The sequence below is a fragment of the Streptococcus suis YS56 genome (assembly GCF_000440115.1).
GTDB classification, from domain to species: domain Bacteria; phylum Bacillota; class Bacilli; order Lactobacillales; family Streptococcaceae; genus Streptococcus; species Streptococcus suis_L.
In genome coordinates this window covers 1-57,019 of record NZ_ALMY01000010.1, presented here as the reverse complement: position 1 = coordinate 57,019, position 57,019 = coordinate 1, and the positions used below count along the sequence as shown (strand labels likewise).

The window sequence follows — 57,019 nt, the reverse complement described above, 5'->3', positions numbered from 1 at the left end:
AGAAAAGTGGCTGAGTTATTGAGGAGATTTCAATCGGTTGAGTATTCTTTGGAATACTATTTTAAAACTAAATGGCTATAATTGCGGAAGATGATCTAGAAATTGCTTATTTAGAGCGAGATTATCTGGAAATGCAGGGCTACCAAGTTGACTTGGTTCATGATGGAGGACTTGTTGAGGAACAACTCAAAAAAGAGGACTATGCTCTTCTAATGCTAGATGTCATGCTTCCAAACAAAACTGGCTATGATCTATGTCGTGATTTACGAGATAAGGTAGATTTTCCTATCTTGATGGTCACATCTAAACAAGAAACCATGGATGTGGTGAGAGGCCTGGGCTTGGGAGCGGATGATTATATCAGCAAACCCTTTGATCCAATGGAGTTGGTGGCGCGTGTAAAGGCTCATTTGGCTCGCTACCAGCGTTTTCAAAAGGATAATGATCATAATGAATTAACAGTTGGGAATATGACTATTTTCTTGGATAATTGGAAGGTGACTTTGGATGGTCAAGAACTCAAATTGCCCAACCGCGAATTTGAGTTGCTTGTTTATCTGGCAAAACATCCCAACCGTGTCTTTTCTAAAGATCACTTATTTGAAACCATTTGGGGATATGATTATGTTGGAGATAGTGCCACAGTGGCTGTCCATATCAATCGACTGCGAGATAAATTGGGAGCTGAATTAATCGAAACGGTTTGGGGTGCAGGTTATCGTCTTAATGCATAATTTAAAAGTGTTTAAAATTTGTTTATAAAGTTTCCCAAAAGTGTTCAAGATTGTCCTCTATAATAGACTTATCAGCAAGAGCTGAGCAATAGATTTAATAAGAGGAACAGAACATGGAAAACAAAAATCAACAAGAAATCATTGAAGTGACAGAAAACAAGCAAACAGGTGCTTGGGAATCTGTTAAAAGTAAGGTTGCAGGTATGAGTAAGAAATCAATGATCTTATTGTCAGTAGGTGCCTTGACCTTGGCAACGATTGGTTTTGTCGCAGCAGAAGTATATGAAAATAAACTTGAGGCTTTGGAGAACCAAATTGAGCAACAAGTTGGTATTGTTGATTACGATGATGACAATCAGCAGGTTGTTGCGACCGCTAACTCCTCATCTGTAGCAAGTTCATCATCTGCAACGACAAATGCTACAACAGCTACTACAAATGCACTGTCAGTTAGTGATCTCGCAGCAAGCTATGGTGTAAAGTTGGTTGACACATCTGAGTTAGATGGTACTTATACAGCAACATCTGGGAATGACACCTACACCTTGACTGTCAAAGGGAATCAAGCTACCTTGACAGAAGTTGACAACGATGGGGATCAAGACATTGAGCAAGTTATCTTTGATTTAGACAAAAAACTTGCCTATGTAGATGGTGAAGCAGATAGCTATAGCTTGAGCGGCTCTACACTTACCTTGACAGAAATTGACGCCAATGATACAACCTTAGAGAAACTAACGTTCACGAAACAATAAGAAAAGGACCGCAATGGTCCTTTTTATCTTGACAGGTTTGTCAACTTTCCCCGAAGATTTCTTGTGCCAAGCGGCGACCAGTTGGTGTGGCAGCCAATCCACCTTCAGCAGTTTCACGGAAGGCAGTTGGGAGGGCGGAGCCCACTTGGTACATGGCATTGATGACTTCATCTGCTGGAATTTTGGATTCGATGCCTGCTAGAGCCATATCGGCAGCTACCATGGCGTAGCTGGCTCCCATTGCATTACGTTTGACACAAGGAACTTCTACCAGACCTGCAACCGGATCGCAAATCAGACCCAGCATATTTTTAATGACAAAGCAGATGGCTTGGCTAGCTTGATAGGGAGTTCCCCCTGCTGCAAGTGTCAGGGCTGCGGCAGACATAGCAGAGGCAGATCCGACTTCTGCCTGACAGCCTCCTTCTGCACCTGATATAGAGGCATTGTTGGCAATGACCAGACCAAAGGCTCCTGCTGTAAAGAGGAAGTCAAGTTGTTGGTCTTCTGTCAAGTTTAACTTGTCAATGGCAACGCCAAGCACAGCAGGTAAGCAACCAGCAGATCCTGCTGTAGGAGTGGCGCAGACCAAGCCCATTTTGGCATTCAATTCGTTGACAGCCATGGCATTTCTTGCGGCGGATAGGACGGCGGAATCTGACAGGGTTTTACCAGATTTCATATAGGCATCTAACTTGGCAGCATCGCCTCCTGTTAAACCAGATACGGATTTGCTTTCAGTAAGTCCATCTACGATGGAAGCTTTCATAACTGTCAAGTTTCTTGACATAATTGTCAATATTTCTTCGCGGCTACGACCGGTCAATTCAATTTCGGTCGCAATCATGAGTTCAGCAATATTGCCAGAAAACTGATTGGCTTGCTGAACCAATTCTTCAATGGTATAAAACATGGTTTCCTCTTTCTAGTTAAAGAAGGTGACATTATGCAAGTGGGGAATTTTTTCAATCTCTGCAATCGAATTTTCACACTGGCGAGCATCCACTTCGATAATCATAATGGCTTTTTCGCCAGCTTGTTCACGTGTCACGTTCATTTGGGCGATATTGATGTCATACTTAGAAAGAACATCGGTCACTTTCGCAATCATACCAGGGACATCTTGGTGAACGATAATAATAGTTGGCGTATTCATATTGAGATTGACAGAAAAACCGTTGAGTTCTGTTACTTGAATATTTCCCCCACCGATGGAAACGCCAGTGGCTGAGATGGATTTTTTATCGTTTTTTATGATGATTCTGGTGGTATTGGGATGTGGGGTATTGCTGTCCTTGTTGACACGCCAATAAACCTTAATGCCTCGTTCTCTTGCAATATCAAGAGAGTCAGGAATGCGGGGATCATCCGTATCCATGCCCAGAATACCTGCTACCAAGGCTACATCCGTACCGTGACCACGATAGGTCTTGGCAAAGGAATTGTAGAGTTGAAATTCCACCTCTGTTGGCTTATCACCGAAGATGGAAGAAACAATTTTTCCAATGCGGACCGCCCCAGCTGTGTGACTAGAAGATGGACCAATCATAACAGGTCCAATAATATCAAAGACCGACTGAAATTTTAAGTTTGTCATAGTTTTCCTCGCCTTTCATTCTTAGGTATATTATATCAAATTTTCTGGTCAAGGAATATGCTAAGATGAATGGGGTTTCAATGCCAAATTCCTGTAGCTTCTCCCTTTTGTATGGTATAATACAAGTTGTTCAAAATCGTCAATCGTTTTTGGATGATCAAATTTTGGAATACGACCTTCAAATCGTTATTTCTACGAAAAGATGGGAGAAGATTATGTCAATTGACAATTCTAAAACCCGTGTTGTTGTCGGTATGAGTGGCGGTGTAGATTCATCGGTTACGGCTCTCTTGCTCAAGGAGCAGGGCTACGATGTGATCGGCATCTTCATGAAAAACTGGGACGACACGGACGAAAATGGCTTCTGTACAGCAACAGAAGACTACAAAGACGTGGCTGCAGTGGCAGACCAAATCGGCATTCCTTACTACTCTGTCAACTTTGAAAAAGAGTATTGGGACCGCGTATTTGAGTACTTTTTAGCAGAGTATCGGGCTGGCCGCACCCCCAATCCAGATGTCATGTGTAACAAGGAAATCAAGTTCAAGGCCTTCTTGGAATACGCTATGAACTTGGGGGCGGACTATGTGGCGACGGGGCACTATGCTCAGGTATCACGCGACGAGGACGGCACCGTTCATATGCTACGTGGGGCAGACAATGGCAAGGACCAGACCTATTTCCTTAGCCAACTCTCACAGGAACAGCTGCAGAAAACCATGTTTCCGCTCGGCCATTTACAAAAGCCTCAGGTAAGGGAAATAGCAGAGCGAGCAGGCTTGGCGACAGCTAAGAAGAAAGATTCGACAGGCATCTGCTTTATCGGTGAGAAGAACTTCAAAGAATTTTTAGGGCAGTATTTGCCAGCCCAGCCTGGTCGGATGATGACGGTTGACGGTCGTGATATGGGAGAACATACAGGCCTTATGTACTATACCATTGGTCAGCGGGGCGGGCTTGGTATCGGAGGACAAATCGGTGGGGACAATGAACCTTGGTTTGTTGTCGGGAAAGACCTGTCAAAAAATATCCTCTATGTCGGTCAGGGCTTCTACCATGAGTCCTTGATGTCAACTTCTTTACAGGCTAGTCAAGTACATTTTACACGTAATATGCCTGAAGAATTCACGCTAGAATGCACAGCTAAGTTCCGCTATCGTCAACCAGATAGTAAAGTAACTGTCAAGGTAAAAGGTGACAAGGCAGAAGTTATTTTTGCAGAGCCACAACGAGCAATTACACCAGGCCAAGCCGTTGTTTTCTACGACGGTCAAGAATGTCTGGGCGGTGGCATGATCGACATGGCCTACAAGGATGGGGTGGCTTGTCAGTATATTTAGTTGACAGTCGTGTAAAGATTGTTTAACTTGACTTGTCAGGACAATTTGATACAATATTTCTAACAAGAACTATGATGGTCAAAGCTCATGGGAATTGTAGGCTTTTTTGTCCTGCAGTTTTCGAGAGTTTTGGCTATTTTTTGCTATTGAGGAGAGAAGATGGACTTTCGGACAGTGATAGGCAATCAGTCCTTTGGTGTTCGTGCGACAGGATTGTTAGTAAAAGATGAAAAACTATTTCTTGTAAGGGCACCAGAGGGGAACTACTATACCTTGGGGGGTGCTATTCAGCTGGGCGAAACAACCCAAGAGGCTGTGCAACGGGAAATGCAAGAAGAACTTGGAATTGATGTGGAGGTTGGACCGCTGGCTTTCATTGTTGAAAATCAGTTTATCTTGCAGGAGAAATCCTATCATCAGATTGAATTTCTTTACCTTGTTACCCCACTGTCTGAGCCAGTTACCTATCTGGAAGAAGGTGATTCTATCCGCCAGTGTGAGTGGATTGCTTTTACAGACTTGAAAAATCTTGACCTCAACCCTGCCTTTCTCAAGACGGAGCTCGCTGGCTGGAAGGGACAATTGCAGCATTTTATTAATTGGGAAAGCTAGCCTATCTAAATGAAATTTTAGAAAAGAGAAGGAAGAATGGATTTTAGGACTAAAATTGACAATCAGGTCTTCGGTATTCGTGCCACTGCATTGCTTATAAAAGACGGAAAAATATTTCTCACCAAGGACGCTAAGGGGCGTTATTATACCATTGGCGGTGCGATTGCAGTCAACGAAACGGCACAAGATGCGGTTGTTCGAGAAGTCAAAGAAGAATTAGGGGTTGACAGCTGTGTCAACCAACTAGCCTTTGTCGTTGAAAATCAGTTTACACATAAAGACATAGATTTTCACAATGTAGAATTTCATTTTATTGTTGAGCCTACTGGAGAAATGCCTAAGGAGATGATTGAAGATAACTTGGAACAAGTTTGTGAATGGATTGAACTTGACAAGCTTGTCAACCTAGATGTCGTACCATCCTTTCTGGCTCAAGAATTGTCAAACTGGAATGGGCAAATCAAACACATCATGAATATGAAGGAGAAAACAAAATGACACACACATTTGCAGAAAACTACGATGTCATCGTTATTGGAGCGGGGCACGCGGGTGTAGAAGCAGGCTTGGCAGCTAGTCGGATGGGCTGTAAGACCCTGCTTGCGACGATAAACTTGGATATGGTGGCTTTTATGCCCTGTAATCCCTCCATTGGTGGTTCTGCCAAGGGGATTGTGGTACGGGAAATTGATGCCCTAGGTGGCGAAATGGGCCGCAACATTGATAAAACCTACATCCAGATGAAAATGCTCAATATGGGCAAGGGGCCAGCTGTTCGTGCCTTGCGGGCTCAGGCGGACAAGGCAGAGTACGCAGCGGAGATGAAGCGGACGGTCGAGCGTCAGGAAAATCTGACCCTGCGTCAAACCATGATTGATGAGATTTTGGTAGAAGACGGTAAGGTTATCGGTATCCGCACGGCTACCAACCAGAAATTTTCTGCCAAGGCGGTTGTGGTGACGACGGGTACAGCCCTGCGTGGCGAGATTATCATCGGTGACCTCAAGTATTCGTCAGGCCCTAATAATAGCCTAGCTTCTATCACGCTGGCGGATAATCTGAAGGAATTGGGACTTGAAATCGGTCGTTTCAAGACAGGAACGCCACCGCGTGTCAATGCTCGTACTATAAACTACGAGGAGACAGAAATTCAACCAGGCGATGAAAAACCAAACCACTTTTCATTCTTGTCAAAGGATGAGGATTATTTACAAGACCAAATTCCTTGTTGGTTGACCTATACCAATGCGACCAGCCATGAGATTATCAACAGTAATCTTCACCGAGCGCCCATGTTTTCGGGCATTGTCAAGGGGATTGGGCCCCGTTATTGTCCGTCAATCGAGGACAAGATTGTGCGTTTTGCCAACAAGGAACGCCACCAACTTTTCCTAGAGCCAGAAGGTCGCAACACAGATGAAATCTATGTTCAAGGGCTGTCAACCAGTCTGCCAGAAGATGTGCAGCAGGACTTGATCCACTCCATTAAAGGTTTGGAAAATGCCCAGATGATGCGGACGGGCTATGCTATTGAGTACGATATGGTTATGCCTCATCAGTTGCGGGCGACGCTTGAAACCAAGAAGATTTCAGGGCTCTTTACAGCAGGTCAGACCAATGGTACATCGGGTTATGAAGAAGCAGCAGGTCAGGGAATTGTCGCTGGTATCAATGCAGCCCTTAAGGTGCAGGGCAAGCCTGAGCTGATTTTGAAACGAAGCGACGGCTACATTGGTGTTATGATTGATGACCTGGTGACCAAGGGAACGGTGGAGCCTTACCGCCTCTTGACCAGCCGGGCAGAGTACCGCTTGATTTTGCGTCATGACAATGCTGATATGCGTCTGACGGAGATTGGTCGTCAAGTCGGCTTGGTGGATGATGAACGCTGGCAGGTTTTCCAGATTCACAAAAATCAATTTGACAATGAGATGAAACGCTTGGAATCTATCAAACTCAAGCCAATCAAGGAAACCAACGAAAAAGTTGTTGCTATGGGATTCAAGCCCTTGACAGACGCTTTGACCGCCAAGGAATTCATGCGCCGTCCAGATGTGACTTATGCAGATGCGGTAGCCTTTATCGGTCCTGCGGCAGAGGACTTGGATGCTAAGACCATTGAATTGATTGAAACAGAGGTCAAGTACGAGGGTTATATTGCCAAGGCCTTGGATCAGGTGGAGAAGATGAAACGCATGGAAGAAAAGCGTATTCCAGCCGACATCGACTGGGATGACATTGACTCCATTGCGACCGAAGCTCGTCAGAAATTCAAGCTGATTTCACCAGAAACCATTGGCCAGGCTAGTCGGATTTCCGGAGTCAATCCAGCGGACATCTCCATTCTCATGGTCTACTTGGAAGGACGCAGTCGTTCTATTTCTAAAAACAAATCAAAGGACAGTCAGTAAGGCTGTTCTTTTCCTTTGTTTGCTAGCGAAAACTAGCAATTTCTAGCTATTTATGGTACAATGGCAGGCAGAGGTTAGTGATGAAAAAATTTCGATTTTCGACAATTCACTTTGTCATGATAGGTGTCATTTTATTTGGGGTGGTGGCTCTTGTTCACCGACTTTTTCCAATTGGTGCCAGTACAGTTTTTGCGCTACTCATCAGCCTGTTGGTGTTGATTGCGCTGTTTATTTATCAAAAACATTCTTATGAATTTAGTGAGCTAGAACAGATTGAATATCTCAATAATCAGGCCAATTCTGGTTTGATGATGCTCTTGGATAAAATGCCAGTGGGAGTTATCAAAGTCCGACCAGATAGTAATCAGGTAGAATGGTTTAATCCTTTTGCTGAGCTGATTTTTGCTCAAGAAAATGGTGAGTTTGATCAAAAAAAACTACGTGAAATTATTGACGTTGGTCTGGATGAGGAGCGAATTTATGCGAACTTTTCAGGCAAGAGATATGCTGTTAACGTTGATTTTGATCAAGGGTTATTTTACTTTTTTGATGCGTCAACAGAGTATTCGGCGACAAATAGTTTGATCGGAAGCCGTCCTGTTATAGGGATTATTTCAGTTGATAACTATGATGAGCTTGAGGATGCTGTAACTGATTCTCAAATTAGCCAAGTCAATTCCTTCTTGGCTCAATTTGTTTCGGAATTTTGTCATGATTACGGTATCTACTACCGACGCGGCACAATGGATCGATTCTATTTCTTTACAGATTATGCTGTGTTGGAAAAATTGATAGAGAATAAGTTTTCAGTTATTGATAAGTTCCGCGAGGAGGCTAAAAAGTTAGATTTAGGTTTGACTTTGAGTATGGGATTGGCGTATGGTAATGAAAATCATCACCAAATCGGACAAGTTGCGCTCCAAAATCTCAATATGGCTGAGGTTCGTGGTGGAGACCAGGTTGTGGTCAAGGAAAATGATGAGAGTAAACAGCCACTTTTCTTTGGCGGTGGCTCGGCTTCTTCCGTTAAACGAACACGTACGCGGACTCGTGCTATGATGACTGCTGTATCAGATAAACTCAAATCGGTTGATGCTGTTTTTGTGGTGGGACATCGTAATTTAGATATGGACGCGCTTGGATCCGCGGTCGGTATGCAGTACTTTGCTCAAAATATTATGAACAATGCCTACACGGTGTATAATCCAGATGAAATGGCACCAGATATTGCACGTGCCATCAAGAAGTTGAGTGATGAAAATTGTTCTAATTTGCTAACGGTTGAGGAAGCCATGAAGATGGTCACTTTCCAGTCGTTGTTAATCATGGTAGATCATTCAAAGATTGGCTTGACTTTGGATAAGGATTTCTATGAACAATTTACCCAGGTTGTGGTGGTTGATCATCATCGTCGCGATACAGATTTCCCAAATAATGCAGTTTTGACTTATATAGAGAGTGGTGCTAGTTCTGCGAGTGAGTTAGTAACGGAATTAATTCAGTTCCAGAATGACAAACACCATAAGCTTAATCGCATTCAATCTAGTTTATTGATGGCTGGGATTATGCTTGATACAAAAAATTTCACATCTCGTGTGACCAGTCGTACTTTTGATGTGGCTAGTTACTTGCGGACTCGTGGTAGCGATAGCTTGGAAATTCAGCAGATTGCTGCGACAGATTTTGAGGAATATCGTCAAATCAATGAACTGATTTTAAGTGGGCAGAGAATTGAGTCCAATGTTGTTATTGCGTGTGCAGATGATACTAAAGAATACGATAATATTATTCCGAGCAAGGCTGCCAATACAATATTGGACATGGCAGGAATTGAGGCGGTATTCGTTGTAACAAGAAATACCAAAGGGTATGTATCTATTTCTGCAAGGAGTCATAGTAAAATCAATGTTCAACGCATTATGGAAGAAATGGGTGGAGGTGGCCACTTTAACCTAGCTGCCGCTCAGGTATATGACCAGACAATCGCAGAAGTATGTGAAAAGTTGACGGATAAAATCCGCGAAGAAATAAATGGAAATTAGGAGAACAGATATGAAAGTAATCTTTTTAGCAGATGTTAAAGGTCAAGGTAAAAAGGGTGAGATTAAGGAAGTTCCAACAGGTTATGCCCAAAATTTCTTGATTAAGAAAAATTTGGCTAAGGAAGCAACAAATCAAGCGATCAGCGCCCTTCGTGGTCAGGAAAAATCTAAGGAAAAGGCTCATGCAGAGATGATTGCAGAAGCAGAGGCTATCAAGGCTAAGCTGGCTGAGGAAGCTACTTTAGTGAAATTTGTCGAAAAAGTTGGTCCAGATGGTCGTACCTTTGGTTCTATTACCAGCAAGAAAATTGCTGAAGAATTGGACAAGCAATTTGGCATCAAGATTGATAAACGCCATATTCAGCTGGATCACCCAATTCGTGCGATTGGTCTCATTGATGTACCAGTTAAAATCTATCAAGATGTAACAGGCATCATTAATTTGAGTATTAAGGAAGCTTAATTATTTATCTAGCCAGTGAGGAGGTGAGATCTTGGCAGAGTTGGATGAATTGCGGGTGCAACCGCAGGATATTCTGGCTGAACAATCGGTATTAGGAGCTATTTTCCTTGATGAAGGCAAGCTGGTCTTCGTTCGTGAATACATCGAAGCTGAAGATTTTTTCAAACATGCTCATAAGCTAATTTTTAAAGCTATGATTGCTCTTTCTGATAGAAATGAGGCAATTGATGCGACTACCATGCGTAACTATTTAGTGAACCATGGTGATTTGGAAAATATTGGTGGCTTGGCCTATTTGGCTGAAATCATTAGTTCCGTGCCGACGGCAGCCAATGCGGAATTCTATGCCAAGATTGTTGCTGAAAAGTCTAATCTCCGTAAACTGATTGCCCGTTTGACGGATGCAGTTAATCAGGCTTATGAGGGTGCGGATGGTTCAGATGACATTATTGCCAATGCTGAAAAAGCTTTGATTGATGTCAGTGAGGGAGCCAGTCGAAGTGGTTTTAAGCGGATTGATGATGTCTTGAATATCAACTTTGACAACCTTGAAACTCGTGCTAAGCAGACGTCGGATATTACAGGGATTGCAACTGGTTATCCTGCTCTTGATGCCATGACAACGGGTCTGCATGAGGAAGAGTTGATTATTCTTGCGGCTCGTCCTGCGGTTGGTAAGACGGCATTTGCTCTCAATATTGCACAAAATATCGGTACAAAACTGGGTTTGACAGTTGCCATCTTTTCTTTGGAGATGGGTGCAGAAAGCTTGGTTGACCGTATGCTCGCTTCTGAGGGAGTTATCAATTCGAGGGCTATTCGTACGGGGCATTTAACGCAGGAAGAATGGAATAAGTACATGGTGGCTCAAGCTAACCTGGCTCGGGCTAGTATCTATATTGATGATACACCAGGTATCAAGATTACAGAGATTCGTTCGCGTTCACGTAAGTTGGCTCAGGAAACGGGCAATCTGGGCTTGATCTTGATTGACTATCTTCAATTGATTACGGGAACAGGTCGTGAAAACCGACAACAAGAGGTTTCTGAGATTTCCCGTCAGTTGAAGATTTTGGCCAAGGAATTGAAAGTACCAGTTATCGCCCTCAGTCAGTTGTCTCGTGGAGTTGAGCAACGTCAGGATAAGAGACCTGTTCTGTCTGATATTCGTGAATCTGGGTCTATCGAGCAGGATGCGGATATCGTTGCCTTCTTATATCGTGATGATTACTATGAGCGCGGTGAGCAAGAAGATGGTGGCATTCCTAACAATACGGTCGAGGTCATCATCGAGAAAAACCGTTCCGGTGCGCGTGGTACCGTGGAACTGATGTTCCAAAAAGAATACAATAAATTTGCAAGTATTTCCAAGAGGGAGGATGGATAGAGAATGAGTGATGCATTTACAGATGTTGCTAAAATGAAGCAAATCAAACAAGATATTAAAGACCATGAGGGACAAATTGTTGAGTTGACCCTTGAAAATGGTCGTAAGCGTGAGAAGAATAAGCAGGGGCGTATTGTGGAGGTTTATCAGTCTCTCTTTATCGTTGAATTTGAAGATCCAAACAATACCTTTGTGGAATCTTATACTTACTCAGACATTTTGACAGAAAAGATTTTGATTCATTATTTGGATTAGGAATGGGAGCCTGTATTTGCAGGCTTTTTTGTATGTTTTAACCAAACTATATATTGACTAAGATAAAGCAGTGTGTTACAATATTAGTACATAAAAGCGCTTTCAACAACATTTGTGTGCGAGATAGAAAGGAGTTTGTATGGACTTGCAATGGTTTACAGTTTTGGCTCTGTTTGCTGAGGGGCTTCTGTCTTTTCTTTCTCCCTGTGTTCTGCCAATTCTCCCTATCTATATTGGTTTGTTGGCAGGTGGAGCTGAAGGGAAAGAGGGGGAGAGGAATGTCCTGGTTAATACGCTGAGTTTTGTGGTTGGGATTGCTGTGACCTTCTTCTTATTAGGCTTTGCCTCTAGTTTGCTGAGTAGGGTCTTACAAGCCAATGCTCAAGTCTTGCAAATCATCAGTGGTCTGCTGATTATTCTCATGGGGATTTTGCAGTTGGGCTGGTTCAATATTCCCATGTTGGAGCGTGAATTTTCTGCGAAAAACAAGGTCTATCAAGCGGGGAAACAGGTCACTCCTTTTTTAGCTTTTTTGATGGGCTTTACCTTTAGTTTTTCTTGGACACCATGTATCGGTCCGATTCTGGCTTCTGTCTTTATCTATGCTAGCAGTCAGGAGGGCTGGTTGAGCGGTATCTTGCTGTTGGTTTATTGTCTTGGTTTTATTCTTCCCTTTATTTTGGTTGCCTTTTTTTCTCAGAAAATGTTGGCTTTCTTCAAGAACAATCGGCACTATTTGGCTTGGACCAAGCGTATTTCAGGTTATCTATTGCTCTTGATTGGCTTGAGTATTTTAACAGGTTTCTTCCAGCATCTTGTTCGTTTTTTCCAGTAGGATAGAAAGGATTTGTTTATGAAAAAGTTGCTATCTATTGTCGCTTGCTTACTTGCTTCCTGTTTTGTGTTGACGGCTTGTTCCTTGTTACCATTGGTAAGTCAGTCTTCTACGGAGTCAACTTTACAGGCTAATCAACCTGTCACGCTAGATTTTTCCCTAAAGGATAAGGATGGAAATGAGGTCAATCTGACAGATTACAAGAGGAAAAAGATTTATATCAATGTTTGGGCGACCTGGTGTGGTCCTTGTCAAAGAGAAATCCCAGAATTGGAGGAGGTCTATCAAGAGTATAAGGATAAGGAAGATTTTGTCTTTTTGTCGATTACATCACCTGATGATGCTGAGTTTGAGAATACCAAGCCTGCGGATGTGAGTAAGGCTGAAATTTTAGAGAAGGCTAGTGAGCTAGGGGCGACTTATCCTGTCTTGTTTGACACAAAAGATCAGGCGATGACACATTTTGGCATTGCTGCTTTTCCGACCCATATCCTCATCAATAGTGATGGAACCCTCAAGGTTTCTTTTGCAGGACAGGTTCAAAAGGATAAATTGGTCCAACTATTGGAAGAAATGCAATAAGAAGGATGAAAAAGGCTTTACAGAGCCTTTTTTTTGTGCTATACTAACCTTTGTGCGAAATAACAGCAGAGCAAAATGAAGCTCGTCAACAGAAGGTCAGCAAGAAGAGTAATCGTTGCTGTTTCGATGAAGGCCTCCTGCACGAATCAGGTTTGCTTAAAACGTTATTTCCTACAAATAAGTCTTTTTGTTTCCTTTTAGTACTAGGCAAGGAGGTGCAGGCTATACTGAGGTATGCCAAGCCGACTTAACGACGTAATAAAAGAGAAACGAAATGACGGAAATTTTTATTTTTAGGAGGACATAACACATGTCACGTTATACAGGACCATCTTGGAAACAAGCTCGTCGTCTTGGCTTGTCATTGACAGGTACAGGTAAAGAATTGGCACGTCGTAACTACGTACCAGGTCAACACGGACCAAACAACCGTTCTAAATTGTCAGAATACGGTTTGCAATTGGCTGAGAAACAAAAATTGCGTTTCTCTTACGGTTTGGGTGAAAAACAATTCCGTAACTTGTTCGTACAAGCTACTAAAATCAAACAAGGTACTCTTGGTTTCAACTTCATGCTTCTTTTGGAGCGTCGTTTGGACAACGTTGTTTACCGTCTTGGTTTGGCAACTACTCGTCGTCAAGCACGTCAATTCGTAAACCACGGTCATATCCTTGTTGACGGCAAACGCGTTGACATCCCTTCATACCGAGTTGAAGTTGGTCAAGTGATCTCAGTTCGTGAGAAGTCAATCAAAGTTCCAGCTATCCTTGAAGCTGTTGAAGCAACTCTTGGACGTCCAGCTTTCGTATCATTCGATGCTGAAAAACTTGAAGGTTCATTGACTCGCTTGCCAGAACGCGACGAAATCAACCCAGAAATCAACGAAGCTCTTGTCGTAGAATTCTACAACAAAATGCTCTAAGATTTGTATTGATATTTTAAAAGCCCTATTTACAAGGGCTTTTTGTCTGTATTTTAGGAGGGATTATGTGGCGTAAGTATTTTTTGCTAGTGCTAATAGCTATTTTGGTCGTAGGTGGGGTCTTCTTTCTATCTCAATCAGCGGCTACGCCAAATGAATCAGACTATGTGAAGGCTGTAAAGAGTTACCAGGCTATTTCGATAGACGAAGTGGAGCAAAAGGTCCAAGATGAGGAAGAATTTATATTATACATAGGTCGGGAGACATGCCCTTATTGTCGTGATTTTGTTCCGAAATTAACAGAGGCAGTAGAGCAATCACATGCGACTATCTACTATTTAGATAGCGAGTCGGATCCGAATGGAAAAATACAACAATTTCGACAGAGTCAAGGTCTTGCTACGGTTCCTAGCTTAACCTATTATAAATCGGGTAAGTTATCTGGAATACTTCGTAAAGGGAGTCAGGCAACAATTTCCGAAATAGAGAATTTTTTAGCTCTTCAAGGGCAGTAAATAGTTTTAAGAATGTATGAAGTGAATTTCATACATTTTTATGTTTGTGAAAAATATTTCAAAATAAATTGAAAAACATTTCACAATCTTGTATAATACTAATATCAGATAAAAATTGGAGGTTTATCATGAAAAAGAAAGCTTGGTTAGGCTTGTTGATGAGTCTACTTGCTGTTTTGTTTTTAGTGGCGTGTGGAGGTAAGTCTGAAAAGACAGCTACATCTTCATCATCTACGACTTCTTCTTCATCAGAAGAAGCTGTTTCAGGTGCATCTGAGAAAGTTTATACAGATCCATCTGAGTTGAAAGATAGCTACGATGTTATCGTTGTTGGTTCAGGTGGTGCAGGTATGTCGGCAGCTATCTCAGCTAAAGACGCTGGTGCTAGTGTTGCTCTCTTGGAGAAAATGCCTGTTATCGGTGGTAATACGGCTAAATCATCAGCTGGTATGAATGCTTCACAAACCAAATTCCAAGAAGCGGAAGGTATTGCTGATACAAACGATAAATTCTATGAAGAAACGCTTAAAGGTGGTAAAGGGACAAACGATCCTGAATTGCTTCGTTATCTTGTAGATAACTCTGCTAGTGCAATTGACTGGTTGGATGGAATGGGGATCACTCTTAGCAACCTAACTACAACTGGTGGTATGAGCGAGAAACGTACCCACCGTCCTGCAGATGGTTCAGCTGTCGGTGGCTACTTGGTAAATGGTCTTTACCACAATCTTGTTGAACGTGAAGTACCAATTTTTGTCAATGCAGATGTTACAAAACTCCAAGACAAGGATGGGGCTGTGACAGGTGTTGAAGTGAAGATTGCTGGTGAAACTAAGAAAATCTCAGCTAAAGCAGTTGTATTGGCGACTGGTGGTTTCGGTGCAGATTTGGAAATGGTTGCTAAATTAAACCCAGCATTGAAAGGTTATGTTACAACCAACCAAGAAGGTTCAACAGGTGATGGTATTGCACTTGCTGAATCAGAAGGTGCAGCAACTGTTGATATGGAACAAATCCAAATTCACCCAAGTGTTGAGCAAGAAACTTCTTACTTGATTACAGAAGCAGTTCGTGGCGAAGGTGCTATCCTTGTCAACTCAAAAGGTGAGCGTTTTGTTAACGAATTGGAAACTCGTGATAAAGTTTCTGCAGCTATCAATAGTTTGGATCCAAACTACGCTTATGTTATATTTGATGATGCCTTGAAAGATCGTGTGAAGGCTATTGCTCAATACGAAGAAAAAGGTCTTGTAAAAACGGGTGCTACTCTTGCGGATTTGGCTAAAGAAATTGGTGTACCTGCGGATGCTCTTCAAACAACACTTGATACTTGGAACAAGGCTGTGGCAGATAAAAATGATGCAGCATTTGGTCGCACATCAGGTATGGACCATGCTTTGAACACTGGTTCTTACCATGCCATTAAAGTTGCACCTGGTGTCCACCATACAATGGGTGGTGTGAAAATCAATACCAATACTGAAGTATTGAAAACAGATGGTTCAGCAATTTCTGGTCTTTATGCTGCTGGTGAAGTAACTGGTGGTGTTCATGGTCAAAACCGTATTGGTGGTAATGCTGTAGCAGACATCATTGTATTTGGTCGTCAGGCTGGTGAACAAGCAGCTGGATTTGCTAAGAAATAAATTGTAGACATAAGAGGCTCGGCAGAAAGAAGGTCGAGCTTCTTTTTCTTGTCCCTCTATCTCTAAGATGATATACTTTTAAGGTATGAAGAAGAAAATAGTATTATTGTTAGGAGCTATTGCAGCCATTGTTTTGATTTTGTCTGCTATTGTTGGCCAGCGTCAGCAATCCTATGTCGAGGCTGCATTAAGAGACCAAGATAAAATTTGGATTATCACAGATTTGCATTATTTATCACAGGATTTATTTGATGATGGAGAGGCATTTTCTTATATCGAAAAGACAGCTGCTGGTAAGGATTTGCGCTATGGTAAAGAGCGGATGGAGGCTCTGGTTGAGCAGGTTGAGCGTGAACATCCTTCCTTGTTACTAGTCAGTGGGGATTTGACTCTCAATGGTGAAAAGCAGAGCATGGTTGAATTGGCGCAGTATTTTACCCAGATTGAAGAAAAAGGAACGGAGGTTTTGGTCATTCCTGGCAACCATGATATTGCCAGTGGTTGGGCTAGGGCCTTTAAGGGAGATCAGCAGATAGTGACGGATCAAGTTACCGCTCAGCAATTTTCAGATATATTTGACGATCATGGCTATCAACAAGCCAGCAGTCGTGATCAAGCCTCATTGAGCTATCTGGCTAAGCCATTTTCCAATGCATGGTTTCTGATGCTAGACAGTAACATCTACTCTGACGGCTACGGTAAAGGAGCTCCTCCAACCAATGGACGTATCAAAAAAGAGTCCTTGGATTGGATAGACGTACAGCTTCAGGCAGCCAAGGAAGCTGGAGTAAACTTGATACCTGTTGTCCATCACAATGTCTTGCAACAGCATGCCATGCTCTCAAAAGGCTACACTTTGGATAATGCTGCCGATTTGAAGACTGTGTTCAATCAATATGGCATTCAATTTGGTTTTTCAGGCCACACTCATTCTCAGAATATTGTTGAAGAAGACTTGGGGCAAGTCAGCTATACTGAAGTGGTCAATGGAGCATTTTCTATTTATCCAGCAATTATCGGCCAATTGAACCTTGATGATGCAAACATTCGCTATCAAAAAACTCAACTTGATATGGCTTCGTGGGCAGAAAAGCACCAACCTAGTGATCTAAATTTGCAGGATCACCTAAGCTACTTACAAACCGTCTTTGACAATACCAGTGACATCATGGTCCACAATGTGTTGAACGATGAACGGTGGTATGATGGCGAGACGGCAGATGCTATTTCACAATTTATCATACCAGCCAATCGTGCTTATTTTTCAGGAGAAAAATTGGACCAGACTTGGCTTGATGAGACGGTATTTCCTAGCCAAGCCTATCAGACCTTGCAAGCAGCATCACCGAGAAGTTTCTTGGCTGATTATCTTGATGTGATGATAAAACGGAGTCAAGGTCGAGATGTGGAAAAACTAGAGATTAAAACAGAAAAAGATTTTGTCCAATAGTTTTCCACAGATTGTTGAAGAAATCCACAACTTTTCCACAGGTTGTGAATAAGTTATGCCTTAGTAACTGTCTGAGTAGGTCTGTTTTTACAAATAAAAATGCTCAGCAACTTTCCTGAAAATGTGATAAAATAATAACAAATTGTGTCAAACGGAGAGAAAGATGACCTTACTAAGCATTGCCATTCCGAGTTATAATTCGGAGGCTTACCTTCATTACTGTGTTCATTCCCTTGTAATGGGTGGTGACAAGGTTGAAATTCTGATTATTAACGACGGCTCGACCGATCGGACTCAGGAGATCGCAGAGGGACTAGAGAATCAATTTTCAAATGTACGTGCCATCTATCAGGACAATAAGGGCCATGGCGGAGCTGTAAATACAGGGATACGTGAGGCCAAGGGGAAGTACTTTAAAGTTGTAGATTCAGATGACTGGGTTGATACTAGGGCCTATTTGAAGATCCTAGAGAGTTTGCAGGCATTGGAAGATGAAAATACGCCAGTTGATGCCTTTATCTCCAACTTTGTTTATGAAAAAGAGGGACAATCTCGTAAAAAATCCATGTCTTATCAATCCACTCTACCTGAGAACTGTATATTCGGTTGGGAGGATGTAGGTGCCTTTTCCAAGGGTCAATACATGATGATGCATTCCTTGATTTACAGGACAGATTTATTGCGTGAGGTTGGTCTCGTTCTACCAGAGCATACTTTCTATGTGGATAATATTTTCGTGTTTACCCCTTTACAGGCTGTGAAAACCATGTTCTATCTGCCAGTAGATTTTTATCGTTACTTTATTGGGCGAAATGACCAGTCTGTCAATGAATCCGTCATGATTAAACGAATTGACCAGCAATTAAAAGTCAATCGAATCTTGGTAGATAATTTAGACTTGGAGGCGATTGACAATCCTGATTTACGGAGTTATTTGCTCAATCATGTGGAAATTACCACCATTATCTCCTGTGCCCTTCTTAATCGTGCTGGAACAGCTGAACACATGATGAAAAAGCAGGAATTATGGCACTATATTCGTGATAACAATCCAGCTCTCTTTAAAATCGTTCGAAAAGGGTTACTCGGGCAATTAACTAACCTATACGGGTATCCAGGCCGAAAAATTTCCAATGCTGTCTATAAAATCGCGAAAAGAATTTATGGTTTTAACTAAAACTCAGTTTCGGCTGAGTTTTTCTGTTATAATGAATAGAAGAAAAACGCTTACAAGGAGAAGACACATGCAAGAATTAGGACAGACAGGTTTACAGGTTTCTCGAATTGCTTTAGGCTGTATGCGAATGGCTAGTCTGACAGAGCAGGAAACTGCTAAAGTGTTAGATACAGTTGTTGGACAGGGAATTAACTTTTTCGATCATGCAGATATTTATGGTAGTGGTGAGTCAGAAATTCGCTTTGCTCAAGGAGCAAAATTGGCAGGTTTGAGACGTGAGGACCTGCTTCTCCAGTCCAAATGTGGCATTCGCAAGGGCTATTTTGATTTTTCAAAAGACTATATTTTGGAATCTGTAGATGGGATTTTGAAGCGCTTGGATACAGAATATTTGGATGTTCTTGCCTTACACCGTCCGGATGCTTTGATGGAAGCAGAGGAAGTAGCAGAAGCCTTTTATCTCTTGAAAAAAGCAGGGAAGGTTCATCATTTTGGCGTCAGCAACCAAAACATTTACCAAATGGAGTTACTTCAATCCTATCTAGATCAACCGCTTGCAGTTAATCAATTGCAGCTATCTCCTGCTCACACGCCTTTGATTGATGCGGGGCTTCACGTCAATATGAAAGATGATGCTGCGACTATGCGTGATGGTGGGCTGATTGAATACTGCCAGCTTAAAAAAATCACTATCCAAGCCTGGTCACCTTTCTTGATTGATTTGCAACAAGGTATTTTTGCCAACCATCCAGATTATGCTCTTTTAAACCAGACAATTGGGGAAATAGCAGAGCGATACAATGTTTCACATGAAACCATTGTGGTAGCCTGGATTTTACGACATCCAGCTAAGATTCAAACCATTGTTGGGTCCATGAATCCAGAACGTTTGACCAAGATTGCACAAGCTAGTCAGATTACCTTGACTAGACCAGAATGGTACGAGATTTACAGAAGTGCAGGCAACATCTTGCCCTAGGAGGTGCTTATGCAATGGGAAATAAAATCATTTGACCAACTAAGTTTACAGGAGCTTTACACTATCTTGACACTGAGAGTTGATGCATTTGTTGTTGAACAGGCCTGTCCCTATCCTGAAGTTGACGGTAAGGATCCAAACTGTCTTCATCTTTTGGGAACTGACGAAGGAGAGTTAGTAGCTTACTTGAGAATCTTGCCAGCTGGTCTAAGTTATGATGAAGTTTCCATCGGTCGTGTGGTCATCAAGCCAAGTCATCGTGGCAAAGGTTTAGGTAGACCAATGATGGAGCAGGCAATTCACTTTATTACAAACGAATGGAAAGAAAGTCAGATTAAAATCGGTGCCCAAGCCCATTTAGAAAAGTTCTATAGTTCGTTAGGTTTCGAGCTGGTTTCAGAAGTCTATCTAGAGGACGATATTCCGCATTTAGATATGCTTTATACTAAACCAGTCGTTTAATGCTGGTTTTTTAAGCCTGTACTCACAAGTCAAGTTCTATAAGAGATAGTTTTTTGTAGGAATACGGACTGTATTTTGAAAAAACTAAGGCTGAGTAGTTGAATAGCTAGTCTTAGATAGGAGTGCTGGACAGTGAAAACAGGTTCTTAGATTTTTCTCGGCAATTTCCCCCAAAAATCAGCCATTTTATGGTAGAATGAATAGGTATAAAATCAGTAAAAGAGGAAGAAAATGAAACGTTCTATGTACGCTGGACGTGTTCGTAAGGAACATGTCGGACAGGAAATTACTTTGAAAGGTTGGGTTGGCCGTCGTCGTGACTTAGGTGGTCTGATTTTCATCGACTTGCGTGACCGTGAAGGCATTATGCAATTGGTGATTAACCCTGAGTCAGTTGAAGCTGAAGTGATGGCAAAAGCGGAGAGTCTCCGCAGTGAGTTTGTTATCGAAGTAACAGGAACGGTTGTGGAGCGTGAGCAAGCTAACGACAATATCCCGACAGGAGCTGTTGAACTGCAAGTAACCAGCTTGACAGTGTTGAACACGGCTAAGACAACTCCGTTTGAAATCAAAGATGGCATTGAAGCTAGTGATGATACCCGTCTTCGTTATCGTTATTTGGATCTTCGCCGTCCAGAAATGCTCAACAACTTCAAATTACGTGCAGCTGTAACCCACAGCATTCGCAATTATCTGGATGACTTGGAATTTATTGATGTGGAGACGCCAATGTTGACTAAGTCAACACCAGAAGGTGCACGCGACTACTTGGTACCATCTCGTGTGTCAAAAGGTCATTTCTATGCCCTGCCACAAAGTCCACAGATTACTAAGCAGCTTTTGATGAATGCTGGTTTTGACCGTTACTACCAAATCGTTAAGTGTTTCCGTGATGAGGATTTGCGTGGAGATCGTCAACCTGAGTTTACACAGGTGGACTTAGAAACCTCATTCTTGAACGAAGTAGAAATCCAAGACATCGTAGAAAAGTTGATTGCCAAGGTCTTGAAAGATACCAAAGAAATTGATGTAACTTTACCATTCAAACGTATGAAGTATGAGGATGCAATGAACCGCTACGGTTCAGACAAGCCAGATACTCGTTTTGAGATGCTCTTGCAAGACTTGACAGAACTTGTCAAGGAAGTTGACTTCAAGGTCTTCTCAGAAGCACCAGTTGTCAAAGCCATTGTGGTCAAGGGTGCGGCGGATAGCTACTCACGTAAAGACATTGATAAATTAACAGAATACGCAAAACAATTTGGTGCCAAAGGTCTTGCTTGGATCAAGGTTGACAAGGGAGAATTAGCGGGTACAGTTGCTAAGTTCTTGACAGGTATTACAGATAAGTTGATAGCAAGTTTACAACTTGAAGATAAGGACCTGGTCCTCTTTGTGGCGGATGAATTGGAAGTAGCCAATAATACCCTGGGAGCTTTGCGTAACCGCTTGGCAAAAGAGCAAGGTTTGATTGATGAAAGCAAATTCAACTTCCTCTGGATTGTGGACTGGCCGATGTTTGAATGGTCTGAAGAGGAAGGTCGCTATATGAGTGCCCACCACCCATTCACTTTGCCAGATAAAGATTCTATAAAGAAATTGAAGGCAAATAAGGGGGAATTAAAAAAGTTATCTAGAGAAAAAGGTAGTATTTTGGAGAGGATACACGCAGTTGCCTACGATATTGTTTTGAACGGTTATGAGCTGGGCGGCGGTAGTTTGCGTATCAACCAAAAAGAGATGCAGGAGTTGATGTTCAAGGCGCTTGGTTTCTCAGCTGAAGATGCGCATGAGCAGTTTGGTTTCTTGCTTGAAGCTATGGACTACGGCTTCCCACCACACGGTGGATTGGCTATCGGTTTGGACCGCTTTGTCATGTTATTGGCTGGTGAGGATAATATTCGTGAAGTTATCGCCTTTCCGAAGAATAACAAGGCATCTGATCCGATGACACAGGCACCAAGTACGGTTGCATCAGCTCAATTAGAGGAATTGGCTTTAGACATTACACTTGAAAATGAATAAATTTTTCAGAAAACAGCGTGTACGCTTTTTAAGAAAGGCCAGAAAGAATAAGTTTTGGTCGGTCATTTTGGGAATTTCTCGGGAAAAATATGCTGAACGGATATCGGGGTCCATTATTTATGGACTCCTATCTAGTATTGCAGTCAATTTTTTCTTTAGACCAGGGAATGTCTATTCGTCTGGAGTTACTGGTCTTGCACAAATTGTTTCTGCTCTGGCATCTTCTTACGCTGGTTGGAATGTACCGATTGCGGTGGTCTACTACGGTCTGAACATCCCCTTGCTTATCTTAGCCTGGTATAAAATTGGTTATAAATTTACTATCTTTACCTTTATTACGGTATCCTTCAGTTCTTTCTTTATCCAATTTATGCCGCCAGTTACCCTGACGATGGATCCGTTAGTCAATGCTATTTTCGGTGGTCTCATGCTGGGAACTGGGATTGGCTTTGCGCTTAGGAACAATGTATCTAGTGGTGGTACTGATATTGTTTCTATTATTATTCGCAAGAAGACGGGACGTCAAGTTGGTTCCATTTCCTTGATTGTCAACATTATGATTATGTTGATTGCAGGGATGACCTTTGGCTGGCAATATGCCTTATATTCAATGGTTGCGCTGTTTATCTCCAGTCGCATGACAGATGCGATTTTCGTGAAACAAAAACGGATGCAGGCCATGATTATTACCAATCATCCTGAACGAGTCATTAAGAAAATCCATAAGAAGCTTAATCGTGGTGTGACCATTATCAACGGTGCTGAGGGTGCTTATAACCATGAGCAAAAGACGGTTTTAATTACCATCATCACGCGAGCTGAATTCAGTGAGTTCAAGCATATTATGAAAAAGGCAGACCCCAAAGCCTTTGTATCGGTAGCTGACAACGTCAATATTATTGGTCGGTTTGTGGAAAGTGACTGATTGACAAACACTACATGTAGGAGTAAAATAGTATTTACAGTCTACATGTAGTGTTTTTATTATAAAGAGGAAATGTATGAAGAAGAAAATATATTTGGTTTATATCAGTTTGAGTGGCAATACAGAGAGTTTTGTGAAACGCCTAAAGTCTTTTTTCCAATTTCAAACTGACTGGGAGATTGAACTGGTCCATGTTAAAGATTTGGTCAAGCAGGACATTTCCTTTTACCAGCTAGACGCACCCTTTGTCGCCTTTTTACCAACCTACTTAGAAGGTGGAAATGGAGTGGACAATGGAGATGTGGAAATTCTGACCAATCCTCTTGGAGATTTTATCGCTTTGGGGACCAATGCAGAGCTCTGTCTGGGTGTCGTTGGTTCAGGCAATCGTAATTTCAACAACCAATATTGTCTGACTGCCAAGCAATATGCTGAGCGATTTGGTTTTCCTGTTATAGACACCTTCGAACTCAGAGGGATGCAGAATGACATTGAACGCATTGGTCGGAAGATAATGGAATTGATGTAAAGAGCCTCAACTCAGCTTTATGCTGGGTTGTTTTTTTGTCACACAAAAAAACTCACCAGCGTGACCAGTGAGTTTTAAGGAGATTATGAAAAATATTTAGGATTGACTATAGTATACCTCAGACTATACCGTGTTTCATCGGTCTAAAGTCCTATTTGTCTTCTAAAATGCAAATACTCTGTCCTGCAATCGTGATTTCTTGCTGATCACGCTCTTCGACTGGAGGATAGTTGTAGAGAACTGTCTTATCTTTTTCACGTTCATAGGTAAAGTCACTATCCGCAAAGTTGATGATAAATTGAATGGTCTTTTCTTTACTTGTCACTTGATAGCGAAGAACATATTCAGTTAACCAGTAGAAATCACAAGTTTCTTGGATACTTTCGTAGTTATCCTGGCTGAGTATTGGATTATTTTTGCGGAAGGTAATTAATTCCTGAATGAATTCGATATGTTCCTTATAGCGAATAGCTCGTGTCCAGTCCAGACGGTTGATACGGTCAGGGACATTGTAAGTATTATCTATTTCATCTTTTGTACGGAAGAATTCTTGTCCGCTGTGGATAAAGGCCATACCTTGAGATATTAGGATCAACTGTAGTCCAAAACTTGCAGCACGCTTTTGTTGTTGCGGTGTCCAGCTTGGATTTTCAATATGGAAGTAATCAAAGGCTGTCGCATTATCATGGCACTCAATATAGTTGAGTGACTGCTGCGGTTTGATGAAGTGGCTATAGCGGCTACCTGTCAAAAGATGCTGCACTTTTTCGTGTAGTTGCTTGTCAACCAAACGATGTGGGTTGAGTAAGAGCTTTTTGAAGGTATCACGGTAGTCATCGTTGAAGAAGCTCACTTCAGGGAGTTGGTCTGCGTTGTACTGGTGGGCCAGTTTTTCATATTCTAAGCCTGTTGCCATTTTCCAGCCTTCGCCATAGAGGTAGACATTTGGGTGAATGGTAGATAATTCAGTTTGAATCTGGTTGATGGTTTCGCTATCTAAAATCCCCATAAGGTCGAAACGGAAGCCATCAAAACCATAGAGTTCTAGCCATTGGCGAAGGGATTGTTTGATGTAGTTGCGGACCATACTGCGCTCGCTGGCAACGTCGTTACCGCAGAATGTCCCGTCTGTTCGCATGCCGTGGTCATCATAGCGATAGAAGTAGCCTGGAACGATAAGCTCAAATGCGTACTTTTCAGCATGATAGACGTGGTTGTAAACTACGTCCATAATAACTGAAATATCTGCATCATGGTAGGCCTGGATAGCTTCTTGGAGTTCTAAGATACGGGCGTAGGGGTCATTTGGCAGACTGGAGAAGGATCCTTCAGGCAGATTGTACTGCATAGGGTCGTACCCCCAGTTATAAACAGCCTGAGGTTTGTTTTCATCCACACTGCCAAAATCATACACTGGTAGGAGTTGAATATGGGTTACGCCCAAGTTTTTGATATAGTTCATGCCAAGCTGCATACCGTCTAAGACAGGAGATTCTGTCAGACCGAGGAATTGGCTACGGTGTTTAAAGCCGGCTTCCGTCTGCCAAGAGAAATCACGGACGCTCATTTCATAGACAATAGCCTGAGAGATAGGGCGTTGAGTCTTGGCACGACGAACCTTGTGGAGCTTATTTGGGTTGATGATATAGCTATCGCCAGAGTTTGCCTTAGACGAAAGGGCATACGGGTCGTGAACAGCAATCCACTCGCCATTGACTTTGTGGAGATAGTGGTAGCTTTGACTGTCCAAATCACCCTCTACTGTGATTTGCCAGACACCATTAGAACCCTTGGTCATTGCATGAGGGTTGCCCTCTAGAACTAGAAAGACTTGCTTGGAGATAGGAGCCCAGAGCTTGAAGCTGGTGGACTGAGGGCTGTAGGTTGCTCCCAAGTCTCGGCCGTTATAGGTATAATTTTGTTCGAAAATAGCAGAGCGAACGATATGCCCATAGCCTAACTCGGTTTTGTTTCTGTCCTGGTCGTAAATGATATAGTCCGTGTCCAAACTGAGAGGGTGTAGGCTGGTTAGATAGTAGAGAACCAGATTATCTACCTCTAGACAGGAATGAATAAAGAGTTGAGATGTAGCGTCGGATGATTCGAGAGAGAAACTCATGTGCTCGGAATCAAATCGTTTTTCCATTACTAGGCGAATAGTAGCTACATCATCTAGAAATGCTTGAAATTGTCGTAATGCCATGAGCCAAACGGCTCCTTTCTAGGTTAAAGTTCGGTAATAGTATGCGGAATGACACGGCGGTAGCAGACCTGCTTGTCTTCCTTGTTGTCGTTGATAATTTGGTGGAGGGTATTGAAGGCCACGCGTCCAAGTTTAATGGCATGGACATCGACATAGGCTTCAATATCCAATTTTGGTTTGACAGAGTCAAAGGATATGATGGGGAGTTTGGTACCGGCTTCGTTGAGGTATTTGACAATCCCTTCCGCGACCATGGTATCGGTTGTGACGATTGCGTCTATATCCTGTCTGAGTAATTTCTTGGAAATCTTATAGGCACTATCTTCCAAAAGGAAACCTGATACAAACTTGACCTTGTTTTCATCTAGAAGGATGTTGTGTGATTTCAGGGCGTTTTTATAGCCTGCATAGCGGTCTTGGGATACGACCAGCTCTTTGTTACCAGCGACGAAGGCGATATTCTTGTAGCCTTTATTGATAAAGTAATTGGTCGCTTCAAATCCAGCTTGGATATTATCGTTATCGACTAGGGAGATAAACGGGGAATCTGCCTTTCCGAGAATAAGGAAGGGAAATTTATGCTGAATGGCTAGCTGGACCAGCGGGTCATCTGGCTTGGAATAAAGGAAAATCAGCCCGTCTACTCGTTTCCCGTAAACCATTTGAGAAATAGCCTCAAGACGTTGCTCTTCATTTTTGCCCGTAGAGATTTGAAGGGCGTAATTGTGGTCTGCAGCCACCTGTGAAATGCCACGCAGGGCTGTTGGGAAGAAGGGGTTTTGGTAGAAGACATCGGAATCATCTGGCAAGACCAAGCCGATAACCTGGGTGTAGCTGGAAACCAAACTACGAGCATTTAGATTGGGATGGTAATTGAGTTCAGCCATGGCCTTTCTTACCAAATCTTTGGTTTTTTGGCTAATGGCAGAGCTGTTTTGAATGACGCGGGTAACGGTAGAAGGCGAAACACCTGCTAACTTAGCGACGTCTTTAATGGTAGCGCGCATGGGAACCTCCTAATTGTCATCTCTAAATTTGGTTTTGAAAAATACCCATAGTAAGCATAGTACAAACAGGATATTCTGGATGGTTAAAACAGTCGTGACAGGCTGACCAAACAAGCCAATCAGACAGGCTAAAATGGTTGGTAGTCCCAAGCAATTGAGCGAGAAATTATAGCACTCTGCAAAGGTTTTAAAATGGAAGAAACGAGATTTCTTCGTTAAAAACAGGAAGAAGCTAGCGCCTAGCAAAATAAAGAGAAGGTTGGTCGAGAGGATAATTGTCGACACTAGGGTAATACTTAGGCCAACGGCTGCACGATTGGCTTGATACCATGATTTTGAAATGGCAGTTGTCAAGCTTTCCTTGTTAGAGAAATCAGCGGTTGTTAGACCTTCATAGCTTAACTGGGTCAGGATATCCTGACCTTTTCGAATGGTTAAGGTTTGTGTGTCAAATTGATAGGAGAAGTCGGAGCTCGTAGACACTGTGTCGCCGAAGGTTACTTGTTCCCAGTTACCATTTCCAGTATAGGCCAGTTGATGATTTTCAATTGTTACATGTTGGTGAAGATCCTCAACAATTTGCTCTGTCAAGGGATTATAAATCCCCTCTACAAAATTCTCCATAGGGTAGGTTTCAAGACTGGCAGTTTGCAATGAACTTGGGATGACTAATAGGGCGACCAGGAAAATAGTCGTAAATAGTCGCTGCCAGAGTGTCATCATATGTCGATTGGCAAACATGCTTTTTGGGGAGAATAGACTAGAAAAATATGAGAATGGATAAGGGAGCATAAGTGAACCTTTCATAAATATCTTTGCTCTGTCTAAAAAGGGAAAAGGTGGGACAGGGTTATCCCTTGTCACCACCACTTGTTAAACCAGATACAAAGTTCTTTTGTAGGAAGAAGAATAGGATACTGATTGGGAGGGCGATAAGGATAGCACCTGCCGCAAAGTAGGCAATCTTCAAGTTTTTCACATCAGAGATGAAGGTTTGAAGACCAACGGCTACAGTATAAAATTCTTTTTCACGAAGCAAGAATTTGGATAGGATGTAATCTCCAAATGGTCCCATGAAGGCCCAGAGCGCTTGTACAGCAATCATTGGGCGAACAAGTGGAAGAACGATTTGCCAGAAACGTCTGAAGTGACCAGCACCGTCTAGTTTTGCAGATTCATCGAGGGAAATTGGCACCGTATCGAAGTAGCCTTTCATGAGCCAAGCGTTCATTGGGATACCACCACCGACATAGAGGAAGATGAGGAACCAACTTTGGTTGAGCGCATTGAGCATGAGGGCCATAACGAAGAAGGCTGTAAGAGCCGCCATGGTTGGCACCATTTGAATAATCAAGAAGAAGACCAAACTCTGTTTACGAGCGATGAAGTTATAACGGCTATATGCATAACCTGCTAATACCACTATACTTGTTTGGATAACCATTGTCAAGAGAGCAATGATAAGCGTATTGAGGTACCAAGTTCCGTAAAGAGTTTCGGTAAAGAGTCCTTTGAAATTATCTAGTGTAAAGTTGATATTGCTATCCAATTTGAAGGCAACCACGTTACCAGACTTGAAGGCTGACATGATGGTAATCAATAGAGGATAGATGATAATGATAGAGAGGGTAATCAGATAAAGGTAAGTAAAGGTCTGATTGAGTATGCGTCTAGTTTTTACAGATACTTTCATCTTATACATCCTCCATTTCAAAGGCATTTAATTTCTTGAATGCAATCATAGAGATACTGATGACGATCATAGAGATAATCAAGGTCACCGCTGCAGCCATTGAATACTGAGGAGCAGTACCAGTTGTCAATTTGTAAATCCATGAAATCAAGATGTCAGTTGAACCAGCACCACCACCGACGCTACCAGGTCCACCGTTGTTGAAGAGGTAGATGATAGAGAAGTTGTTGAAGTTGAAGGTGTACTGACTGATAAGAGTTGGTGCAGCCACTGCCAAAATCATTGGAAGTGTGATACTGCGGAATTTTTGAATAGCACTTGCACCGTCAATGTAAGCCGCTTCGTACAAGTCGTTTGGAATGGATTGCAAAATACCCAAGGTCAAGACGTAGATATAAGGGAAACCAAGCCAAGCCTGCATCATGATAAGGGCAACCTTAGTCCAGAATGGATCTGTTTTCCATGGAATAAGGAAGTTGTCGATAAATGGCAAGAATTTGCTCAAGAATGGCAATACTTGTGTGTTAATGGCACCGACACTATCGTTGAACATGTTACTGAAAGTCAAGATAGTCACGAAGGCTGGAACAGCCCATGGGAGCAAGAAGATAACACCGAAGATGCGTTTGCCTTTAATAAATGGCTGGTTGGCAATGATGGCTGTCAAGATACCGATAACAATCTGTGCAGTTGAAGCAGCCAAGGCCCAAATAATTGTCCAACCTAGAACAGAACCGAAAGCTGAACGGAAGGTGCTCAATTTCCAAATATTGGTGAAGTTTGTGAGTCCAACCCAGTCCAATAGAGCGCCAGGAGGCAAATGTTGGAAATCGTAGTTGGTAAAGGCGATAAAGAGGGTTACCACAACAGGGAAGATGATAGCAAAAGTCATGGCAATGTAAGATGGAATAATTAAGAGATATGGGAATCCATTCTCATAGACACCTTTTACCATCTCATTTAATGTTGTTGGTACAGGGTAACCATTATTCCAACGTTGGGCTGTATCTTTAGCATCTTTTAGGTTAAGGGCATAAAAAGCGAGATAAACAACCGTGATGATTAAGTGGAAAGAACCACGAATCAACATAAAGAGGGAGTTGTCACGTCCGCGTTGACTACCTAGGGTAATCAAATTTCCTAATTCACCAGCAGCAATAGCAATGAAATAAATCAAAAATGCAATAGTAACTCCTAAGAAGATATATCCTTTTGCTTTTTGTTTATTATAGATTTGTCCGAGACCAGGGATCAAGGACAAAAGGAGTGCTTTACCTGGATTTTGTTTCATAGTCATAGTCTCCTTTAGCATCGAGAGTCAACTTTAAATGTCAATATACTTTTTAGCAGGATATTAACAAAGTAGACTGGGAGTTCTTCCCAGTCCAACTTTAAACTTGACTAGTTACCGTATTTTTGAGCGATTGTATCTTCGATCAATTTAACAGCATCAGTAGCAGCAGTTTTAGCATCTTTAGCTCCGCTAGCAGCTTCAAAGAGCATGTTTCCTGCAGGTTCCCAAACTGTGCTCATTTCTGAGATGTTTGGCATTGGTTGTGCTGAAGCGAATTGGTTGATAACTGCAGTTGTCAATTCATCGTTTTTGCCTACAGCATATTCACGTGCTTCTGTGTTAGCAGGAACTTCGTTTGTTGCATCGTAAAGAGCTTTTTGTTGATCAGTAGATGTCAAGTAGTCAACAAATTTTTGTGCCATTTCTGGGTTTTGAGAACCTGATGGAACAACCCAAGCTTTACCACCACCAAAGGCAGCGTATTCTTTGCCATTTGCAAGTGTTGGGATTGTTGCTACACCGTAGTTCAAACCAGCTTCTTTGTATGAAGCAGCTTTCCAAGGGCCTTCGATGATTGCCGCAGCTTTACCATCTGTAAATTGAGTGTTGATCAAGTTGTTTGCTGCAGTTCCGTCTTGAAGACCTTGAGGCCATTTTTCGTACCAAGTTTTAGCATATTCAATTGCTTTGATTGCACCGTCGTTTGCAAGACCGATGTCAGATGGGTTTGTACCATTGTCACCAAATACATAACCACCGTAACCAGCTAGAAGTCCATAAGTGTAGTAGAAGTTAGTCCAGTCTGCAAGGAAAGCAGTTGTTTTACCTGATTCACCTTCAAATGCATATTTGCTATCAGTTGCCAATTTTTCAAGATCAGCAAATGTTTTAGGTGCTTCTGTCAACAAATCTTTGTTGTAGTAAAGAACAAGTGTTTCAATAACAGCAGGTGAACCGTAGACTTTACCATCGTTTGTTACGAGAGCAGTTGTTGTATCGTCAGCCTTGCTTGTATCAGCAAGTGTTAATTCAGACAATTGACCTTCTGAACCAAGACTTCCTACGCGGTCGTATGGAGCCATCATAACGTCTGGAGCTGAGCCAGATTGGTTATCTAATGACAAGTTATCCAAACCTGTAAGGGCATCACCAGTTTTAACGTTAACAGTTACACCGTTTTCTTCTTCGAATGCAGCTTTTACATCGTTAATGTAAGTTTCATAACCTTGGTCAACGTAAATCGTCAATTCTTTGCTACTGTCTGCTGAGCTAGATGACTCTGACGATGAGTTTGAGCAAGCAGCCAAAACAGCTGTAGATGCAGCCAAGAGAGCAACGCTCTTAAGAAGTTTGTGTTTCATATTCTTCCCTCCAAGAATAAATGTTTTATTGTGAAACGCTTGCTAGCGCAAACGTTTTCCTAAGATGAATTTATTATACACCAGAATGAATGCGTTTGCAAGTGTTTTTATAAAAAAATTAAAAAATTTTTTTAGGTTAATATAAAATATCGGAAAAACGCTTCATTATTTAATGAAGAAACTTGTAAATGCTATCGAAATTATTTGATAGAACTGTGAAAAAAGCTTGATTTGTTACCGTTTTCAGTATATAATGAAAAAGAGAAAACGTTTGCGTCATGTAAGCGGATTAGATAGGAGAGCTTATGAAAGTAAGACAGAGTGGTGTGCTGATGCACATTTCATCATTACCAGGTAAATACGGCATTGGTTCTATGGGACAGGCTGCCTATGATTTTGTTGATTTTTTGGAAAGGACCAAGCAACGTTATTGGCAGATTTTACCACTAGGTACAACCAGTTATGGGGATTCACCTTATCAGTCTTTTTCAGCCTTTGCTGGAAATACCCACTTTATTGATTTTGATTTCTTGATTGAAAAGGGCTGGTTGACAGAGGCTGATCTTGCTGGGATTGACTTTGGTGACAATGCTACAGAAGTGGATTATGCCAAAATCTTTCACGGTCGTCGTCCTGTGTTGGAAAAGGTTGTGCAGGCTATAAAAGCAGAGGGCTTACCTGCTGATTATTGGTCTTTTGCAGAGGAAAATGGTTTTTGGTTGCATACTTTTGCGGAGTACATGGCGATTAAGGAGCATTTTGACCTCAAACCATGGACAGATTGGGAGGACCAGGGGGCTCGTCTGCGTTATCACGATACTTTAGAGTATTACCGTCATCTCTTGGCGGATCAGATGGATTACCACCGGATCACCCAGTATTTGTTCTTCAGCCAGTGGCATGCTTTGAAGGCTTACGCCAATGCCAAAGGGATCGAGTTTGTTGGGGATATGCCGATTTATATCGCAGCTGATTCAGCTGATATGTGGGCCAACCCACACTTCTTTAAGACGGATGAAGAAGGCAAGCCAAGTGTGGTTGCAGGCTGTCCACCTGATGCCTTTTCAGAAATCGGTCAGCTCTGGGGCAATCCAATCTATGACTGGGAAGCGATGAAATACGATGGCTTTACTTGGTGGGTGGCTCGCTTGCGTGAATCCTTCAAGATTTATGATATGGTACGGATTGACCACTTTATCGGCTTTGCTTCCTTCTGGGAAATCCCGGCTGGGGAAGAAACGGCAGTTAACGGCTACCGTGTAGAAGCACCAGGTTTTGAACTGTTTGAAACCATCAAGTATCACTTGGGTGATTTAAATATCATCGCAGAAGATTTGGGAACTGTGACAGACAAGGTGATTCAACTGCGTGAAACAACTGGTTTCCCAGGTATGAAAGTCTTGCAATTTGCCTTTGACCCTGAGGGCGACAGCATTGAGATGCCGCACAATCACCGCAATAATGTCGTAGCCTATACTGGTACCCATGATAATGATACGATTCTGGGTTGGTATGAAAAGGAAACGACGGAAGAATCCCGTGCATTCTTAGACAAGTACAGCAATCGTCGTGATGATGAAACGGTTAGCCATGCGATGTTCCGCCTGTTGTTCGGTTCACCTGCCTTTATGGCTGTGGCTACTATGCAGGACTTGCTTGGTCTGGATGGGTCAGCCCGCATGAATTTGCCAAATACCCTTGGTGGCAACTGGACCTGGCGGATGACTGCTGACCAGCTTACCCCTGCTATTGAGGCGGACTTGCTTGATTTGACAGTGACCTACCGCCGTGAGAATGCTATTATAAAAGCAAAAGAACAAGAAATGACAGAACCATCAGCCTAGGCTGGTAGCCGATTGAAGAAGTAGTCAATTTTGGACTTATTTCTTCAATCTTTTTTCATTAAGAAGGCAAGAAAAAATCTTAGAAACAAGGAAATCTAAGTGTTTCTAAGAGTTGAATTCTTCTTTCGTAAGTATGACCGACTGATTTTTTTGTTTTAAAGAAGTTGCTAATATAACATTAATACTTATCGTCATTAACACCATCATCCTCTTGTCTCCAGTATTTTCCCCAGTCAGACATGGCGTAGGTACTCAAGGCTGTGAAGATGATAATGGCTAGTAATTGTAAGAGATCATTCATCATGTTCAACTCCTTTATTTTTCTGCTTACGGACATAGAGCCAGTAGCTAATCCAGTAGTAGATGGTATAGAGCAGGGCGGCAACAAAGCTCCAGAAACCGATAGCAGCCAAAATATTAGTGAGGTCAGGGAAGAGTAATTTCGCAAATTGATAAAAGAGTAGGTAGAGATAAAAGTATAGCCAGTAGTATTTTTTGAAATGTTTCATCACTGTTCCTCCTTACCATTTTTTTTATCATAGCATTTTAATATATTTTTTTCAACTTGTTCACAGATTCACATTGACAAAGCATGGTTTTTGGAGTAGAATTAAACTAAAATTAGGAGGTTTCTATATGAAAAGACCAATTCATTTGTATATTTTTGTGATACTATCTAGTATTGCCAGTATCTTGAGGCTATTCAGTGCCTTTGTTTCGATCTTTAACGAGGAGCAGGTTCGTTCGGCTATGCAGGGAGCTGCAGGGATTAATGTGGAAGAGTATATTCTTGTTTCGCGCGAAACAGCCAATCTCCAGACTAGCATGATTCAGAAGATAGCAGCTATAGTCATGTTTGGTCTACTGATTGCGGTCATTGTTTTCCTATTCATGAAGAAAAATGAGCTGGCCTCCTATCTTTACATTGGCTATCTATTTTCAACCTTGCTACTGAACACCTATAACTACCTAGCAGGTAAAGGTGTTGCTCAACTCTACTCAGATGCAGCCTTTCGTGATGTGACAGCAGCAACTATGTTAGGGGGCTACATCATCAATATTGTCTTATTTGCTATTTATTTTGGTGTGACGGTGTTCTTCCATTTACGTAAGCCAAAGGAACAGCCAAGTACTGCTATTAATTCCACAGATATTTAATCATCTAAAAAACTGCACGGTTCATAGTGACCCTGCAGTTTCTTTGTTTTTATGGAATAGCAATGTAGCGACGGGCCCCAGAAAAGCTGACATAACTGATCCATTGACGTCCTTCGGCAGTGACAATGCGGTCATAGCGGACAGATGAGCCAGCGTTATAGTAAGCAACCTCGGCAGAGGATAGGCTTGGTTGATTACGGATACTAGCTCTACTACGGAAGGTGTAAGTACCTGATGCAGGAAGCTGATTGTTAGCTTGAGTAGATGGCTGTGCTACTTGAGTTGGTGTTATTTGCTTGATAGGAATATAACGACGAGCCCCTGAATAACTAAGATAGCTAATCCACTGATATCCATCTGCTGTCAGTACTTTATCATAGCGAACTGTCTCTCCAGAGTAGTAGTAATCGATAGTCGAGCTGGATTGTTTGGCTTCATTTTTAATAGGTGCTTGTTGAGTGAAGGTATAAGTTCCGCTTGAAGCTAAGCTAGAGGAATTAGAAGTGGTTGGCTTTGTTTGGGTAATGGACGAGCTAGATAGGTCTTTGAAATGAATGTAGCCGCTGACAGAATTTTTAGAAATCCATCGTCTGTGGTAACTTTCTGAATAGTTGTAATTATATTCTTCAATTTCAACACGGTCGCCATCAATTGCAGTTACCCAAGCAACGTGCATGGTATTCCACCAAGCAACGGATCCTAAGGCAGGATTCATATCAACTCGATAACCTTCGCTTTGAGCCCTCGTTCCCCAAACATCGGCATTACCATAAGCACGAGGTAGTGTAAAGCCGTTTACGGAACTGAGACGATAAGCTACGAATGAAGTACACTGACGTGTATAGAGCCCCCAAGGGTCGATTTGCCAACCTGTTTTATAGGGATAGTCGTCACCTTGTGAAATTGAGCCGGTTGTTGTAGAACGTGTACTAGAATTTTGAACAGTTGCGGTCCTTGCTTGATTTGTTGTAGGGCTTTGGCTGTTACGCGTCTGACTTTGGCTTGTATTTTTTTGGGAAATAGCAGAGCTACTTGCTGATGAAGTATTAGTCTGGTTTTGGTTGGTTTTTGTTTGCTTAGTCTGGCTTTGACTTTCCTGAGAAGCAGATGTCGTTTGTTGAGAGCTTGCTGGAGTAGCTGGACTAGAAGATGGAGTGGTTACTTGTGTAGACGATGTAGTTGTGCCTGCAGGGTTCTTTTCTTGATAGCTTGATGGGGTGGATTGAATGGAAGTCGTAGTACTTGTTTGGTTTGTACTAGACTGATTGCTAGTAGATTGACTGACTTGTGTTTTTATGTCCTGACCAGTCGAGCTAGTCGTCCTTGTTTGGGTGGAAGACGGGGTTATAGCTGTACCGGTTGTCGTATTGGCAGTAGCCACTGGGCCAGCTGTTAGACAAGCGTAGGCAAGTAAAACAGAGGCGGCGCCGAGTGAATAGGTGCGGATAGAAAAACGTGGTTGATTTGTTGTCAGTGTTCTTTGTGTCATTCAGACTCCTTTAAAAAATGTTTTGTAGAGGTCTTAGAACCTGTATTCACTAGTAAAGTACTTTTAGATAAGAGACCATTTTTCGCTCATCAAGGAAGTTTTTGAGAGAATACTGACTGTATTTTGAAAAAAACGAATGATGAGTAGCTGAAAAACTAGCTTTAAGTGGAAGTACTGAACTGTGAATACAGGTTCTTATTCCCCCTCGCTAAATCTATTCGCACTTGTCTGATATTTTTTGAAATTTTTTAGTCGTTTACTGAAATTTATTGGTTGCTGGCAACGAAAAATCCTCAACCAGTAAGATTGAGGATAGGATGTAATTACATTTTTTCTGGTGCTTTTACGCCGAGAAGACGTAGAGCTTCTTTGAGGACGACACCAGTTGTGTAGGCAAGAGCCAAACGGCTGTCACGCTCTGGGCTTTCATCCAAGATACGCGTGTGTGCGTAGTACTTGTTGAAGGCTTGAGCTAGGTTGATAGCATATTTAGCAATGAGGGATGGGTCAAATTTATCACCAGCACGTTCTACAACGTTTGAGAAGTTTTGGATGTGCTTGATGATGTCCCAGCTTTCTGCATCAGCCAGTTTGTAGTCATTTTCTGCGCTTGGTACAAAGTTGGCTTTGCGCAGGATAGACTGGATGCGGGCGTATGCGTATTGTACATAAGGACCTGTTTCGCCTTCGAAGGAAACCATAGCTTCTAGGTCGAAGTCGTAGCCGTTGTCACGGTCGGTTTTGAGGTCGTAGAACTTAACAGCGCCGACACCAACTGCGTGTGCCACTTCTTCCTTGTTTTCAAGGTCAGGGTTTTTAGCTTCGATTTGAGTAAGGGCACGTGAAATAGCTTCATCTAGAGTTGGCTCGAGCAGGATGATATTTCCTTTACGAGTGGATAGCTTTTTCTTGTCCTTGGTAACCAGACCGAAGGTGATATGGGTCATATCGTCGCTCCAGTCGAAATCCATTTCTTTCAAGACAGCCTTGAGCTGTTTGAAGTGGTTGATTTGCTCCTGGCCAACGACATAGATGCTTTTCACAAAGTCGTAAGTGCGTTTGCGGTACATAGCTGTTGCCATATCACGTGTGATGTAAAGTGTTGCACCGTCTGTTTTCATGATGAGGGCTGGTGGCAGATTGTAGCTTTCAAGGTCAACGATTTTGGCACCTTTAGACTCTTGAAGAAGTCCTTTTTCTTCTAAGATTTGGATACCTTCGTCCATCTTATCGTTGTAGAAGGCTTCGCCATTATAGCTGTCGAATGTTACGCCGAGTTTGTCGTAGATGCGGTTGAATTCGACCAAGCTTTCATCACGGAACCATTGCCATAGCTCGTGTGCTTCTGGATCGCCATCTTCCAATTTTTTGAACCATTGGCGTGCTTCTTCGTCCAACTCAGGTTTTTCTTCCGCTTCGGCATTGATACGGACGTAGAGCTTGAGCAATTCTGAAATAGGATCTGCTTCGACCGCAGCCTTGTCACCCCAAAGTTTGTAGGCAACAATCAACATACCAAATTGTTTACCCCAGTCACCCAAGTGGTTGATGCGGATTGGCTTGTAGCCAAGCTTTTCGTGGATGTTAGCAAGGGCATCACCGATAACGGTTGAGCGCAAATGGCCAACTGAGAATGGTTTAGCAATGTTTGGGCTAGACATGTCGATGGTTACATTGCGTCCTTGACCAATGTTGAGTTGACCGTATTGGTCTTTTTCAGTAATAACATCTGTCAAGACTTGGTGGGAGATTGCAGCCTTGTCCAAGAAGAAGTTGACATAAGGGCCCGTTGCAACAACTTTTTCAAAGCCAGTTGTATCGAGTTTTTCAACGATATCTGCTGCGATAGCCTGTGGAGCCTTGCGTTCCACTTTAGCAAGTGAGAAGGCAGGGAAGGCAATATCGCCCATTTCTGATGATTTTGGTTTTTCTAGCAGATTGTAGATAGCTTCCACTTCCAAACTCGGAAGGATGGCAGCCAATTTTTCTGCAATCATTTGTTTTTGATTCATATAGGATTTCCTCCAACGTTATTGATTCTATTTTATCACATTTCTAGGCTAATAGCGGGGAAAAGTGTTATAATATTTCTATAAATATACATTCTGAGGTAAAATGATGAATAAAACAGGACGACATGATTTGATTCGGGCCATGATTCGTCAGGAAAAGATTGGACGTCAAACAGATATTCAGCAGGCATTAGAGGCTCAAGGAGTAGTGGTGACCCAGACCACATTGTCACGGGACTTGCGTGAATTAGGCGTGATAAAAATTCATGAAAATGGGCATTCCTTTTATTCTTTGGCAGTGGAGGAAGACGGAGTTAACTTTATCCAACTATTGGCACAATATGCATATAAAGTCGACAGAGCTAGTTTTATCCTAGTTCTTCATTCGGACCTTGGGGAAGCTGCTTTGATGGCCAATATTATCGATGCTGAGAAGCCAAAGTCGATTTTAGGAACCTTGGCAGGTGCAGATACCTTGTTGGTTATCTGTCGAGATGAGGAGGCCGCCAAACAGGTTGAGGCTGAAATAAATTATTACTTGAATTAGAATAGAGAGAAAGAATGGCAACAGAAAAAATTTCTCCAGGCATGCAGCAGTATCTGGATATTAAAGCAAACTATCCAGATGCTTTTTTGCTGTTTCGTATGGGTGACTTTTATGAATTATTTTATGAAGATGCGGTCGAAGCTGCGCAGATTTTGGAATTATCTCTGACCAGTCGGAACAAAAATGCGGAAAATCCCATTCCCATGGCAGGCGTTCCCTATCATGCAGCCCAGCAGTACATTGATACATTAGTTGAGCTGGGGCATAAGGTGGCGATTGCTGAGCAAATGGAGGATCCAAAACAAGCGGTCGGTGTGGTCAAGCGGGAAGTGGTGCAGGTTATCACACCGGGAACAGTCATGGATTCCACCAAAATGGGAGCCGATAGCAACTACCTGGTCACTATTGACCGTCAGGGTGTGCAATATGCCCTTTCCTACATGGATGTGTCAACAGGGCAATTTTTTGTAACTAGTTTGGATGATTTTACCAGTCTTTGTAGTGAAATCAGGAACTTACGAGCGCGTGAATTGGTCATTGGTTACGCTCTTTCTGAGGAAGAAGAGCAGGTCTTCTCCAATCAGATGAACTTGTTGCTGTCTTTTGAAGATGAGGTGACGGAGGATGTTCAGCTGATTGATAACTCGCTGACGGATTTGGAAAAGGCTGCGGCGGGCAAACTCCTCAGCTACCTGCACCGGACACAGATGCGGGACTTGAGCCACTTACAGAAGGTGGTCCATTATGAAATCAAGGACTATCTGCAAATGGACTATGCAACCAAATCCAGTTTGGACCTGCTGGAAAATGGTCGAACTGGCAAGAAGCATGGCAGCTTGTATTGGTTGCTGGACGAAACCAAGACAGCTATGGGGATGCGGCTCTTGCGGGCTTGGATTGACAGGCCCTTGATTGACCTCAAGCGGATTGAGAGTCGTCAGGCTGTCGTTCAGGTTTTTCTGGATTACTTCTTTGAACGGAGTGACTTGGTCGAGGCTTTAAAAGGTGTCTATGACATCGAACGCTTGGCCAGTCGGGTGTCTTTTGGAAAAACCATGCCCAAGGATCTCTTGCAGCTCTCCCAGACTCTGGGAAATATCCCAGCAATCAAGAATATCTTGCTACAAATCAATGAGCCTGCTCTAGGCAATCTGGTAGCTGGATTGGACCCAATCCCAGAACTGCACGCTCTCATCAGCTCTGCTATTGACCCAGAAGCCCAAGGGGCTATTACAGACGGCAATATCATCCGCACGGGCTTTGATGAAACCTTGGACCAGTACCGCCTGGTCATGCGTGAGGGTGCGGGTTGGATTGCAGAGATTGAGGCCAAGGAGCGTGAAGCGTCTGGTATCAACAATCTTAAGATTGATTACAACAAAAAAGACGGCTACTATTTCCATGTGACCAATTCCAATCTGGGCAATGTGCCGGACCATTTTTTCCGTAAGGCGACCTTGAAAAACTCGGAGCGCTATGGTACGGAGGAGTTGGCTAAGATTGAAGGGCAGATGTTGGAGGCGCGTGATAAATCGGCTAACCTAGAGTATGAGATTTTCATGCGGATTCGCCAAGAGGTTGAGAAGTATATCGGTCGCTTGCAGAAGTTGGCTCGGACCATTGCAACCATCGATGTTTTGCAGGCCTTTGCAGTTGTGGCGGAGCAGCAACATTTGGTTTGTCCACGCTTCACAGATCAAAGAGAACTGACCATTGACCGTGGACGTCATGCAGTGGTGGAGAAGGTCATGGGCAAGCAGACCTACATTCCCAACTCTATTCACTTGAATACCGATACGCATATGCAATTGATTACTGGTCCAAACATGAGTGGTAAGTCTACCTATATGCGGCAGTTGGCGGTTATCGTCATCATGGCGCAGATGGGTTCTTATGTGCCTGCTGATCAGGCTGAATTGCCGATTTTCGATGCTATTTTCACCCGTATTGGGGCGGCAGACGACTTGGTTAGTGGTCAATCGACCTTTATGGTGGAGATGATGGAGGCCAATAAGGCGGTCCGTCTGGCGACAGATCGGTCGCTCATCCTCTTTGACGAGCTTGGACGGGGAACGGCTACCTATGACGGTATGGCCCTGGCCCAGTCTATCATCGAGTACATCCACGACAAGATTGGTGCCAAGACTCTCTTTGCTACCCACTACCATGAGTTGACAGACCTTAGCCAGACCTTGGAACACTTAGAGAATGTCCATGTATCAACCTTGGAGAAGGACGGCCAAGTCACCTTCCTCCACAAGATTGCACAAGGCCCAGCTGACAAGTCCTACGGGATTCACGTGGCTAAGATTGCTGGAATGCCAGAGGAGTTATTGGAGCGGGCGGACAGGATTTTGCAGACGCTTGAAAACCAAGCCCCTACTGCACCAACTCACCCAGTTCCGACAGTTGTGGAAGAGCCGTCAGGTCAACTTGACCTCTTCGCAGACACGCCTTCTCACCCAGTCCTCGATGAACTGGAAAAACTAGACATCTACAATATGACCCCGATGGAAGTCATGATGAGGGTGGCAGAATTGAAGAAAAAAATATAAGGCAATGAAAGTCAGGACAGTTGTTCTGGCTTTTTTGGTCAAAAAACGAACGATTGGAGATGTCTTTTGAAAATATCTTGTTGTTTTTGATGTACATAGGCTATACTGATGAAAGATAAACATAAAGAATGGGAGATGACTGGCTATGCAACATAATCAGGACCTGCGTGTGAAACTGTTTCAATTGGAGCAATTGGTTTTGGATATATATGCTGAACTAGAAAGGCAAAATCCGCAATTTGCCCCAATCAGCTGGTATGTGTATCATCTGGGTTTGGATGATGAGCAGACTAGCGACATCATGCAGTATTTTCTCTTCCAACAGGACAAACCTCTTAATGAGTTGACAACTTGGTTGGAAGAGTGGGTTGCGACCAATCGTTACCCTTATCCTCGTGATTTTATTGAAAAGATGGCTCGTCGCTACTATGAAGAAGTCACACGGGCAGTTGATAGGTCGGATGCCAGTCTGTCCTTAGAAGATTTGGAGCAGTTGAAGGCAAGCGGAGCCTTCGATGGGTTAGATGAGTTTGAAGAGTAAAGCTCCAGAGGTTTCTAGTTCCTCGCATAAAAAATGTTGATATAACAGACTAAGTCAGGACAGCTGTTCTGGCTTTTTTGCGATAAAAAAACCGCTTCTGTAAAAAAGCAGGAGTGGATGGCTGATTAGTTCAAATAGTTCTGTAAACTGTCGATGAGTTCTTGATTAGACTGGATATAGGCTTGTTTTTTTTCTATGGTCAAGCCATCTAGTTGACGAAAACAGGAAAGTAGCTTGTCTTCAAGGGTTTCTTGGAGATTTTGACCGTCTTCGGTAAGGTAGATGAGGAGTTGTCGCTTATCTTCCTTAGGAATCATGCGGCGGATATACCCCTTTTCTTCTAAGCGTTTGAGAAGAGGCGTTAAAGTATTACTGGCAAGATCCAATTTTTCACCCAGCACCTTGAGTGATAGAGGAGATGTTTCCCAAAGGACAACGAGTACGAGGTACTGAGTATATGTCAAATCAAATTCCTTGAGATTTTTCATGTAAAACTGATTAAAGAGCTTGTTAACATGGTAGAAGGAATGGCAGAGCTGTTTTGAATAATGATAATCGGACATGGTTTCTCGTCTTTCTAATCGTTTGCGATAAAAATATCTTATCAAAATTCTTTTGTCTTGACAAATCAAATGAATAAGCATAGACTATACACATATCAAAAAACAATCGCATGCGATTGAATAAAAGGTGAAAAAATGAAAAAAGTATTGATTGTCTTAACAAATGTCCAACAGTATGGTGAGCATGAGCGACTTACAGGCCTATGGCTTAGTGAGCTGACTCAGTTTTATGATGAGTTGGTCAAGGCAGGATATGAGGCGGATTTTGTTAGTCCAAAGGGTGGTTACGTGCCACTGGATCCACATAGCCTGACAATGATGGATGCTGTGGACCGCACTTACTACACGGACGCTGATTTTCGCAATCGTGCCCTGGGTCAAACGCTTCGACCAGATCAGGTTAAGGCGGCTGACTACGATGTGATTTTCTACACAGGTGGTCATGGGGTTATGTGGGATTTTCCAGAGTCAATGGAAATAGCAGAGCTGGCCAGCCAGATTTACCAAAATGGAGGCCTTGTAACAGCAGTCTGTCACGGTGTGGCAGGACTCTTGCCTATTAAAGATGAGGCAGGTCAGGCCTTGATTGAAGGGAAAGTTATTACTGGTTTTACCAATCAAGAAGAAGAACTAAACGGGACTACCGATTTCGTACCATTTTTAACGGAAACTGCTCTTCTTGAAAAAGGAGCTAAGGTTGAGATTGGAACAGCCTTTACACCGGTAGTTCGCCAAGATAGTCGTGTCTTGACAGGTCAAAATCCTCAATCTGCTCGTGCCCTGGGTCAGATGGTCGTTTCTGTATTAGCAAAAGAAGGAGAGAAATAATGTACCAATACGATGTTACTTTTATCGGCTCTGGTCATGCTAACTGGCATGCTGCTGTTGACTTGGCCAAGGCAGGTAAAAAAGTTGCCATTGTCGAAAAAGATATTATAGCTGGAACCTGTACAAACTATGGTTGTAACGCTAAGTTCTTGCTAGAAAGTCCGTTTGAATTTATGGACGGCTTGGCTCGGTATGAAAAGGCAGGGATTGCCAAAACAGGTGAGATTTCTTGGGAGAAGCTCATGGCTTACAAAAAAGAGGAAATCCCGACCTACTCTCCTATGCTAGAAGGCATGTTTGCCCATCTATCGATTGACGTCTTAAAAGGTCACGGACAGTTAAAAGATGCTCATACTGTCTTGGTTGATGACAAGGAAATTTCGACAGACTATGTCGTCATCGGAACAGGTCAACGTCCAGCACGCCTCAATGTTCCTGGTAATGAATGGTTCCAAGATAGCCGTGCCTTTCTTGATATGGACCATATGCCTGAGAGACTGGTCTTTATCGGTGCTGGGATTATCGCGTTAGAATTTGCGACAATGGCTTCGCTACTGGGCTCAGAAGTTCACATCATTGAGTTTGCAGATCGTGCTTTAGCAGCCTATCCTGAAAAAATGGTAGCCACTGTGGTTGAAAAAATGACAGCCGATGGCGTCCAGTTCCATTTTAACCAAGCTGTTTCTTCCGCTGAAAAAACTGCAAGTGGCCTTCTTGTCAAGACGGCTCAAGGATTAGAAATCGAGACAGATACGATTATTGATGCGACAGGCCGCGTGTCAAACGTAGAAGGTCTTGGCTTGGAAACTGTGGGAGTGGATTTTGACCGAACAGGTATCAAGGTAAATGAGTTTATGCAGACATCTCTATCCAACATCTACGCATCTGGAGATGTGGTTTCAAAAACCATTCCTCGCTTAACACCGACTGCCAGCTTTGAGTCTAGCTACATTGCAGAGCACATTTTGGGAAGTCCAGATCCGATTGACTATCCAGTAGTTCCAAACGTTGTTTTCACTCTGCCGCGTCTGGCACAAGTCGGTGTCACTGTGGCAGAAGCCGAGGCCAATCCGGAACAATATCAGATTATCGAGGTTCCCTTTGGTCAACGATTGAAATTCCAAACGAAGTTAGAAGCGGAGGCTCGTTTTACGCTGATTGTTGGTAAGGATAAAACCTTGAAAGGGGCAGCTTTGTTGGGACATGAAGCAGGAGAGATGGTAAACTTGCTGACTTTGATTGTCAATCAGAAGTTAACCGCAAAAGACTTAAATCGTATGATTTTTGCCTTTCCTGCAACGACCTACGCCCTACTTTCTAATGTCATAACAGCACTATCGTAAGGGGGGGATAAATCAGTATGCAAACGAATGATTTTAATGAGATTATGTTTGGTCGCCGTTCGGTCAAAGTTTATGATGAAACGGTGACAATCGACCAGGAAGAAATGCTCGACATGCTGAACAAAGCAATCACAGCTCCATCTTCTGTCAATTTACAGCCTTGGCGGTTTGTAGTTGTGGAAAGCGAGGCTGCTAAGGCCAAGTTGCGTCCTATGGTACGTTTTAACACCAAGCAAGTAGACACTGCTTCAGCTGTCGTTTTAATTTTTGCAGATATGCAGCCGCAGGAACACACAGAAGCTATCTACGATCGTGCTGTGACTGAAGGCAAGATGCCTCAAGAAGTACGAGATTATCAGGTGCCAGCTATTAAGAACATGTATGATGCCTTGTCGCCAGCCACGATGAGAGAAGTCGTGAAAATGGATGCTAGTCTAGCTGCTATGCAGTTGATGTTGGTAGCCCGTTCTCACGGCTACGATACTAATCCTATGTCAGGGTTTGACCCTGAGGAGATGGCAGCAACCTTTGACTTGGATCCAGACCGTTATATTCCCGTACTGATGGTCTCCATTGGCAAAGCAAAAGAACCGGGCTTCGACTCTGTTCGTATAGAGGCAGAAAAGAAAACAGTCTTTAAATAATTCTGTCAGTAAACACAAAGAGAAAGTTGAGTAAGGAAATGGTGAGAGAAAGTCATCTACAAAAATGGGGAGCGATTGGTTTTCTGATCAATGCCAGTATCTACTTAGGGACAGAATTGATTGCTGCTATTGGGACTGGCTACCCACTTAGTTATGTTTATAGTCGGCAATTTATTTCGGCTCTTGGAGTATATAATGGGCAACAGGTAGCTGGCGTTCCAGAGAATTTTTCGAATTGGGCCATTGTCATGAATCTAGGCTTCATCCTGACTGCGATTGGCTTTGTTCTCTCCTACGCTCTGCTTATTTTTCCCAAAATAAGGCAGAGACATCCCCTTGTGGCAATGTTCTTAATATTCATTGTCACTCTATTTGGGCTGGGGAGCTTGTTAGTTGGTTTCTTCCAAGGTGGGGTGCCTGGTCAGGATAGCTTGCATGGACTGGGGGCTCGTCTGTCATTTATGATGGGCAATAGCACCTTGCTGTTGACAGGGCTTTTTCTGTTTGAGAAAAGACCGGCTTATCGCTCAATGAGTATGCTTCTTGGACTGTGTGGCTTTGTCGCTGCGGGCTTTTTACAGACAGCTATTTCGGAAAATCAAGTAGTAGTAATGGCGATTTATGAACGACTGACGGTCTACCCTATCACTGTTTGGCAGATGATAACCGGTCTTACATTTTTAAATAAATAAGTAGTCAGGACAGCTGTTCTGGCTTTTTTGCCGTTTAGGGCAGGAAATCGACCACATAGTCAAAAGCCCTTGAAACCAATAAAGAAATGGTGTTTAATAGGGTCAGAGAGAGAAGGGAGAGAAGATGAAAGTAAAACTAGCTATATCACCAGAAATTTTGGAAGACTTAGTGACCATTGAGGCTCAAACTATGTCTGAGCAGATTACACAGTTGGTGGCCTATGTTCAAAACCTAGACAAGCAGACATCTAGGCTGACAGTCAAAAAAGGAGAGCAGGTATATCTTTTGGAGCATGATGAGATTGTCAGGCTCTACTTGGGAGATAAGGTTTTACAAGTGGAAACGGTGGGAGATTCCTTTACTTCCAACCTACGCTTGTATCAGGTTAAGGAGGAACTGCCTGCCCACTTTTTGCAGATTTCCCAGTCGGAAATCATTCACATCAAGCAACTGGACCACCTCAAGTTGACAGCCAATGGTCTGGTCAAATTGGTCATGAAAAACGGCTCTGTCACCTACTCGTCTCGTCGTTATTTAAAAGTTATCAAAGAAAGGTTAGGATTATGAAAAAATACATCTTATCAGCCAGTTTAGGCGTTACAATCGGCAGTTTGATTTCAATCGTCATGGCGGGTTTCTTTGGCGAAGGCTATTATTTGCCAGTTAACCCACATTCAACCATGGGGGCGTACTACCTGAGTAATTTTAATCAGGTAACCGTCATGCTTATCTGTGTGCTGATTTGGGTGGCAATCGGCCTCTTGTTTCAGCTGGCAGACAAGATTTTTGAACAGGATTGGAGCCTTTTGCGAATGACTGCGACACATTTTTGCATCACAGCTTTAGGCTTTACACCGCTGGGCATTTTGGCTGGTTGGTTTCCGCTCAATCTTGCCTCTCTCCTCTTCTTCTGGCTTATCTTTGTCTTGGTCTACGCTTTGCTATTTTTCCTAAATTATCGAAAAATGGAGCGGCAGATTAAGGACATCAACGGTCGTTTGTAGTATAATAGCACTATCATTTAGTTGGAGTGTTTTATGAAAATTATACTGACGATTGTCTATAGTTTGGGAGTGGTGTGGAATCTCCTCATTCTTGCTGTGAATGTTGGTAAAGTTCCCTTCCTAAATTTGCTTTGGCCTACTGTGATTTTAGTGGCCTGTGCTATCAATTTGTACTTCTTATGGACCAGAAAGCAAGAGTCAGAATAGGCTCTTGTTTTCATTTGCTTTTCAGAAATAAAATCTATATTTTGTGTAAAATTTTAATTTTTATATTTTTTAGCACAAGATATTGATTTTTAATTTGTGAAATGTTACACTAGTAGCAGTGAAAAAATGGAGGTCAGTCAGATGAAGGTGCGAGAAAATGATGTAGAAAAACTGAATTTAGTCGTCTTGAAACGGGATGGTCGGACGGTGTCCTTTGATGAGCAAAAGATTTTTTCTGCTCTTTCGCGAGCCAATCAGGAATTGGAACACCCCGTGTCAGAGGCAGGTCTGCAACTGGTTTTAGAGGCAAGCTTGCAAGAGATTGGTCGTCGTTTTACAGGCGACATTCAGATTTATGAAATCCAGACTATTGTGGAACAGGAGTTGCTCAAGGCTCATTTGTATGAGTTGGCAGAACGCTATATCCAGTATCGGACCCAGAGGGATTTCCGTCGGCATCAGGCGACTGATATTAACTTTGAAATTCACAAGTTGCTGAGCAAGGATCAGGCCTTGGTCAATGAAAATGCCAATAAAGATGCGGATGTGTTCAATACCCAGCGGGATTTGACAGCGGGGATTGTTGGAAAATCCATTGGCCTCAAACTCTTGCCTGCCCATGTAGCCAATGCCCACCAAAAAGGCGATATTCATTATCATGACTTGGATTACAGCCCTTATACTCCCATGACCAACTGTTGTTTGATTGATTTCAAGGGGATGTTGGCTCAGGGCTTTAAGATTGGGAATGCGGATGTGGAAAGTCCCAAGTCGATTCAGACAGCTACGGCTCAGATTTCACAGATTATTGCCAATGTGGCTTCAAGTCAGTATGGGGGCTGTTCAGCTGACCGCATTGATGAGGTGCTAGCTCCCTATGCTGAACTCAATTACCAGAAACATTTGAAGGAAGCAACAGACTGGGTTTTGCCAGACAAGCAGGAAGATTATGCCCGTGCTAAAACGCAAAAAGACATCTATGACGCTATGCAGTCTTTGGAGTATGAGATTAACACCCTCTTTACGTCCAATGGGCAAACGCCTTTTACTTCGCTTGGTTTTGGCCTCGGAACCTCCTGGTTTGAGCGGGAAATTCAAAAGGCCATTCTCAATATTCGTATCAAGGGTCTGGGGCGAGAAGGTCGAACAGCTATTTTTCCAAAGTTGATTTTCACAGTCAAGAGGGGCTTGAACTTGGAGCCTGATTCGCCCAACTACGACATCAAGCAGCTGGCAGTGGAATGTGCAACCAAGCGGATGTACCCAGATATGCTGTCTTATGACAAGATTGTCGAGTTGACAGGCTCCTTCAAGGTACCAATGGGTTGCCGTTCTTTCTTGCAGGGCTGGCAGGATGAAAATGGGCAGGATGTGACATCTGGTCGTATGAACCTAGGTGTCGTAACCGTCAATCTGCCACGGATTGCCATGGAGTCTGCAGGAGATATGGACAAGTTCTGGGAAATCTTTGCAGAACGCATGGCCATTGCCAAGGATGCTCTGGTCTATCGTGTGGAACGAGTGAAGGAAGCAACTCCAGCCAATGCTCCAATTCTCTATCAATATGGGGCATTCGGCAAACGTTTGGCTAAGACAGACGCAGTAGATGAAGTCTTTAAAAATCGTCGAGCAACCGTATCTTTGGGTTACATTGGTTTATATGAAGTCGCAACAGTATTTTACGGTGGTCAATGGGAGACCAACCCAGAGGCAAAAGATTTCACGGTTGCTATTATCAAGAAAATGAAAGCCTTGGTTGAAGATTGGTCGGATGAATATGGTTATCATTTCTCAGTTTATTCGACACCATCTGAAAGCCTGACGGATCGTTTCTGCCGGTTGGATACGGAGAAGTTTGGTCTGGTTGAAAACATCACCGACAAGCAGTATTACACTAACTCTTTCCACTATGATGTACGGAAAAATCCGACTCCCTTTGAAAAACTGGACTTTGAAAAGGTCTATGTGGAGGCAGGTGCTAGCGGTGGATTTATCCATTACTGTGAATACCCTGTACTGCAACAAAATCCAAAGGCCTTGGAGGCTGTTTGGGACTATGCCTATGACCGTGTGGGCTATCTGGGGACCAATACTCCGATTGATCATTGCTACGCCTGTGATTTTGAGGGGGACTTCGAGCCGACAGAGCGTGGTTTCAAGTGCCCAAACTGTGGCAATAGCGACCCTAAAACAGTTGATGTGGTCAAGCGGACCTGTGGTTACTTAGGCAATCCGCAGGCCAGACCCATGGTTAAGGGTCGCCACAAGGAAATTATTTCCCGTGTCAAACACATGAATGGGTCTAGTTTGTAAGGACATGAGGGCTTCCGTAGTTTTGAGGAACTACGGAAGTTTGTTATAATAGAAGGAAACAATTAATAGCTCTGCTATTTTTCAAAAGGAGAAAACAATGGGAAAATACCAATTAGATGACAAGGGTAAGGCCTTGGTGGCACGTTATCATGAGAAGAATTCCAATGTGAAACAGGACAAGAAGGCGCGTGTGCAGGAATTGCTCAAGCAAGCCAAGAATAAGAAAAAATAGTATGGATTGAGAGACGAGAGTATGGAACTAAGAAGACCAACTATGGCAGATAAGGAAACGATTTTGGATATGCTGGCCGAGTTTGAAGCAGCAGGCTCTGCTATGGACGGAGGGTTTATCTCCAAAGATGTGGACTTTGAAGACTGGATTTTGCGAAACCAAGATTATGAAGCAGGCCTAAACCTGCCAGACGGTTTTGTCCCTTCCATTCAATATGTGTCGTTTGACCAAACAGGTCGAGCCCTTGGTTTTCTCAGTCTACGCCTACGGCTCAACGATTTCCTGCTCAATAAAGGTGGTCACATTGGTTACTCCATTCGACCGTCCGAGCGTGGCAAGGGCTATGCAAAGGAACAACTGCGACTAGGATTGCAGGAAGCTGCAACCAAAAATATTTCTAAAGTCCTTGTGACCTGCTCGACAGAAAATCAAGCCAGTCGCCGCACGATTGTGGCTTGTGGCGGTAGCCTAGAAGACACCCGCGAAGGAGTAGAACGTTACTGGATTGGCTAACAGAAGGAGGTAGCTATGACGGAACAGACCTGGAACAATCCCAAACCATGTGAGTGGAAGAGCGAGGAACTCAGTCAGGGACGGATTATGGACTACAAGGCCTTTAATTTTGTAGACGGCGAAGGCGTGCGGTGCTCCCTCTATGTCAGCGGCTGCCTCTTTCACTGCCCCGGTTGCTACAACGTGGCCACCTGGTCCTTCAAGGCCGGCATTTCCTACACCAAGGAGCTGGAAGACCGCATCTTAGCAGACTTGGCCCAGCCCTATGTACAGGGTCTGACCCTCTTGGGTGGCGAGCCCTTTCTGAACACAGGAACGGTCCTCCCACTCGTCAAGCGGGTTCGGGAGGAATTGCCAGACAAGGATATTTGGTCCTGGACAGGCTACACATGGGAAGAATTGATGCTGGAAACGCCAGACAAACTGGAACTGCTCAGCCGGTTGGACATACTCGTAGACGGCCGATATGACAAAAACAAACGCAATCTCATGTTGCAATTCAGAGGGTCGTCCAACCAACGCATCATTGATGTGCAGAGGTCCCTCAAAAAAGGAAAGGTAGTTATTTGGGAGAGGTTGGAGAAATGATGGGTATTCATTTCATTTATTTCCCAGATACTTGGAGTGAGTAGCAAAATTAAGGTAAATAAAAGCATAGTTCTAGGGAGGCAGTTGCCTCTTTTTACTTGCCTTTCTGCAAAAAAAAAGATTATAATAATATTCAAAATATATTATATTGAGAAAGTGAGGCAATCTATGTTAGTGGTGAAAATTGACCAGTTTTCTTACGGTAAAAAGCTCATTTTCAAAGATATCCATATGGAAGTCCCGTCCTCGAAAATCATCGGTCTGGTTGCACCTAACGGGACAGGGAAGTCAACCTTGGTTCGAATTATTTCTGGGCATATTACTGGATCAGGGATAGAGGTGAACTATCATAGAAAGAGCTATCAAAAGGACAAGCAATATATGCGTCAACAAATTGTAAAAATGCCTGACCAGGCAGATTTGTACGACGAACTAACTGGCTTACAGCACTTGGAATTTTACGCTGCCATGTGGGGAGTAGATGTCACTTATCCACAAGAAATAGTGACGGTCTTAAATATGGGGACCTATATTCATAAAAAAGTTGGGACCTATTCATTGGGAATGCGTCAGCGCTTGTGTTTTGCTTTGGTAGTAGTGACTCAGGCTAGCTACATGCTCTTAGATGAAGTCATGAATGGTTTGGACCCAGACAATGTAGAAATGATTTCAAGTTTATTGAAAGACTTGCGGGCCCAGGGAAAGACCATGCTTATTGCTTCTCACTTGTTAGATAATTTAGACAGTATTGCTGACAGTATTTACTTTATCAAGGATGGTCATTTTTCAGTTGTCTACCACCCCCAGGAGCAGGCTTTGGAAACCGTATTGCTTTCCTTTTCATCTAAAAATGCAGTGCAGGAATTTTTAGCCTTAAAGCCACACTTTACTTGTGTGAATAATGAGGAATGTCAAGCCACTATTCAACTGGATGAGCTGGGGGAAAGTCTTTCTGATTTTTTGGATTGGGCAAGTCGCAACCTAGATGATGTGAGAGAGATAAAGGTCGGTCGAAAAGGTAGTTATCTCATATATAAGGAATTATATGGGACCGAGGAGGAGGGAGATTAGTGGTGCGGACTTTGAAAACACAATTCCTGCTCATCATCAACAATCGTTTATTGAAGATGCAGGCTATCGGAATGCTTCTCTGCTTGCCAATGTTGATTTTGTTCCTTTTTAGCTCTTTGGAACATCAGTCGATTCAGTATGCTGAAGATGTAGCTAGACAGAGTGAATATGCGCAAGAAGATATGGAGTTTATGAAAACGACCTTTGATGCGTCCTTGCAAGAAAAACATGCAAGAGAATTCCAGTTAGATAGTATGGTGGTACAAAAGGCAGAGTATTTTGCAAAGGGACAGTATGTCAGTTATCTACAAGAAGCAGTCAATAGCTGGAAATTATATTTCTCCCTCCAGAAGGTGAGAGGCTACAATATAACGGAAAGTCAATTTCCTGCACTTCATTATGGAACAAATATGGCCTTTGATGATGTTAAACGAGGTACTTTAAACATCAATTTTGCTAGGCAAAGAGTGGCCATTTTCGAAGGAATGCTAGCTTCTACCAAGGAGGTTACAATCAATGAACTTGTTGGTATTACTGCCAGAGGGCAATTTTATCGCTGGTTGGGTCACGCAGGCCCTGAGGTTTTGTATCTGCCCCTATTTTTCCTGCTGACACTTTTGTTTTCAAGTCCCATTTTTTTAGATGATAAGCAACATGAGAGCCTCTTGGAAGTAAAACCGATTAGTCACTTGAAGTATTTATTGGATAAAATCATTAGTTACTGGTTGCTGATCAGCGGTTTTGAAATCTTCTTGCTAGCCATCATTCTTTTTGCTATCAGTAGCAGGTTTGGAGCTGGCGATTGGACGCTGGGCATTTTGACCTTCGTGGGGCAAGAAGAAGTGCAGATTTCTTCAATGGAGTTTTATGGAAAAGCAGTTCTATTTTTCCTTTTAATCAATTTTTTTCTGATTACATGTTTGGCTTCTTGCAATAAGATTTTCTCCAACAAGCCCCTGACGATCTGTCTAAGTGGACTTGTCCTATTTTTAGAACCACTTTTGCGTTTTTTGCAGATAAACTTTTTGGGGCAAGATCTTCTCCCTAGTTATTACATTAGTTTTGGTCCAGTCTTACATGGTGTGAAAGATTATTTTTTCTATAGAGGAGATTTTTCGGTTGAAAAAGGATGGATTGTTCTATCTCTTTGGACGCTAGTTCTATTTACAATGATGTATCTTAGTGTTCTTGTAAGGGAAAGGTTTCGACAGGAAAGAGGGAGAATATGGGGATAACAAAGATAGATTGGCATTTCTTGAGTTCAAAAAATTTTATTTTAAAGGCAATGTTATCAATCGGCTTCTTATTTTTGCTATTTGTAGGCTATAGTCTTTTTTTCCCAAGTCCAAGTCCTCGAGACTTAGTGGATCGCCAATTCAAAGTAATGGATAGTTTAGTGACCATTTATAAAAGCGACACGGAGCTGACTGCTGAAAGAAGGGAAGAAATAAGAGAACAAACCAACCGTATTTTTCAAAATTATGCCCAAGAAGATATGGTATATGTTTCAAATGATTCGGTTGAAAAATTAGTCCCAATCTTTGAAGAGCGCCTGACATTACTGGAGGAGTATGAACAACTATTTCCAGAATATTATCAAGAATATTTGCCAGATAAGAAATATGTAGAGCAAGAATTTATGGTGGTGCAATTTCTTGTTAAGCGTCATCAAGATTATACAATTTATAAGCTCTATGGTCCCTTCTTTGAAAAACTCTTGATCTTTTTGGGTTATGGGGGCAGTCTGCTGATTTTTACTTTATTGACTGGCTCCTATTTTCAGAGAAAATATGTTCATTATACTTTGTTGGAAATTCTTCCTGTCACGAGAAAAAGAGAAGTTCTTATAGAACTCCCCTACACAATCGTATTGTTTTATCTATTTCCGACATCCTTAATTTTTTTGTATGCTGGGCTGTACTCCATTTTCATAGCTAAGACCAATCTGTTTACCTATCCCATCTATCAAATGAGGACCGAAGGACAAGTATTATTGTCCATGGCTGAACTTTCTATCACCTATCTCTTATTTCCATTTCTATCTTGTTTATTGATTTATATTTTACAAGATTATTTAATCGGGTGGATGAAAGATAGTACGGTGACTACCATTCTAATTTATGCTATTTCACTACTGTCCATATGGAATAAACACTTTTGGTCACCCTTGTTCCACATGTTTCCCTTGCCGATTTTACAGTCGGATACAAATATGTGGCTAAGCCTTGTAATTCTTTTGATAACGACTCTTGTTTTGCTTATAGGGAGAGAATATTTGTCGGTTAGGTCATTCCTCTTTCCAAACTAGTATAGTCTTTTAGTTTACTTTTAGTACTAGGCAACGAGCCGCAGGCATAACTGGAGTTAGGCAAGGCGAGTTAACGAAGTAATAAAAGAAAAACTAAATGACGATATAGCGTCTAGGCTATTCTAGCGGGAGTACTTTGACTGTACTGTTTCTAACCTCCAGCGATCTCCCAGATAGTTGGAGTTAAAAGCAAACACTAAAAACCAGCTATCCTCTTTGCATGGATAGCTGGTATTTTTTGACAAAATGTAGAACAAGACCAAATTCACTCAAAAAACGAGAAAAAGCCTTGATAAATCAAGACTTTCCTCATATCAACCAATCCTCCCTGTAGGGATCGAACCTACGACCCACGGATTAAGAGTCCGCTGCTCTGCCAGCTGAGCTAAGGAAGGATAAAAAAATAAAAATGCTGTATTGGTACCGGTTATTCAAAGATTGTATTGATCCCGCACGCTAGAAGCAGGTGGGTGACGTGTTTTTGACTTAGTTGCTTCTGGGTGTACCAGCCTGCATACTGCCAAAAGATCTTTGTCTCCCTAGTAATACAAAAATAGTCGGTCAACACATAGGTATGAATTCGTATACCACAGCAGTTCTTATTTATGATTTAATATTACCACATTTTTTAAAAAAATCAAGAGAAAATCGGCAAAAAATGAAAACGTTATCAACTTTTTTTCTTGTTCTGTTTTAGATGCCGGATTTTTTCTTGGGTCATACCCAAGGCACGCTCGTATTTGCCGGTGTCGTTGGCAGTGAAGTAGTCCGCATTCAGTAACTTGTCGGGCAGGTATTGCTGGTCCACCCATTTTTCAGGATAGGCATGCGGATACTGGTAGCCAATAGCATTTCCCAGCTCCTTACTACCAGCATAATGGCCGTCCCGCAGGTGATTTGGAATAGGCAGATGACCGTTTTTCCGCAAATCAGCCAGAGCTGCATCCATAGCCAGATAAGCAGAATTAGACTTGGGAGAAAGAGCCAAATCGACTACCACATTGGCAATCAAAATCCGTGCTTCTGGAAAACCGATTTTCTGGGCAGCTTCAAGGGCAGTCACCGTATGAATCTGTGCCTCTGGATTGGCCAAGCCGATGTCTTCATAGGCAATGACTGTCAAGCGACGAGCCAGACTAGGCAGGTCTTCCGCCTCAATCAAACGAGCGGCGTAGTGGAGGCTGGCATTGACATCGCTGCCTCGAATAGATTTTTGCAGGGCGGAGAGGATATCGTAGTGGGCATTGCCGTTCTTGTCCATGCTGATGTAGGATTTTTGCAGGCTATTTTCCACGGCATCCAGATCAATGTGGCGACTACCGTTGTCGCTTTCTTTGGTCGAAAGCACAGCCAGTTCTAGCGAATTATAGGCGGCACGCAGGTCACCGTTGGTAGCATTGGCTAGAAAGTCCAGAGCCTCAGGCTCAATGGTGACGGGGAAGTCAAAACCACGTTCGCTGTCTGTCAGAGCCAGTTCCAAGGCCTGTCGGATGTGGCTGGTTTGCAAAGGCTGCAATTCAAAAATCTGCACCCGACTACGAATGGCAGGCAAAATCGAGAAGAAGGGATTTTCAGTCGTTGCTCCAATCATGATGATATTGCCATTTTCCAAAAGAGGAAGCAGGAAGTCCTGTTTGGTCTTGTTGAGGCGGTGAATCTCATCGAGCAGGAGGACCAGACCGCCAGAAAACTTGGCTTCTTCAGCGATTTCCTGCAGGCGTTTTTGGTTGTCGGTCGTGGCATTAAAGGTCCGAAAGGCATACTTGGTCGTGCCAGCAATGGCGGACGCAATCGAGGTCTTGCCAATCCCCGGCGGACCGTAGAGAATCATGGACGACAGCATATTGGCATCAATCATGCGACGGATAATCTTTCCAGGACCGACCAGGTGTTCCTGACCGATGACCTCATCAATGGATTTTGGCCGCATACGAAGGGCGAGATTGGCTGACATAGGCTTCCTTTCAGTGCATTTATGGTATAATCATTATACTACAATTTTAGGATTTGGAGAGAAACGAAGATGGCGGAGTTGACGGTGGGTGTTTTGGAAGAATACTTGCGTGACCACTATGGGACGACAGTTCCAGAGCAAAGTCTCTTTATGAAATTAGTGGAAGAAATTGGTGAAGTTGCAGAGCTACTGAATCAGCGTGCAGGCCGCAAGATGACGGATAGCGAAGACGACAGCTCTGCTCGTTTGGCGGAAGAATTAGCTGACGTTATTCACTATGCTGTAGCCTTGGCAGCGGTGAATCAACTAGATTTAACCAAGTCCATTTTGGAGAAAGACAAGCAGGCCTCCGTCAAATACGGTCGAGAAATAAATTTATTGGAATTTATAGAAAAGAGGAAATAGGATGGCAAAACATGGCTTTTTAGATGTGCTGGAAGCGGCACTGGATAAACATTTTACCTACGATTATGAACTCAACTGGGACAAGAAAAACCACGCAGTTGAGCTGGCTTTCATCTTGGAAGCACAAAATGCGGCTGGGATTGAAACGGTGGACGACGAAGGCAATGCCTCTGCGGAGGATATTTTCCTAGAGGAGTATGTCCTTTTCTACAACCAGGACAAGTCTCGCTTTGACGAGGAAGACTACCTGGTCGCTCTGCCATTTGATGCCAAGAAGGGCTTTTCAGCAGAGTTTCTGACCTACTTCGCAGGTTTTCTCAAGGACACCGCCGACCAAGGTTTAGATGACCTCATGGACTTTTTGGCGGACCCAGAAGCCCAAGAATTTGCGATTGCATGGGATAGCGAGGCCTTTGAAAAAGGCAGAGCAGACTTGGTAGAGGGGGAGTTCTACCCATATCCGAGGTATTGAGATGGTTCATGAAATGTTACTGGCTCCAAAACCGTTTGAAATGATGAAGTCTGGTCAGAAGACCATTGAGCTACGACTTTACGATGAGAAGCGTAAGCATATACAAATTGGAGATCGCATCCGTTTTTATTGTACAGAGAATCAGACGCAAACGATCGAGGTGCAAGTATTAGATCTTCACATATTTGATAATTTTGCTCAGTTATACAAAGAACTGGATCTATTATCTTGTGGGTATACGCAAAGCAGTATCAGAGAGGCGAAACCAGAAGATATGGAAGTTTACTATTCACGAGAACAATTAGAACAGTACGGTGCAGTGGGTATAGAATTGAGGGTAATAGATTCTATTTGACATTCCGTTTTCTCTCTTGCTTGACTGCAGGTGAAACTTTTGCTATTATAAAAATAGAAAAGGCGTTGAGCTGGAACTCAACGCCCTGACAGGACCATAACGATGGTAACCGCCCAATAACAAAGTGTATTGAAAAAGGCTCCAAAGTCCTGTCGACTCTGGAACCTTTTTCTATTTAC

At 42.8% G+C, this 57,019-nt stretch carries 58 protein-coding genes, 1 tRNA gene and 1 other RNA gene; 44 read left to right on the top strand and 16 right to left on the bottom strand.

Annotation, left to right across the window (positions count from 1 at the left end; all coding sequences use genetic code 11):
- Window positions 1-71: 71 nt before the first annotated feature.
- Together SST62_RS0101535 and SST62_RS0101530 are read left to right on the top strand one after the other, a co-directional pair.
- Complete coding sequence (locus SST62_RS0101535; protein WP_029186038.1) at window positions 72-734, top strand: response regulator transcription factor; 663 nt, start codon at window positions 72-74, stop codon at window positions 732-734.
- Window positions 735-847: 113 nt separating this feature from the next.
- The gene (locus SST62_RS0101530) at window positions 848-1,489 is read left to right on the top strand and encodes a hypothetical protein (protein WP_029186037.1); all 642 of its coding nucleotides are present in this window, start codon (window positions 848-850) and stop codon (window positions 1,487-1,489) included.
- Between the two features lie 40 nt (window positions 1,490-1,529).
- On the opposite strand, the gene sdaAA is transcribed toward SST62_RS0101530, so the two are convergent.
- Together sdaAA and sdaAB are read right to left on the bottom strand one after the other, a co-directional pair.
- On the bottom strand, window positions 1,530-2,402 hold the full coding sequence (sdaAA, locus tag SST62_RS0101525) for an L-serine ammonia-lyase, iron-sulfur-dependent, subunit alpha (RefSeq protein WP_029186036.1): 873 nt from the start codon (window positions 2,400-2,402) through the stop codon (window positions 1,530-1,532).
- 12 nt (window positions 2,403-2,414) lie between these two features.
- Window positions 2,415-3,086 carry an L-serine ammonia-lyase, iron-sulfur-dependent subunit beta gene (gene sdaAB, locus SST62_RS0101520; protein ID WP_029186035.1) on the bottom strand — a complete coding sequence of 224 codons (672 nt, stop codon included), beginning with the start codon at window positions 3,084-3,086 and terminating at the stop codon, window positions 2,415-2,417.
- A gap of 215 nt (window positions 3,087-3,301) precedes the next feature.
- On the opposite strand from sdaAB, the gene mnmA reads away from it, so the two are divergent.
- The 20 genes from mnmA to nrdI all read left to right on the top strand — a co-directional run bounded on the left by mnmA (window position 3,302) and on the right by nrdI (window position 23,643).
- Complete coding sequence (mnmA, locus tag SST62_RS0101515) at window positions 3,302-4,426, top strand: tRNA 2-thiouridine(34) synthase MnmA (RefSeq protein WP_029186034.1); 1,125 nt, start codon at window positions 3,302-3,304, stop codon at window positions 4,424-4,426.
- Window positions 4,427-4,585: 159 nt separating this feature from the next.
- Entirely contained in the window at window positions 4,586-5,038 is a 453-nt protein-coding gene (locus SST62_RS0101510) for an NUDIX hydrolase (RefSeq protein ID WP_029186033.1), read from the top strand.
- A gap of 36 nt (window positions 5,039-5,074) precedes the next feature.
- Complete coding sequence (locus tag SST62_RS0101505) at window positions 5,075-5,536, top strand: NUDIX hydrolase (protein WP_029186032.1); 462 nt, start codon at window positions 5,075-5,077, stop codon at window positions 5,534-5,536.
- Window positions 5,533-7,449: a tRNA uridine-5-carboxymethylaminomethyl(34) synthesis enzyme MnmG gene (mnmG, locus tag SST62_RS0101500; RefSeq protein ID WP_029186031.1), complete on the top strand. Its 1,917-nt coding sequence runs from the start codon at window positions 5,533-5,535 to the stop codon at window positions 7,447-7,449. Before SST62_RS0101505 ends, mnmG begins: the two co-directional genes overlap by 4 nt.
- 80 nt (window positions 7,450-7,529) lie before the next feature.
- Window positions 7,530-9,491, top strand: a complete 1,962-nt coding sequence (locus tag SST62_RS0101495) for a DHH family phosphoesterase (RefSeq protein ID WP_029186030.1) — start codon at window positions 7,530-7,532, stop codon at window positions 9,489-9,491.
- A 10-nt stretch (window positions 9,492-9,501) separates the two neighbouring features.
- Window positions 9,502-9,954, top strand: coding sequence for a 50S ribosomal protein L9 (rplI, locus tag SST62_RS0101490; RefSeq protein ID WP_012775408.1), 453 nt, complete (start codon window positions 9,502-9,504; stop codon window positions 9,952-9,954).
- A gap of 31 nt (window positions 9,955-9,985) precedes the next feature.
- Window positions 9,986-11,341 (top strand): replicative DNA helicase, encoded by a 1,356-nt coding sequence (gene dnaB / locus SST62_RS0101485; RefSeq protein ID WP_002938217.1) that lies wholly within the window; start codon window positions 9,986-9,988, stop codon window positions 11,339-11,341.
- Window positions 11,342-11,344: 3 nt separating this feature from the next.
- On the top strand, window positions 11,345-11,596 hold the full coding sequence (locus SST62_RS0101480; protein WP_002938218.1) for a Veg family protein: 252 nt from the start codon (window positions 11,345-11,347) through the stop codon (window positions 11,594-11,596).
- A gap of 139 nt (window positions 11,597-11,735) precedes the next feature.
- On the top strand, window positions 11,736-12,431 hold the full coding sequence (locus SST62_RS0101475; protein ID WP_029186029.1) for a cytochrome c biogenesis CcdA family protein: 696 nt from the start codon (window positions 11,736-11,738) through the stop codon (window positions 12,429-12,431).
- Window positions 12,432-12,449: 18 nt separating this feature from the next.
- A complete protein-coding gene (locus SST62_RS0101470) occupies window positions 12,450-13,013 on the top strand; it encodes a TlpA family protein disulfide reductase (protein ID WP_029186028.1) in 564 nt (187 codons plus the stop codon).
- Between the two features lie 310 nt (window positions 13,014-13,323).
- Window positions 13,324-13,935: a 30S ribosomal protein S4 gene (rpsD, locus tag SST62_RS0101465; protein ID WP_002938227.1), complete on the top strand. Its 612-nt coding sequence runs from the start codon at window positions 13,324-13,326 to the stop codon at window positions 13,933-13,935.
- Between the two features lie 65 nt (window positions 13,936-14,000).
- Window positions 14,001-14,450: a DUF6568 family protein gene (locus tag SST62_RS0101460; RefSeq protein WP_029186027.1), complete on the top strand. Its 450-nt coding sequence runs from the start codon at window positions 14,001-14,003 to the stop codon at window positions 14,448-14,450.
- Between the two features lie 128 nt (window positions 14,451-14,578).
- Entirely contained in the window at window positions 14,579-16,096 is a 1,518-nt protein-coding gene (locus tag SST62_RS0101455) for a flavocytochrome c (protein WP_002941870.1), read from the top strand.
- An 85-nt stretch (window positions 16,097-16,181) separates the two neighbouring features.
- Complete coding sequence (locus tag SST62_RS0101450) at window positions 16,182-17,546, top strand: metallophosphoesterase (RefSeq protein ID WP_029186026.1); 1,365 nt, start codon at window positions 16,182-16,184, stop codon at window positions 17,544-17,546.
- A 163-nt stretch (window positions 17,547-17,709) separates the two neighbouring features.
- Window positions 17,710-18,723, top strand: coding sequence for a glycosyltransferase family 2 protein (locus tag SST62_RS0101445; RefSeq protein WP_029186025.1), 1,014 nt, complete (start codon window positions 17,710-17,712; stop codon window positions 18,721-18,723).
- A gap of 67 nt (window positions 18,724-18,790) precedes the next feature.
- Entirely contained in the window at window positions 18,791-19,702 is a 912-nt protein-coding gene (locus SST62_RS0101440; RefSeq protein ID WP_029186024.1) for an aldo/keto reductase, read from the top strand.
- 9 nt (window positions 19,703-19,711) lie between these two features.
- The gene (locus SST62_RS0101435) at window positions 19,712-20,164 is read left to right on the top strand and encodes a GNAT family N-acetyltransferase (RefSeq protein ID WP_029186023.1); all 453 of its coding nucleotides are present in this window, start codon (window positions 19,712-19,714) and stop codon (window positions 20,162-20,164) included.
- Between the two features lie 231 nt (window positions 20,165-20,395).
- Entirely contained in the window at window positions 20,396-22,189 is a 1,794-nt protein-coding gene (gene aspS, locus SST62_RS0101430; protein ID WP_029186022.1) for an aspartate--tRNA ligase, read from the top strand.
- Entirely contained in the window at window positions 22,176-23,114 is a 939-nt protein-coding gene (locus tag SST62_RS0101425; RefSeq protein WP_029186021.1) for a YitT family protein, read from the top strand. The genes aspS and SST62_RS0101425 overlap by 14 nt, the downstream gene beginning before the upstream one ends.
- Before the next feature lie 76 nt (window positions 23,115-23,190).
- A complete protein-coding gene (gene nrdI / locus SST62_RS0101420; RefSeq protein WP_029186020.1) occupies window positions 23,191-23,643 on the top strand; it encodes a class Ib ribonucleoside-diphosphate reductase assembly flavoprotein NrdI in 453 nt (150 codons plus the stop codon).
- Window positions 23,644-23,794: 151 nt separating this feature from the next.
- Here nrdI and pulA read toward each other — a convergent pair whose 3' ends face one another.
- The 6 genes from pulA to SST62_RS0101390 form a co-directional block, all read right to left on the bottom strand.
- Window positions 23,795-25,846 carry a type I pullulanase gene (pulA, locus tag SST62_RS0101415; RefSeq protein WP_029186019.1) on the bottom strand — a complete coding sequence of 684 codons (2,052 nt, stop codon included), beginning with the start codon at window positions 25,844-25,846 and terminating at the stop codon, window positions 23,795-23,797.
- Window positions 25,847-25,869: 23 nt separating this feature from the next.
- The gene (locus SST62_RS0101410) at window positions 25,870-26,853 is read right to left on the bottom strand and encodes a LacI family DNA-binding transcriptional regulator (protein ID WP_029186018.1); all 984 of its coding nucleotides are present in this window, start codon (window positions 26,851-26,853) and stop codon (window positions 25,870-25,872) included.
- 9 nt (window positions 26,854-26,862) lie between these two features.
- Window positions 26,863-27,576 (bottom strand): hypothetical protein, encoded by a 714-nt coding sequence (locus SST62_RS0101405; protein WP_228376833.1) that lies wholly within the window; start codon window positions 27,574-27,576, stop codon window positions 26,863-26,865.
- Between the two features lie 127 nt (window positions 27,577-27,703).
- Window positions 27,704-28,546, bottom strand: a complete 843-nt coding sequence (locus tag SST62_RS0101400; RefSeq protein WP_029186016.1) for a sugar ABC transporter permease — start codon at window positions 28,544-28,546, stop codon at window positions 27,704-27,706.
- 1 nt (window position 28,547) lies between these two features.
- The gene (locus SST62_RS0101395) at window positions 28,548-29,843 is read right to left on the bottom strand and encodes a sugar ABC transporter permease (protein ID WP_029186015.1); all 1,296 of its coding nucleotides are present in this window, start codon (window positions 29,841-29,843) and stop codon (window positions 28,548-28,550) included.
- Window positions 29,844-29,947: 104 nt separating this feature from the next.
- Window positions 29,948-31,201: an extracellular solute-binding protein gene (locus tag SST62_RS0101390; protein ID WP_029186014.1), complete on the bottom strand. Its 1,254-nt coding sequence runs from the start codon at window positions 31,199-31,201 to the stop codon at window positions 29,948-29,950.
- Window positions 31,202-31,506: 305 nt separating this feature from the next.
- Between SST62_RS0101390 and malQ the strand changes: the two genes are divergently transcribed.
- Window positions 31,507-33,045: a 4-alpha-glucanotransferase gene (gene malQ, locus SST62_RS0101385; RefSeq protein WP_029186013.1), complete on the top strand. Its 1,539-nt coding sequence runs from the start codon at window positions 31,507-31,509 to the stop codon at window positions 33,043-33,045.
- 178 nt (window positions 33,046-33,223) lie between these two features.
- Here malQ and SST62_RS1000000112980 read toward each other — a convergent pair whose 3' ends face one another.
- The gene (locus SST62_RS1000000112980; protein WP_266577791.1) at window positions 33,224-33,349 is read right to left on the bottom strand and encodes a hypothetical protein; all 126 of its coding nucleotides are present in this window, start codon (window positions 33,347-33,349) and stop codon (window positions 33,224-33,226) included.
- Window positions 33,339-33,554: a hypothetical protein gene (locus SST62_RS01000000111380; RefSeq protein WP_029186012.1), complete on the bottom strand. Its 216-nt coding sequence runs from the start codon at window positions 33,552-33,554 to the stop codon at window positions 33,339-33,341. Before SST62_RS01000000111380 ends, SST62_RS1000000112980 begins: the two co-directional genes overlap by 11 nt.
- A gap of 127 nt (window positions 33,555-33,681) precedes the next feature.
- Here SST62_RS01000000111380 and SST62_RS0101370 point away from each other — a divergent pair, with 127 nt between their 5' ends.
- Window positions 33,682-34,203 (top strand): hypothetical protein, encoded by a 522-nt coding sequence (locus SST62_RS0101370; protein ID WP_029186011.1) that lies wholly within the window; start codon window positions 33,682-33,684, stop codon window positions 34,201-34,203.
- 49 nt (window positions 34,204-34,252) lie between these two features.
- On the opposite strand, the gene SST62_RS1000000111970 is transcribed toward SST62_RS0101370, so the two are convergent.
- Window positions 34,253-35,692: an SH3 domain-containing protein gene (locus tag SST62_RS1000000111970; protein ID WP_029186010.1), complete on the bottom strand. Its 1,440-nt coding sequence runs from the start codon at window positions 35,690-35,692 to the stop codon at window positions 34,253-34,255.
- A 323-nt stretch (window positions 35,693-36,015) separates the two neighbouring features.
- Window positions 36,016-37,704, bottom strand: a complete 1,689-nt coding sequence (gene argS, locus SST62_RS0101360; protein ID WP_029186009.1) for an arginine--tRNA ligase — start codon at window positions 37,702-37,704, stop codon at window positions 36,016-36,018.
- 106 nt (window positions 37,705-37,810) lie between these two features.
- Here argS and argR point away from each other — a divergent pair, with 106 nt between their 5' ends.
- The 3 genes from argR (at window position 37,811) to SST62_RS0101345 (ending at window position 41,347) form a co-directional block, all read left to right on the top strand.
- Window positions 37,811-38,251: an arginine repressor gene (gene argR, locus SST62_RS0101355; protein WP_029186008.1), complete on the top strand. Its 441-nt coding sequence runs from the start codon at window positions 37,811-37,813 to the stop codon at window positions 38,249-38,251.
- 14 nt (window positions 38,252-38,265) lie between these two features.
- Entirely contained in the window at window positions 38,266-40,806 is a 2,541-nt protein-coding gene (gene mutS / locus SST62_RS0101350; RefSeq protein WP_029186007.1) for a DNA mismatch repair protein MutS, read from the top strand.
- Window positions 40,807-40,951: 145 nt separating this feature from the next.
- Window positions 40,952-41,347, top strand: coding sequence for a hypothetical protein (locus tag SST62_RS0101345; protein WP_029186006.1), 396 nt, complete (start codon window positions 40,952-40,954; stop codon window positions 41,345-41,347).
- Window positions 41,348-41,472: 125 nt separating this feature from the next.
- Here the strand turns inward: SST62_RS0101345 and SST62_RS0101340 are convergent, their stop codons facing one another.
- Window positions 41,473-41,910: a MarR family winged helix-turn-helix transcriptional regulator gene (locus SST62_RS0101340; protein ID WP_029186005.1), complete on the bottom strand. Its 438-nt coding sequence runs from the start codon at window positions 41,908-41,910 to the stop codon at window positions 41,473-41,475.
- Window positions 41,911-42,045: 135 nt separating this feature from the next.
- Here SST62_RS0101340 and SST62_RS0101335 point away from each other — a divergent pair, with 135 nt between their 5' ends.
- The 14 genes from SST62_RS0101335 to SST62_RS0101270 all read left to right on the top strand — a co-directional run bounded on the left by SST62_RS0101335 (window position 42,046) and on the right by SST62_RS0101270 (window position 53,654).
- Window positions 42,046-42,738, top strand: a complete 693-nt coding sequence (locus SST62_RS0101335) for a type 1 glutamine amidotransferase domain-containing protein (protein WP_029186004.1) — start codon at window positions 42,046-42,048, stop codon at window positions 42,736-42,738.
- A complete protein-coding gene (locus SST62_RS0101330) occupies window positions 42,738-44,081 on the top strand; it encodes a dihydrolipoyl dehydrogenase family protein (protein WP_029186003.1) in 1,344 nt (447 codons plus the stop codon). The genes SST62_RS0101335 and SST62_RS0101330 overlap by 1 nt, the downstream gene beginning before the upstream one ends.
- Window positions 44,082-44,098: 17 nt before the next feature.
- On the top strand, window positions 44,099-44,725 hold the full coding sequence (locus SST62_RS0101325; RefSeq protein ID WP_029942442.1) for a nitroreductase family protein: 627 nt from the start codon (window positions 44,099-44,101) through the stop codon (window positions 44,723-44,725).
- A 26-nt stretch (window positions 44,726-44,751) separates the two neighbouring features.
- Window positions 44,752-45,417 (top strand): DUF998 domain-containing protein, encoded by a 666-nt coding sequence (locus tag SST62_RS0101320; protein ID WP_228376832.1) that lies wholly within the window; start codon window positions 44,752-44,754, stop codon window positions 45,415-45,417.
- 124 nt (window positions 45,418-45,541) lie between these two features.
- Complete coding sequence (locus tag SST62_RS0101315) at window positions 45,542-45,985, top strand: LytTR family DNA-binding domain-containing protein (RefSeq protein ID WP_029186000.1); 444 nt, start codon at window positions 45,542-45,544, stop codon at window positions 45,983-45,985.
- Window positions 45,982-46,422, top strand: coding sequence for a DUF3021 domain-containing protein (locus tag SST62_RS0101310; RefSeq protein WP_029185999.1), 441 nt, complete (start codon window positions 45,982-45,984; stop codon window positions 46,420-46,422). The genes SST62_RS0101315 and SST62_RS0101310 overlap by 4 nt, the downstream gene beginning before the upstream one ends.
- 33 nt (window positions 46,423-46,455) lie before the next feature.
- Window positions 46,456-46,629 (top strand): hypothetical protein, encoded by a 174-nt coding sequence (locus SST62_RS0101305; protein WP_029185998.1) that lies wholly within the window; start codon window positions 46,456-46,458, stop codon window positions 46,627-46,629.
- Between the two features lie 126 nt (window positions 46,630-46,755).
- On the top strand, window positions 46,756-48,942 hold the full coding sequence (nrdD, locus tag SST62_RS0101300) for an anaerobic ribonucleoside-triphosphate reductase (RefSeq protein ID WP_416332980.1): 2,187 nt from the start codon (window positions 46,756-46,758) through the stop codon (window positions 48,940-48,942).
- 97 nt (window positions 48,943-49,039) lie between these two features.
- Window positions 49,040-49,174, top strand: coding sequence for a hypothetical protein (locus SST62_RS1000000112975; protein WP_014638808.1), 135 nt, complete (start codon window positions 49,040-49,042; stop codon window positions 49,172-49,174).
- A gap of 21 nt (window positions 49,175-49,195) precedes the next feature.
- Window positions 49,196-49,687: a GNAT family N-acetyltransferase gene (locus SST62_RS0101290; RefSeq protein WP_029185996.1), complete on the top strand. Its 492-nt coding sequence runs from the start codon at window positions 49,196-49,198 to the stop codon at window positions 49,685-49,687.
- 15 nt (window positions 49,688-49,702) lie between these two features.
- The gene (gene nrdG / locus SST62_RS0101285; protein ID WP_029185995.1) at window positions 49,703-50,275 is read left to right on the top strand and encodes an anaerobic ribonucleoside-triphosphate reductase activating protein; all 573 of its coding nucleotides are present in this window, start codon (window positions 49,703-49,705) and stop codon (window positions 50,273-50,275) included.
- A gap of 168 nt (window positions 50,276-50,443) precedes the next feature.
- On the top strand, window positions 50,444-51,346 hold the full coding sequence (locus tag SST62_RS01000000111370; protein ID WP_029185994.1) for an ATP-binding cassette domain-containing protein: 903 nt from the start codon (window positions 50,444-50,446) through the stop codon (window positions 51,344-51,346).
- Window positions 51,347-51,348: 2 nt separating this feature from the next.
- A complete protein-coding gene (locus SST62_RS0101275; protein WP_153309591.1) occupies window positions 51,349-52,581 on the top strand; it encodes a hypothetical protein in 1,233 nt (410 codons plus the stop codon).
- 149 nt (window positions 52,582-52,730) lie between these two features.
- Window positions 52,731-53,654, top strand: a complete 924-nt coding sequence (locus SST62_RS0101270; protein WP_194283578.1) for a hypothetical protein — start codon at window positions 52,731-52,733, stop codon at window positions 53,652-53,654.
- Between the two features lie 322 nt (window positions 53,655-53,976).
- Here SST62_RS0101270 and SST62_RS0101265 read toward each other — a convergent pair.
- From SST62_RS0101265 to SST62_RS0101260, 3 genes are all read right to left on the bottom strand, one after another.
- A tRNA-Lys gene (locus SST62_RS0101265) sits at window positions 53,977-54,049 on the bottom strand.
- A 10-nt stretch (window positions 54,050-54,059) separates the two neighbouring features.
- A non-coding RNA gene (gene ssrS, locus SST62_RS1000000111965) (6S RNA) lies at window positions 54,060-54,253 on the bottom strand.
- Window positions 54,254-54,324: 71 nt separating this feature from the next.
- Window positions 54,325-55,608, bottom strand: a complete 1,284-nt coding sequence (locus SST62_RS0101260) for a replication-associated recombination protein A (RefSeq protein ID WP_029185991.1) — start codon at window positions 55,606-55,608, stop codon at window positions 54,325-54,327.
- A gap of 69 nt (window positions 55,609-55,677) precedes the next feature.
- On the opposite strand from SST62_RS0101260, the gene SST62_RS0101255 reads away from it, so the two are divergent.
- The 3 genes from SST62_RS0101255 to SST62_RS0101245 are packed head-to-tail and all read left to right on the top strand — an operon-like array spanning window position 55,678 to window position 56,840.
- Window positions 55,678-56,013 (top strand): MazG nucleotide pyrophosphohydrolase domain-containing protein, encoded by a 336-nt coding sequence (locus SST62_RS0101255; RefSeq protein WP_029185990.1) that lies wholly within the window; start codon window positions 55,678-55,680, stop codon window positions 56,011-56,013.
- A 1-nt stretch (window position 56,014) separates the two neighbouring features.
- Entirely contained in the window at window positions 56,015-56,485 is a 471-nt protein-coding gene (locus tag SST62_RS0101250; RefSeq protein WP_024409080.1) for a DUF3013 family protein, read from the top strand.
- 1 nt (window position 56,486) lies between these two features.
- A complete protein-coding gene (locus tag SST62_RS0101245) occupies window positions 56,487-56,840 on the top strand; it encodes an ASCH domain-containing protein (RefSeq protein WP_014636733.1) in 354 nt (117 codons plus the stop codon).
- The last annotated feature ends 179 nt before the right edge of the window (window positions 56,841-57,019 follow it).

What these genes read in the sequence shown, in the direction of transcription:
- rplI (WP_012775408.1), top strand. Translation starts at nt 9,502, where the DNA reads ATGAAAGTAATCTTTTTAGCAGATGTTAAAGGTCAAGGTAAAAAGGGT.
- SST62_RS0101505 (WP_029186032.1), top strand. Translation starts at nt 5,075, where the DNA reads ATGGATTTTAGGACTAAAATTGACAATCAGGTCTTCGGTATTCGTGCC.
- SST62_RS0101535 (WP_029186038.1), top strand. Translation starts at nt 72, where the DNA reads ATGGCTATAATTGCGGAAGATGATCTAGAAATTGCTTATTTAGAGCGA.
- malQ (WP_029186013.1), top strand. Translation starts at nt 31,507, where the DNA reads ATGAAAGTAAGACAGAGTGGTGTGCTGATGCACATTTCATCATTACCA.
- SST62_RS1000000111970 (WP_029186010.1), bottom strand. Translation starts at nt 35,692, where the DNA reads ATGACACAAAGAACACTGACAACAAATCAACCACGTTTTTCTATCCGC.
- SST62_RS01000000111370 (WP_029185994.1), top strand. Translation starts at nt 50,444, where the DNA reads ATGTTAGTGGTGAAAATTGACCAGTTTTCTTACGGTAAAAAGCTCATT.
- SST62_RS0101455 (WP_002941870.1), top strand. Translation starts at nt 14,579, where the DNA reads ATGAAAAAGAAAGCTTGGTTAGGCTTGTTGATGAGTCTACTTGCTGTT.
- SST62_RS0101270 (WP_194283578.1), top strand. Translation starts at nt 52,731, where the DNA reads ATGGATAGTTTAGTGACCATTTATAAAAGCGACACGGAGCTGACTGCT.
- aspS (WP_029186022.1), top strand. Translation starts at nt 20,396, where the DNA reads ATGAAACGTTCTATGTACGCTGGACGTGTTCGTAAGGAACATGTCGGA.
- SST62_RS0101335 (WP_029186004.1), top strand. Translation starts at nt 42,046, where the DNA reads ATGAAAAAAGTATTGATTGTCTTAACAAATGTCCAACAGTATGGTGAG.
- SST62_RS0101325 (WP_029942442.1), top strand. Translation starts at nt 44,099, where the DNA reads ATGCAAACGAATGATTTTAATGAGATTATGTTTGGTCGCCGTTCGGTC.
- SST62_RS0101495 (WP_029186030.1), top strand. Translation starts at nt 7,530, where the DNA reads ATGAAAAAATTTCGATTTTCGACAATTCACTTTGTCATGATAGGTGTC.
- rpsD (WP_002938227.1), top strand. Translation starts at nt 13,324, where the DNA reads ATGTCACGTTATACAGGACCATCTTGGAAACAAGCTCGTCGTCTTGGC.
- argR (WP_029186008.1), top strand. Translation starts at nt 37,811, where the DNA reads ATGAATAAAACAGGACGACATGATTTGATTCGGGCCATGATTCGTCAG.
- SST62_RS0101410 (WP_029186018.1), bottom strand. Translation starts at nt 26,853, where the DNA reads ATGCGCGCTACCATTAAAGACGTCGCTAAGTTAGCAGGTGTTTCGCCT.
- SST62_RS0101395 (WP_029186015.1), bottom strand. Translation starts at nt 29,843, where the DNA reads ATGACTATGAAACAAAATCCAGGTAAAGCACTCCTTTTGTCCTTGATC.
- SST62_RS1000000112975 (WP_014638808.1), top strand. Translation starts at nt 49,040, where the DNA reads ATGGGAAAATACCAATTAGATGACAAGGGTAAGGCCTTGGTGGCACGT.
- SST62_RS0101390 (WP_029186014.1), bottom strand. Translation starts at nt 31,201, where the DNA reads ATGAAACACAAACTTCTTAAGAGCGTTGCTCTCTTGGCTGCATCTACA.
- SST62_RS0101445 (WP_029186025.1), top strand. Translation starts at nt 17,710, where the DNA reads ATGACCTTACTAAGCATTGCCATTCCGAGTTATAATTCGGAGGCTTAC.
- SST62_RS0101370 (WP_029186011.1), top strand. Translation starts at nt 33,682, where the DNA reads ATGAAAAGACCAATTCATTTGTATATTTTTGTGATACTATCTAGTATT.
- SST62_RS0101475 (WP_029186029.1), top strand. Translation starts at nt 11,736, where the DNA reads ATGGACTTGCAATGGTTTACAGTTTTGGCTCTGTTTGCTGAGGGGCTT.
- SST62_RS0101255 (WP_029185990.1), top strand. Translation starts at nt 55,678, where the DNA reads ATGGCGGAGTTGACGGTGGGTGTTTTGGAAGAATACTTGCGTGACCAC.
- SST62_RS0101310 (WP_029185999.1), top strand. Translation starts at nt 45,982, where the DNA reads ATGAAAAAATACATCTTATCAGCCAGTTTAGGCGTTACAATCGGCAGT.
- pulA (WP_029186019.1), bottom strand. Translation starts at nt 25,846, where the DNA reads ATGGCATTACGACAATTTCAAGCATTTCTAGATGATGTAGCTACTATT.
- SST62_RS0101450 (WP_029186026.1), top strand. Translation starts at nt 16,182, where the DNA reads ATGAAGAAGAAAATAGTATTATTGTTAGGAGCTATTGCAGCCATTGTT.
- SST62_RS0101440 (WP_029186024.1), top strand. Translation starts at nt 18,791, where the DNA reads ATGCAAGAATTAGGACAGACAGGTTTACAGGTTTCTCGAATTGCTTTA.
- SST62_RS0101405 (WP_228376833.1), bottom strand. Translation starts at nt 27,576, where the DNA reads ATGATGACACTCTGGCAGCGACTATTTACGACTATTTTCCTGGTCGCC.
- mnmA (WP_029186034.1), top strand. Translation starts at nt 3,302, where the DNA reads ATGTCAATTGACAATTCTAAAACCCGTGTTGTTGTCGGTATGAGTGGC.
- mnmG (WP_029186031.1), top strand. Translation starts at nt 5,533, where the DNA reads ATGACACACACATTTGCAGAAAACTACGATGTCATCGTTATTGGAGCG.
- SST62_RS0101315 (WP_029186000.1), top strand. Translation starts at nt 45,542, where the DNA reads ATGAAAGTAAAACTAGCTATATCACCAGAAATTTTGGAAGACTTAGTG.
- SST62_RS01000000111380 (WP_029186012.1), bottom strand. Translation starts at nt 33,554, where the DNA reads ATGAAACATTTCAAAAAATACTACTGGCTATACTTTTATCTCTACCTA.
- SST62_RS0101435 (WP_029186023.1), top strand. Translation starts at nt 19,712, where the DNA reads ATGCAATGGGAAATAAAATCATTTGACCAACTAAGTTTACAGGAGCTT.
- SST62_RS0101330 (WP_029186003.1), top strand. Translation starts at nt 42,738, where the DNA reads ATGTACCAATACGATGTTACTTTTATCGGCTCTGGTCATGCTAACTGG.
- SST62_RS0101400 (WP_029186016.1), bottom strand. Translation starts at nt 28,546, where the DNA reads ATGAAAGTATCTGTAAAAACTAGACGCATACTCAATCAGACCTTTACT.
- mutS (WP_029186007.1), top strand. Translation starts at nt 38,266, where the DNA reads ATGGCAACAGAAAAAATTTCTCCAGGCATGCAGCAGTATCTGGATATT.
- SST62_RS0101530 (WP_029186037.1), top strand. Translation starts at nt 848, where the DNA reads ATGGAAAACAAAAATCAACAAGAAATCATTGAAGTGACAGAAAACAAG.
- SST62_RS0101460 (WP_029186027.1), top strand. Translation starts at nt 14,001, where the DNA reads ATGTGGCGTAAGTATTTTTTGCTAGTGCTAATAGCTATTTTGGTCGTA.
- SST62_RS0101245 (WP_014636733.1), top strand. Translation starts at nt 56,487, where the DNA reads ATGGTTCATGAAATGTTACTGGCTCCAAAACCGTTTGAAATGATGAAG.
- SST62_RS0101480 (WP_002938218.1), top strand. Translation starts at nt 11,345, where the DNA reads ATGAGTGATGCATTTACAGATGTTGCTAAAATGAAGCAAATCAAACAA.
- SST62_RS1000000112980 (WP_266577791.1), bottom strand. Translation starts at nt 33,349, where the DNA reads ATGATGAATGATCTCTTACAATTACTAGCCATTATCATCTTCACAGCC.
- SST62_RS0101305 (WP_029185998.1), top strand. Translation starts at nt 46,456, where the DNA reads ATGAAAATTATACTGACGATTGTCTATAGTTTGGGAGTGGTGTGGAAT.
- nrdI (WP_029186020.1), top strand. Translation starts at nt 23,191, where the DNA reads ATGAAGAAGAAAATATATTTGGTTTATATCAGTTTGAGTGGCAATACA.
- nrdG (WP_029185995.1), top strand. Translation starts at nt 49,703, where the DNA reads ATGACGGAACAGACCTGGAACAATCCCAAACCATGTGAGTGGAAGAGC.
- SST62_RS0101340 (WP_029186005.1), bottom strand. Translation starts at nt 41,910, where the DNA reads ATGTCCGATTATCATTATTCAAAACAGCTCTGCCATTCCTTCTACCAT.
- nrdD (WP_416332980.1), top strand. Translation starts at nt 46,756, where the DNA reads ATGGAGGTCAGTCAGATGAAGGTGCGAGAAAATGATGTAGAAAAACTG.
- SST62_RS0101345 (WP_029186006.1), top strand. Translation starts at nt 40,952, where the DNA reads ATGCAACATAATCAGGACCTGCGTGTGAAACTGTTTCAATTGGAGCAA.
- sdaAA (WP_029186036.1), bottom strand. Translation starts at nt 2,402, where the DNA reads ATGTTTTATACCATTGAAGAATTGGTTCAGCAAGCCAATCAGTTTTCT.
- SST62_RS0101510 (WP_029186033.1), top strand. Translation starts at nt 4,586, where the DNA reads ATGGACTTTCGGACAGTGATAGGCAATCAGTCCTTTGGTGTTCGTGCG.
- SST62_RS0101250 (WP_024409080.1), top strand. Translation starts at nt 56,015, where the DNA reads ATGGCAAAACATGGCTTTTTAGATGTGCTGGAAGCGGCACTGGATAAA.
- sdaAB (WP_029186035.1), bottom strand. Translation starts at nt 3,086, where the DNA reads ATGACAAACTTAAAATTTCAGTCGGTCTTTGATATTATTGGACCTGTT.
- SST62_RS0101260 (WP_029185991.1), bottom strand. Translation starts at nt 55,608, where the DNA reads ATGTCAGCCAATCTCGCCCTTCGTATGCGGCCAAAATCCATTGATGAG.
- SST62_RS0101470 (WP_029186028.1), top strand. Translation starts at nt 12,450, where the DNA reads ATGAAAAAGTTGCTATCTATTGTCGCTTGCTTACTTGCTTCCTGTTTT.
- SST62_RS0101290 (WP_029185996.1), top strand. Translation starts at nt 49,196, where the DNA reads ATGGAACTAAGAAGACCAACTATGGCAGATAAGGAAACGATTTTGGAT.
- argS (WP_029186009.1), bottom strand. Translation starts at nt 37,704, where the DNA reads ATGAATCAAAAACAAATGATTGCAGAAAAATTGGCTGCCATCCTTCCG.